The organism is Leeuwenhoekiella sp. ZYFB001 (assembly GCF_011784865.1).
Classification (GTDB): domain Bacteria; phylum Bacteroidota; class Bacteroidia; order Flavobacteriales; family Flavobacteriaceae; genus Leeuwenhoekiella; species Leeuwenhoekiella palythoae.
Map to the genome: position 1 here is coordinate 2,687,642 of NZ_CP050460.1, position 57,671 is coordinate 2,745,312.

At 40.4% G+C, this 57,671-nt stretch carries 58 protein-coding genes and 1 pseudogene (2 of these 59 running past the window's edge); 33 read left to right on the forward strand and 26 right to left on the reverse strand.

Going from position 1 to position 57,671, the window contains the following annotated elements:
• The 3 genes from HCN54_RS11565 to HCN54_RS11575 form a co-directional block, all read right to left on the reverse strand.
• Positions 1–1,547, reverse strand: the 5' portion of a protein-coding gene (locus HCN54_RS11565; protein WP_167597915.1) for an exopolysaccharide transport family protein. Its footprint begins 937 nt before the window's first position; the window shows 1,547 of its 2,484 coding nt (coding positions 1–1,547); it begins with the start codon at positions 1,545–1,547; its stop codon lies beyond the left edge, outside the window.
• A complete protein-coding gene (locus HCN54_RS11570; protein ID WP_410503564.1) occupies positions 1,548–2,315 on the reverse strand; it encodes a polysaccharide biosynthesis/export family protein in 768 nt (255 codons plus the stop codon).
• A gap of 432 nt (positions 2,316–2,747) precedes the next feature.
• Positions 2,748–4,949, reverse strand: coding sequence for a RecQ family ATP-dependent DNA helicase (locus HCN54_RS11575; protein ID WP_167597916.1), 2,202 nt, complete (start codon positions 4,947–4,949; stop codon positions 2,748–2,750).
• Positions 4,950–5,033: 84 nt separating this feature from the next.
• Here HCN54_RS11575 and HCN54_RS11580 point away from each other — a divergent pair, with 84 nt between their 5' ends.
• The 4 genes from HCN54_RS11580 to lptB all read left to right on the forward strand — a co-directional run bounded on the left by HCN54_RS11580 (position 5,034) and on the right by lptB (position 8,135).
• Positions 5,034–6,002, forward strand: coding sequence for an SIS domain-containing protein (locus HCN54_RS11580; protein WP_167597917.1), 969 nt, complete (start codon positions 5,034–5,036; stop codon positions 6,000–6,002).
• Entirely contained in the window at positions 6,002–6,853 is an 852-nt protein-coding gene (tatC, locus tag HCN54_RS11585; RefSeq protein ID WP_072983609.1) for a twin-arginine translocase subunit TatC, read from the forward strand. The genes HCN54_RS11580 and tatC overlap by 1 nt, the downstream gene beginning before the upstream one ends.
• Positions 6,854–6,976: 123 nt before the next feature.
• Positions 6,977–7,342 (forward strand): carboxymuconolactone decarboxylase family protein, encoded by a 366-nt coding sequence (locus HCN54_RS11590; RefSeq protein ID WP_072983607.1) that lies wholly within the window; start codon positions 6,977–6,979, stop codon positions 7,340–7,342.
• A 52-nt stretch (positions 7,343–7,394) separates the two neighbouring features.
• Positions 7,395–8,135, forward strand: a complete 741-nt coding sequence (lptB, locus tag HCN54_RS11595) for an LPS export ABC transporter ATP-binding protein (protein ID WP_072983605.1) — start codon at positions 7,395–7,397, stop codon at positions 8,133–8,135.
• A 40-nt stretch (positions 8,136–8,175) separates the two neighbouring features.
• On the opposite strand, the gene HCN54_RS11600 is transcribed toward lptB, so the two are convergent.
• Together HCN54_RS11600 and HCN54_RS11605 are read right to left on the reverse strand one after the other, a co-directional pair.
• Positions 8,176–8,799: an NUDIX hydrolase N-terminal domain-containing protein gene (locus tag HCN54_RS11600; RefSeq protein WP_167597918.1), complete on the reverse strand. Its 624-nt coding sequence runs from the start codon at positions 8,797–8,799 to the stop codon at positions 8,176–8,178.
• Complete coding sequence (locus HCN54_RS11605; protein ID WP_167597919.1) at positions 8,799–9,536, reverse strand: CDP-alcohol phosphatidyltransferase family protein; 738 nt, start codon at positions 9,534–9,536, stop codon at positions 8,799–8,801. Before HCN54_RS11605 ends, HCN54_RS11600 begins: the two co-directional genes overlap by 1 nt.
• Before the next feature lie 175 nt (positions 9,537–9,711).
• On the opposite strand from HCN54_RS11605, the gene HCN54_RS11610 reads away from it, so the two are divergent.
• Positions 9,712–10,782, forward strand: a complete 1,071-nt coding sequence (locus HCN54_RS11610) for a PorV/PorQ family protein (RefSeq protein WP_240924874.1) — start codon at positions 9,712–9,714, stop codon at positions 10,780–10,782.
• Positions 10,783–10,794: 12 nt separating this feature from the next.
• Here HCN54_RS11610 and mnmD read toward each other — a convergent pair whose 3' ends face one another.
• Complete coding sequence (gene mnmD / locus HCN54_RS11615) at positions 10,795–11,472, reverse strand: tRNA (5-methylaminomethyl-2-thiouridine)(34)-methyltransferase MnmD (RefSeq protein ID WP_167597920.1); 678 nt, start codon at positions 11,470–11,472, stop codon at positions 10,795–10,797.
• Position 11,473: 1 nt separating this feature from the next.
• Positions 11,474–11,983 (reverse strand): DUF4920 domain-containing protein, encoded by a 510-nt coding sequence (locus HCN54_RS11620; RefSeq protein ID WP_072983598.1) that lies wholly within the window; start codon positions 11,981–11,983, stop codon positions 11,474–11,476.
• A gap of 103 nt (positions 11,984–12,086) precedes the next feature.
• Between HCN54_RS11620 and HCN54_RS11625 the strand changes: the two genes are divergently transcribed.
• The 3 genes and pseudogenes from HCN54_RS11625 to HCN54_RS17495 all read left to right on the forward strand — a co-directional run.
• Positions 12,087–13,157, forward strand: a complete 1,071-nt coding sequence (locus HCN54_RS11625) for a branched-chain amino acid aminotransferase (RefSeq protein WP_167597921.1) — start codon at positions 12,087–12,089, stop codon at positions 13,155–13,157.
• A gap of 152 nt (positions 13,158–13,309) precedes the next feature.
• Entirely contained in the window at positions 13,310–14,242 is a 933-nt protein-coding gene (locus HCN54_RS11630; protein ID WP_167597922.1) for a peptidylprolyl isomerase, read from the forward strand.
• A 150-nt stretch (positions 14,243–14,392) separates the two neighbouring features.
• Positions 14,393–14,473: pseudogene (locus HCN54_RS17495) on the forward strand (30S ribosomal protein THX); the annotation flags it as partial.
• A gap of 111 nt (positions 14,474–14,584) precedes the next feature.
• Here the strand turns inward: HCN54_RS17495 and yaaA are convergent.
• The 5 genes from yaaA to HCN54_RS11660 form a co-directional block, all read right to left on the reverse strand.
• Positions 14,585–15,349 carry a peroxide stress protein YaaA gene (yaaA, locus tag HCN54_RS11640; RefSeq protein WP_167597923.1) on the reverse strand — a complete coding sequence of 255 codons (765 nt, stop codon included), beginning with the start codon at positions 15,347–15,349 and terminating at the stop codon, positions 14,585–14,587.
• Between the two features lie 108 nt (positions 15,350–15,457).
• A complete protein-coding gene (locus HCN54_RS11645; RefSeq protein WP_167597924.1) occupies positions 15,458–16,153 on the reverse strand; it encodes an ABC transporter ATP-binding protein in 696 nt (231 codons plus the stop codon).
• A 59-nt stretch (positions 16,154–16,212) separates the two neighbouring features.
• Positions 16,213–16,983, reverse strand: coding sequence for an O-methyltransferase (locus HCN54_RS11650; RefSeq protein ID WP_167597925.1), 771 nt, complete (start codon positions 16,981–16,983; stop codon positions 16,213–16,215).
• A 213-nt stretch (positions 16,984–17,196) separates the two neighbouring features.
• The gene (locus tag HCN54_RS11655) at positions 17,197–19,071 is read right to left on the reverse strand and encodes an ABC-F family ATP-binding cassette domain-containing protein (protein WP_167598902.1); all 1,875 of its coding nucleotides are present in this window, start codon (positions 19,069–19,071) and stop codon (positions 17,197–17,199) included.
• Between the two features lie 51 nt (positions 19,072–19,122).
• On the reverse strand, positions 19,123–19,509 hold the full coding sequence (locus HCN54_RS11660) for a nucleoside triphosphate pyrophosphohydrolase family protein (protein ID WP_167597926.1): 387 nt from the start codon (positions 19,507–19,509) through the stop codon (positions 19,123–19,125).
• A gap of 48 nt (positions 19,510–19,557) precedes the next feature.
• Between HCN54_RS11660 and HCN54_RS11665 the strand changes: the two genes are divergently transcribed.
• From HCN54_RS11665 to HCN54_RS11675, 3 genes are all read left to right on the forward strand, one after another.
• A complete protein-coding gene (locus HCN54_RS11665; RefSeq protein WP_072983583.1) occupies positions 19,558–19,746 on the forward strand; it encodes a hypothetical protein in 189 nt (62 codons plus the stop codon).
• A gap of 83 nt (positions 19,747–19,829) precedes the next feature.
• On the forward strand, positions 19,830–20,885 hold the full coding sequence (locus HCN54_RS11670) for an SRPBCC family protein (RefSeq protein ID WP_167597927.1): 1,056 nt from the start codon (positions 19,830–19,832) through the stop codon (positions 20,883–20,885).
• Positions 20,886–21,130: 245 nt separating this feature from the next.
• A complete protein-coding gene (locus HCN54_RS11675) occupies positions 21,131–22,339 on the forward strand; it encodes an MDR family MFS transporter (protein ID WP_072983579.1) in 1,209 nt (402 codons plus the stop codon).
• Here HCN54_RS11675 and HCN54_RS11680 read toward each other — a convergent pair.
• Entirely contained in the window at positions 22,329–23,729 is a 1,401-nt protein-coding gene (locus HCN54_RS11680) for a hypothetical protein (RefSeq protein ID WP_167597928.1), read from the reverse strand. The two genes, HCN54_RS11675 and HCN54_RS11680, sit on opposite strands and share 11 nt — an antisense overlap.
• A 100-nt stretch (positions 23,730–23,829) precedes the next feature.
• Positions 23,830–24,027 (reverse strand): DUF1328 domain-containing protein, encoded by a 198-nt coding sequence (locus tag HCN54_RS11685; protein WP_072983575.1) that lies wholly within the window; start codon positions 24,025–24,027, stop codon positions 23,830–23,832.
• A gap of 234 nt (positions 24,028–24,261) precedes the next feature.
• On the opposite strand from HCN54_RS11685, the gene lipA reads away from it, so the two are divergent.
• From lipA to HCN54_RS11700, 3 genes are all read left to right on the forward strand, one after another.
• Positions 24,262–25,134 (forward strand): lipoyl synthase, encoded by an 873-nt coding sequence (gene lipA, locus HCN54_RS11690; protein ID WP_167597929.1) that lies wholly within the window; start codon positions 24,262–24,264, stop codon positions 25,132–25,134.
• Positions 25,135–25,145: 11 nt separating this feature from the next.
• The gene (gap, locus tag HCN54_RS11695; protein ID WP_167597930.1) at positions 25,146–26,141 is read left to right on the forward strand and encodes a type I glyceraldehyde-3-phosphate dehydrogenase; all 996 of its coding nucleotides are present in this window, start codon (positions 25,146–25,148) and stop codon (positions 26,139–26,141) included.
• A gap of 67 nt (positions 26,142–26,208) precedes the next feature.
• Positions 26,209–28,419, forward strand: coding sequence for a response regulator (locus tag HCN54_RS11700; RefSeq protein ID WP_167597931.1), 2,211 nt, complete (start codon positions 26,209–26,211; stop codon positions 28,417–28,419).
• Here HCN54_RS11700 and lpxK read toward each other — a convergent pair.
• Positions 28,409–29,428, reverse strand: a complete 1,020-nt coding sequence (lpxK, locus tag HCN54_RS11705) for a tetraacyldisaccharide 4'-kinase (protein WP_167597932.1) — start codon at positions 29,426–29,428, stop codon at positions 28,409–28,411. The genes HCN54_RS11700 and lpxK overlap by 11 nt on opposite strands.
• Before the next feature lie 137 nt (positions 29,429–29,565).
• Here lpxK and HCN54_RS11710 point away from each other — a divergent pair, with 137 nt between their 5' ends.
• The 13 genes from HCN54_RS11710 (at position 29,566) to HCN54_RS11770 (ending at position 40,033) form a co-directional block, all read left to right on the forward strand.
• Entirely contained in the window at positions 29,566–30,660 is a 1,095-nt protein-coding gene (locus HCN54_RS11710) for a Nif3-like dinuclear metal center hexameric protein (protein WP_167597933.1), read from the forward strand.
• A 1-nt stretch (position 30,661) separates the two neighbouring features.
• On the forward strand, positions 30,662–31,441 hold the full coding sequence (locus tag HCN54_RS11715) for a zinc ribbon domain-containing protein (RefSeq protein WP_072983564.1): 780 nt from the start codon (positions 30,662–30,664) through the stop codon (positions 31,439–31,441).
• 124 nt (positions 31,442–31,565) lie between these two features.
• The gene (gene msrA, locus HCN54_RS11720; protein WP_167597934.1) at positions 31,566–32,231 is read left to right on the forward strand and encodes a peptide-methionine (S)-S-oxide reductase MsrA; all 666 of its coding nucleotides are present in this window, start codon (positions 31,566–31,568) and stop codon (positions 32,229–32,231) included.
• Positions 32,228–32,662 carry a DUF4174 domain-containing protein gene (locus HCN54_RS11725; RefSeq protein WP_167597935.1) on the forward strand — a complete coding sequence of 145 codons (435 nt, stop codon included), beginning with the start codon at positions 32,228–32,230 and terminating at the stop codon, positions 32,660–32,662. Before msrA ends, HCN54_RS11725 begins: the two co-directional genes overlap by 4 nt.
• A gap of 195 nt (positions 32,663–32,857) precedes the next feature.
• Entirely contained in the window at positions 32,858–33,970 is a 1,113-nt protein-coding gene (locus HCN54_RS11730) for an alkene reductase (RefSeq protein ID WP_167597936.1), read from the forward strand.
• 91 nt (positions 33,971–34,061) lie between these two features.
• The gene (locus HCN54_RS11735; protein WP_072983559.1) at positions 34,062–34,709 is read left to right on the forward strand and encodes a flavin reductase family protein; all 648 of its coding nucleotides are present in this window, start codon (positions 34,062–34,064) and stop codon (positions 34,707–34,709) included.
• On the forward strand, positions 34,699–34,857 hold the full coding sequence (locus HCN54_RS11740; RefSeq protein ID WP_167597937.1) for a DUF2256 domain-containing protein: 159 nt from the start codon (positions 34,699–34,701) through the stop codon (positions 34,855–34,857). Before HCN54_RS11735 ends, HCN54_RS11740 begins: the two co-directional genes overlap by 11 nt.
• A complete protein-coding gene (locus HCN54_RS11745; protein WP_240924876.1) occupies positions 34,793–36,133 on the forward strand; it encodes a DASH family cryptochrome in 1,341 nt (446 codons plus the stop codon). Before HCN54_RS11740 ends, HCN54_RS11745 begins: the two co-directional genes overlap by 65 nt.
• Before the next feature lie 5 nt (positions 36,134–36,138).
• Complete coding sequence (locus HCN54_RS11750; RefSeq protein WP_167597939.1) at positions 36,139–37,677, forward strand: cryptochrome/photolyase family protein; 1,539 nt, start codon at positions 36,139–36,141, stop codon at positions 37,675–37,677.
• Positions 37,678–37,762: 85 nt separating this feature from the next.
• On the forward strand, positions 37,763–37,921 hold the full coding sequence (locus tag HCN54_RS11755; RefSeq protein WP_128755699.1) for a lmo0937 family membrane protein: 159 nt from the start codon (positions 37,763–37,765) through the stop codon (positions 37,919–37,921).
• Positions 37,922–37,954: 33 nt separating this feature from the next.
• A complete protein-coding gene (locus tag HCN54_RS11760; protein WP_164916932.1) occupies positions 37,955–38,092 on the forward strand; it encodes a hypothetical protein in 138 nt (45 codons plus the stop codon).
• A 152-nt stretch (positions 38,093–38,244) separates the two neighbouring features.
• The gene (locus HCN54_RS11765) at positions 38,245–39,099 is read left to right on the forward strand and encodes an aldo/keto reductase (RefSeq protein WP_167597940.1); all 855 of its coding nucleotides are present in this window, start codon (positions 38,245–38,247) and stop codon (positions 39,097–39,099) included.
• A 175-nt stretch (positions 39,100–39,274) separates the two neighbouring features.
• Positions 39,275–40,033, forward strand: coding sequence for an SDR family oxidoreductase (locus tag HCN54_RS11770; RefSeq protein WP_167597941.1), 759 nt, complete (start codon positions 39,275–39,277; stop codon positions 40,031–40,033).
• Between the two features lie 31 nt (positions 40,034–40,064).
• Here HCN54_RS11770 and HCN54_RS11775 read toward each other — a convergent pair whose 3' ends face one another.
• The 5 genes from HCN54_RS11775 to HCN54_RS11795 all read right to left on the reverse strand — a co-directional run bounded on the left by HCN54_RS11775 (position 40,065) and on the right by HCN54_RS11795 (position 45,355).
• The gene (locus HCN54_RS11775) at positions 40,065–41,897 is read right to left on the reverse strand and encodes an ABC transporter ATP-binding protein (protein ID WP_167597942.1); all 1,833 of its coding nucleotides are present in this window, start codon (positions 41,895–41,897) and stop codon (positions 40,065–40,067) included.
• A 92-nt stretch (positions 41,898–41,989) separates the two neighbouring features.
• Entirely contained in the window at positions 41,990–42,727 is a 738-nt protein-coding gene (locus HCN54_RS11780; protein WP_167597943.1) for a DUF6089 family protein, read from the reverse strand.
• Between the two features lie 177 nt (positions 42,728–42,904).
• Entirely contained in the window at positions 42,905–44,122 is a 1,218-nt protein-coding gene (locus HCN54_RS11785) for a multidrug effflux MFS transporter (protein ID WP_167597944.1), read from the reverse strand.
• Positions 44,123–44,295: 173 nt separating this feature from the next.
• Complete coding sequence (locus HCN54_RS11790) at positions 44,296–44,511, reverse strand: hypothetical protein (protein WP_072983540.1); 216 nt, start codon at positions 44,509–44,511, stop codon at positions 44,296–44,298.
• Positions 44,512–44,641: 130 nt separating this feature from the next.
• A complete protein-coding gene (locus HCN54_RS11795) occupies positions 44,642–45,355 on the reverse strand; it encodes a pirin family protein (protein ID WP_167597945.1) in 714 nt (237 codons plus the stop codon).
• A 148-nt stretch (positions 45,356–45,503) separates the two neighbouring features.
• Between HCN54_RS11795 and HCN54_RS11800 the strand changes: the two genes are divergently transcribed.
• Positions 45,504–46,223 carry a hypothetical protein gene (locus HCN54_RS11800; protein ID WP_167597946.1) on the forward strand — a complete coding sequence of 240 codons (720 nt, stop codon included), beginning with the start codon at positions 45,504–45,506 and terminating at the stop codon, positions 46,221–46,223.
• An 84-nt stretch (positions 46,224–46,307) separates the two neighbouring features.
• On the opposite strand, the gene HCN54_RS11805 is transcribed toward HCN54_RS11800, so the two are convergent.
• Positions 46,308–47,456, reverse strand: a complete 1,149-nt coding sequence (locus tag HCN54_RS11805) for an MFS transporter (RefSeq protein WP_167597947.1) — start codon at positions 47,454–47,456, stop codon at positions 46,308–46,310.
• Between the two features lie 138 nt (positions 47,457–47,594).
• Here HCN54_RS11805 and kynU point away from each other — a divergent pair, with 138 nt between their 5' ends.
• Genes kynU through HCN54_RS11820 form a run of 3 tightly spaced genes read left to right on the forward strand, consistent with a single transcriptional unit; the run spans position 47,595 to position 50,981 of the window.
• Positions 47,595–48,884: a kynureninase gene (gene kynU, locus HCN54_RS11810; protein ID WP_167597948.1), complete on the forward strand. Its 1,290-nt coding sequence runs from the start codon at positions 47,595–47,597 to the stop codon at positions 48,882–48,884.
• Positions 48,885–48,925: 41 nt separating this feature from the next.
• Positions 48,926–50,338 carry an FAD-dependent oxidoreductase gene (locus HCN54_RS11815; RefSeq protein ID WP_167597949.1) on the forward strand — a complete coding sequence of 471 codons (1,413 nt, stop codon included), beginning with the start codon at positions 48,926–48,928 and terminating at the stop codon, positions 50,336–50,338.
• Position 50,339: 1 nt separating this feature from the next.
• Complete coding sequence (locus tag HCN54_RS11820) at positions 50,340–50,981, forward strand: O-methyltransferase (RefSeq protein ID WP_167597950.1); 642 nt, start codon at positions 50,340–50,342, stop codon at positions 50,979–50,981.
• Positions 50,982–51,330: 349 nt separating this feature from the next.
• Here HCN54_RS11820 and HCN54_RS11825 read toward each other — a convergent pair whose 3' ends face one another.
• The 4 genes from HCN54_RS11825 to HCN54_RS11840 all read right to left on the reverse strand — a co-directional run bounded on the left by HCN54_RS11825 (position 51,331) and on the right by HCN54_RS11840 (position 55,505).
• Positions 51,331–51,609 (reverse strand): twin-arginine translocase TatA/TatE family subunit, encoded by a 279-nt coding sequence (locus HCN54_RS11825; RefSeq protein ID WP_009781325.1) that lies wholly within the window; start codon positions 51,607–51,609, stop codon positions 51,331–51,333.
• An 81-nt stretch (positions 51,610–51,690) separates the two neighbouring features.
• Entirely contained in the window at positions 51,691–53,991 is a 2,301-nt protein-coding gene (locus HCN54_RS11830; RefSeq protein ID WP_167597951.1) for a M1 family metallopeptidase, read from the reverse strand.
• A gap of 67 nt (positions 53,992–54,058) precedes the next feature.
• A complete protein-coding gene (locus HCN54_RS11835; protein ID WP_072983525.1) occupies positions 54,059–54,559 on the reverse strand; it encodes a DUF6702 family protein in 501 nt (166 codons plus the stop codon).
• Between the two features lie 73 nt (positions 54,560–54,632).
• On the reverse strand, positions 54,633–55,505 hold the full coding sequence (locus HCN54_RS11840) for a hypothetical protein (protein ID WP_167597952.1): 873 nt from the start codon (positions 55,503–55,505) through the stop codon (positions 54,633–54,635).
• 395 nt (positions 55,506–55,900) lie between these two features.
• Between HCN54_RS11840 and HCN54_RS11845 the strand changes: the two genes are divergently transcribed.
• Positions 55,901–56,224: a hypothetical protein gene (locus tag HCN54_RS11845; RefSeq protein ID WP_167597953.1), complete on the forward strand. Its 324-nt coding sequence runs from the start codon at positions 55,901–55,903 to the stop codon at positions 56,222–56,224.
• A gap of 114 nt (positions 56,225–56,338) precedes the next feature.
• On the opposite strand, the gene HCN54_RS11850 is transcribed toward HCN54_RS11845, so the two are convergent.
• The gene (locus HCN54_RS11850; protein WP_167597954.1) at positions 56,339–57,106 is read right to left on the reverse strand and encodes a hypothetical protein; all 768 of its coding nucleotides are present in this window, start codon (positions 57,104–57,106) and stop codon (positions 56,339–56,341) included.
• Between the two features lie 123 nt (positions 57,107–57,229).
• On the opposite strand from HCN54_RS11850, the gene pepE reads away from it, so the two are divergent.
• On the forward strand, positions 57,230–57,671 hold the 5' portion of the coding sequence (gene pepE / locus HCN54_RS11855; RefSeq protein ID WP_167597955.1) for a dipeptidase PepE. 263 nt of this gene lie beyond the right edge of the window; 442 of the gene's 705 nt are visible here — the first part of the coding sequence; the start codon lies at positions 57,230–57,232; its stop codon lies off the right edge, out of view.

Sequence of the window (57,671 nt, forward strand, 5' to 3'; positions counted from 1 at the left end):
ATCACATAACTCACTTCGGTATTAGGACCTATTGCTCCGCCTCCGGTATCTTTAGCTTCATCAATGATCACAATATCAGAAACATTGGCCGCTTTGACGATTCCTGCCTGACTGCGTTTATCTAAAAATACGCCGTATGCACCTTCTGTAAGGTTATAACGGCGTTGAATACCAAATAACTGCTGTTGCTCTTGCGGAAGCTTTCGCATCTGCCCTTCGGTTGCAGCGATCTCATTACGCACTTCGCGCAATTGACCTCTGATGATTTGCTGGCTCGAAGCCATATTTTCAAAAAGCACGGCTTTGATCGCATCAATACGACGGTCTAGATCTTTAAACGCCGGATTGTTAGGTTTAGCCGTATACGCCAAACGACGCCGTTCTTCTGCAAGTTCGATAATACTGCTTACACTTTGTGTAACACTACCTTCTCCAATACCGGTAATACTCGGTGCCGGAATATCTGTACCATAGTCTTCTCGGGTGCGCAGGTAATTCTCTAAATCCTGATAATATTGTAACCGTTGTTCTAAGTTTTGTTTCTGTGCATCAAGCTCGGTGATCTTAGCGATCAGGCTTTCTTCACTACTGCCAATTCCAATACTGCTGTTCTCATCTCTAAATTTATCAAGCTCTTTCTGTACGTTTTTCATCTCAACCGATTTCACCGCCAGACTGCTATCAATAAACTGAATAGTTTTGGTCGCAAACAAGTTTTTACGCTCTAGTTGGGTTTCGGCTAAAATCCTAACGGACGCGTTTAAGTAATCTATTAAACGTGCTTTATTATTCCCTGTAAGACTTAGCGTTAAAATACTGGAACCGGATGGAGTTTGATCAATCCCTATTCCGCGGTAGCGCCCTACCGTACCGTCAAAAGCATTAAAACGAATCAGATATTCCTTACCTACAACAGGCGGCAGTCCTGATGGATTCAACTTAAAATTGAAATAGGGCAAGTCTATAGGATCTCCAAGCGTATACTGTTTTGAGATCTTTGCGGCAGGCAAGGGTAAATTCAGCATTTCTTTAGTATCATAGTTCTGTGCAGGTGCTGAACCTCCATTAAATTCTATGGATAATGTATATGTTGAATCACTAGTAAAAACAATGTTGATTTGCTTCCCTAAGAGTTGTGGCCGTGCCGTATTGACATCTATCAGAAAGGGGGTCGCTCCGTAAATATCCTCCAGATGGTATTCTCCTTGCTGCAAATAATCTACATAATACTGAAGCGCCTCTACCACAGTCTCGTTGTGACTTCTGGAACGCAATAAAATTATTGCCGTTTGTACTTTATCGGTAGTTCCACCCCAATTGAAGGTAAGACTGGTATTGGATGTAAAAAATGGATTCTGATCGTCTTTAACCGTGATCATATTACTCATACGATACACCGTTTGACGACGTACATTTTTGTAATGTGCAATGTAATAGGCGATCCCGATACACACAACAAAAAGCGGCCACCACGCAAGAATCTTGAGTAGAAAACCTCTAAAATCAAAGAAATTTTGCAGGTCTTTTATTTCAAATTCATCTTCCATCTAAAGGCGTGCGAATAAAAGAATTGTTGTGGTTGCCAAGGTAAGGATAGAAACAACTGTGGTTAGTGATTGCAAACCGGTAGTTCCTACACCTAAAGATTTTTGCGGAAGCGGATTTACCAAAATCACATCGTTAGGCTGAATAAAATAGTACGGCGAATTGAGCGCATCAATCTTGGTCATATCAATATGATGAATCTTTTTTCCTCCCGGATATTGCCGAATGATCAATACATCGGTACGATCGCCATATTCTGAAATATCACCACTATTTACGATAGCGTCTAGTAAAGAAAGTTGTTCTACCAATTCCACTTTAACGCCGGGACTACCAACTTCTCCACCAATAGTGTATTTGATTCCCGCAAGTTTTACGGTCACGAAAATATTAGCTTCCTCTGTAAAATAATCGTCTAATAATTTTTTCTCAATGATCTCCCTAATCTCTTCAGTAGTATAGCCTAGCACTTGCACTTCGCCTAAAGTAGGTAACCGAATTGACCCGTGCCGATCTACTGCAAAACCGTCATAATAATAACCTTCCCCCAGATTATTACCTTCCTCACCATTCGTTTGCGGATTGAACAAGGCCACAAGTTCCTGATCCAATGCTTTCACCCGAATACTTAGAACATCATTGATTTGAACACGGTAGGGTTGCTGCTGAAGATTTACTTGAATGATACTATCTTGAGCCGTTTGGGTTTCTTGAAGATAGGTTAGTTTCTTGGTGGGAATACAAGACCCAAGTGTAGTGAAGAACGCCAAAAGAAGTATTTTGACGATTAAAGGAAAGGTGTTTTGCCTGCAAAAAACTGATTTCCGGGCAAAGCTCCGCTGACTTAAGTCCCATTTTTTAGGGCAAAGCAACGAATTTGTAGGTATCTTCATACAAGTCGGGATTGCAACTACGACAAATATACTTTTTAACAATTAATTGTGAAACTATAAAACCGGTCTTCTTTGTTAAAGTTATGAGACTCCAGAGCACCAAAAATACAAGCGCCACGCGTAAACTACCTTAGGGAAAGTCCGTGAAGTATTAGTTATAAACAATTTTCAATTTCAAGGCATCCCGATAGCTCTCGGGACGGAGTTCTAAACCCTTTGGCAGCGTCAATAGAATGCGTTACCAAAGCACAAACCATAAAACAATACTTAAATAGAATTTCAGGAAAAAAAAGGAAACAATTTGGAGTCTTAATTAGCCACCTCGCTAATGAATTTAATTCGGTATAAACGCAACTCATCTTCATCATAATCACCGTCAAATTCATCAAGCGCAGCTTCGATTTTATCAGTCTCAGCCTCTAGAAAGTATTCGTGTAGTTCTTCTTGCTGATCTTCATCAAGAATATCTTCGATCCAATAATTGATGTTGAGTTTGGTTCCGCTGTAGACAATAGCCTCCATTTCTTTTACAAACTCAGGCATTTCAAGTCCTTTCGCAGATGCGATATCATCAAGCGGGAGTTTTCTATCAACATTTTGAATGATGTACAATTTCAATCCGCTGTTAGAGCCTGTAGATTTCACTACAAGATCATCAGGTTTCAAAATATCGTTCTCTTCCACATAAGCCGCGATGAGTTCTATAAACTCCCGACCATACTTTTTAGCTTTTCCTTCTCCAACGCCAAAAACATTAGCCAACTCTTCAATGGAAGTTGGATATTTAATCGCCATATCTTCTAACGAAGGATCTTGAAAAACGATATATGGCGGCACTCCTTTGCGTTTTCCTACTTTTTTACGCAGATCTTTGAGCATCGCAACCAGTTTAGGATCGGTTCCACCACCGGCCTTGGCCCCACTAGCGACGGCTACTGCATCAGCACTTTCATCATAAGCGTGATCCTCAGTCATCATAAACGATTCCGGATTTTTAATATAATCCGTTCCTTTCGACGTCAATTTAATGACCCCGTAGGTCTCTATATCTTTGCGTAAATATCCCGCAACTAAAACCTGTCGCAGCAAAGCTTTCCAATACGATGACTCTTTATCTTTTCCGCAACCGAAATAAGCATCGATATCGGTTTTATGTGAAGAGATAATCGCGTTTGATTTTCCAACCAGAGTAAATACCAATTCTTTGCCTTTGTAGATCGCGCCTGTTTTATCAACCACCTCTAAAAGCTTAACTACATCATCTTGAGCCTCGTGCTTTTTCTTAGGGTTACGCACATTATCATCCAAATCTCCTCCTTCACCCGTCTCGTTATCAAATTCTTCTCCAAAATAATGAAGTATAAATTTTCTACGCGACATCGATGTTTCGGCATAAGCGACCACTTCTTGCAATAAAGCATGACCGATTTCTTGTTCCGCCACCGGTTTACCGCTCATAAATTTCTCGAGTTTCTCGATGTCCTTATAGCTGTAATACGCCAAACAATGTCCTTCGCCACCGTCTCTTCCGGCGCGACCGGTTTCTTGATAATAACTTTCTATACTCTTTGGGATATCGTGATGAATCACAAAACGCACATCAGGTTTATCAATCCCCATCCCAAAGGCGATGGTTGCCACTACCACGTCTACATCTTCCATCAAGAACATATCCTGATGCTTTACGCGGCTTTTAGCATCAAGCCCTGCGTGATAGGGCACAGCTGAAATTCCGTTTACTTGCAATACCTGCGCGAGCTCTTCTACGCGTTTTCGGCTAAGACAATAAATGATTCCGCTTTTCCCTTGATTTTGCTTGACAAACCGAATGATATCAGCATCAACATTCTTAGTCTTCGGGCGAATTTCGTAGTATAAATTTGGCCTGTTAAAAGAAGCCTTAAACGCATTTGCACCAGACATCCCAAGGTTTTTCATAATATCCTCTTGCACCTTGGGCGTCGCCGTAGCAGTCACCGCAATGATCGGGATATCATCGCCTATGCGTTTTATGATCTGACGAAGATTTCGGTATTCGGGTCTAAAATCGTGTCCCCATTCACTAATACAATGTGCCTCATCGATCGCGACAAAACTTATTTTTTGCGAACGCAAAAATTCAACATTCTCTTCTTTAGTAAGGGATTCCGGGGCGACGTAAAGTAATTTAGTTACTCCGTTAGTGATATCTTCTTTCACTTGTTTGATCTCCCCTTTATTTAAAGAAGAATTCAACACGTGAGCGATTCCGTTTTCTTTTGAAATGCCGCGCAGAGCATCAACCTGATTTTTCATCAATGCGATTAACGGACTGACAACGATTGCTGTACCGTCTTTGATCAAGGCCGGAAGCTGGTAACAAAGTGATTTACCACCCCCGGTAGGCATTATAACAAAAGTATGTTTTCCTTCAATAATGCTTTTTATAACATCTTCCTGTAAGCCCTTAAACTGGCTGAAACCAAAATATTTTTTAAGGGACGCGTGTAAGTCTATTTCTTCTGAACTCATTAAAGCTTATTCAAATTTGCATACATTTGTATTCTAAATATAGTAATTTCTACAGCACTAACAAACGGCTTAATCTTATATCTTTTGAACACTTACGAGCAGATTTTAGACAGCGCCAAGCGAACCATCGCGATGGAACTCGAAGCTGTCGCTAATCTCCACACGCTTATTGACCAAGACTTTGCTAAAGCTGTTTCTTGTATCTATAACGCCAAAGGCCGGGTAATTATTTCGGGCGTTGGCAAAAGTGCAATTATAGCGCAAAAAATAGTAGCTACCTTAAATTCTACAGGAACACCTGCGGTTTTTATGCATGCGGCCGATGCAATACACGGAGATCTGGGCACGATTCAGAAAGATGATGTGGTGATCTGTTTATCAAACAGCGGAAATACGGCTGAGATCAAAGTGCTGATCCCTTTGATCAAAAATCAGGAGAATACGGTCATCGCAATGACTTCTAATAAAGATTCGTTTCTCGCAAAACAGGCAGATGCGTTGATTTTGGCTTACGCCGAAAAAGAGGCGTGCCCGCACAACTTGGCGCCTACCACAAGCACCACCGTGCAATTGGTAATGGGCGACGCTTTGGCTTTAGCTCTTTTAGACCTTCGCGGATTTTCAAAAGAAGATTTTGCCAAATACCATCCCGGAGGCGCGCTAGGGAAGCGCATGTACCTTCGCGTTAACGAACTTGTGGCACTTCACGACAAACCTGAAGTCACTCCGGATACTCCTATAAAAAAGGTAATTGTAGAAATTTCGCATAAAAGGCTCGGCGTTACCGCTGTTACCGAAGGCTCTAAAATTGTAGGAATTATAACCGATGGCGATATACGCCGTATGCTTGAGACTAATGAAGTGCTCACCGGTCTCACCGCAGCAAGCATTATGAGCAAAAACCCCAAACGCATCACAACTGATGCTTTAGCAACCGAAGCTTTAGAACTGCTAGAAAGCAATAGCATCACACAACTCTTAGCGGTAGATAGCGCTAATAATTATGCAGGTGTGGTACATTTGCACGATTTAATTAAAGAAGGAATTCTATAATGGCAAAAAATAAAAATGCAAACCCGGACGAAATGTCCTTTTTAGATCATCTTGAAGAATTAAGATGGCACCTTATACGCGCTACCCTGGCAATTGTGATTGTGGGTGTAGTTGCTTTTGTGTTTAAAGATTTCATCTTTGACGCGATCATTTTCGCTCCGGCAAATGCCGATTTCATTTCTTATGATTTGCTTTGCCAATTGGCCCAGATGGTGGGCTCTGACAAAGGCTGCGTAAATGAGATGAACTTTACAATTCAAAACCGTACGATGGGCGGGCAGTTTAATGCTGCGATCTGGACGTCGATCATAGTGGGTATTGTGGTCGCCTTCCCGTATGTGATCTATGAATTCTGGAAATTTATTTCTCCCGGACTGTATGAAAAAGAACGCAAAAACTCCAGAGGTTTTATCGTGATCTCCTCGCTCCTCTTTTTTATGGGAGTACTTTTTGGCTATTACATTATCGCTCCACTCTCCATCAATTTCTTAGCCAATTTTACTGTTGGTGATATGGTAGACAACGAGTTTGATATTGATTCGTATATTGGTTTGGTGCGTGCCAGTGCACTTGCAGCCGGACTCATTTTTGAATTACCGATCATCATCTATTTCTTTACCAAAATAGGCTTGGTAACGCCGCAATTTTTAAGAAAATATAGAAAATATGCGTTGATCATTGTTTTAGTAGTCTCGGCGGTAATAACGCCTCCGGATATTTCAACACAGGTCATTGTATCTATTCCTATTTTAATTTTATATGAAGCGAGTATTTTAATTTCGGCCTTTGTAACGCGCCAGGAAGCTCGTGAATTAAAACGCGCACAACAACGCGCTGCAAAAAAACAATAGTCATTTTCATTTGGGGAAGCCCAAAGAACGCACATAAAAACAAATTATCAAATTCGTAGCATCCCGATAGCTATCGGGACGGAGTATAAACCTTTTGGCAGAGCCTAAAAATCCCTAAAATATATGTCAGAAAAGACCTTAAATCAAGTTGAAGAATTCAATGCGTATCGCGCAAAAATGAATGATAAAATACTAGCTGATAAAAACAAGATTATCAACCGTATTTTTAATTTAGACACTAATGCATTTGCTCCCGGTGCTTTAGATGTTAAAACTAAAGAATTGCTGGGGCTGGTAGCTTCTACCGTGCTTCGATGTGACGATTGCGTGCGCTATCACTTAGAAAGCTGTTTTAAAGAAGGTGTTACCAAAGAACAAGTGATGGAAACGCTAAGTATTGGCACATTGATTGGTGGTACCATCGTGATCCCGCATTTGCGACGCGCTTATGAGTACTGGGAAGTTCTTGAAGAAAACGCTTCAAAATAATACGTTGACGTAAAAATCAGCGTTTTATGATGCATATCTAAAATATGAGTTTATGAAACTACGAGCAGAAAATTTAATGAAGTCCTACAAAGGCCGAAAAGTAGTAAAAAGTATTACTGTTGAGGTTGCGCAGGGCGAAATCGTGGGGCTTTTAGGCCCCAATGGTGCCGGCAAAACCACTTCATTTTATATGATCGTAGGACTCGTTAAGCCTAACGGCGGAACGATCTATCTAGACAATAAAGATATTACCAAATACCCGATGTATAAACGTGCACAAAACGGCATTGGGTATCTGGCTCAAGAAGCTTCGGTATTTAGAAAACTGAGTATTGAAGAGAATATTCTGAGCGTTTTGCAGATGACCAAAATGAGCAAGAAAGAACAACTCGCCAAGATGGAAGAGCTGATCGATGAATTTAGTCTGGGTCACATTCGCAAAAACCGTGGAGACTTACTTTCTGGAGGCGAACGCCGCCGTACCGAAATCGCTCGCGCGCTTGCAACCAACCCGAATTTCATTCTCTTAGACGAACCTTTTGCCGGAGTTGACCCCGTAGCGGTTGAAGATATTCAGCGTATTGTTGCGCAACTAAAACAGAAAAACATAGGTATTTTGATCACAGATCATAACGTTCAAGAAACTTTGGCGATTACTGATCACACCTACCTCATGTTTGAAGGAAATATTTTAAAACATGGTGTCCCTGAAGAATTAGCGGCAGACGAAATGGTGCGCAAGGTCTATTTAGGTCAAAACTTTGAGCTGCGTAAAAAGAAATTGTTTCAGTAAACTCGAAGGAAACACTAACCTTTAGCAGCGCCAAAATAATCTAATCTGAAAACACAGCGGTATCACCTCTAGCAATTGCGACTAACTTAATCAATTGCGCTTCTAGAATTCGATCTTGAGACAATTCAGGGAGTGAATCTAAAGCAAACCAATTCACCCCTCCAATATCAAAATTAGGATCAAAATCTCCGTCTACTATTTCGCATAAATAGCACAGTTTATACACATAATGCGGTTGTGGCGGATGTGGATAATTTCGTTTATCTAAAACAGCGAGTAGGCGTTTGACTTCGGCCTTAAAACCGGTTTCTTCTGCTATTTCTTTCAAGACATTTTCTGTAGGTGTAAGCCCTACGTCTGCCCAACCGCCGGGAAGCGTCCATTTATCATCAACAGTTTCTTTGACCAATAGAATCTCGTTTTGAGCGTTTAGGATCAGTCCGCGTACATCAACTTTAGCCGTGGGATAATCTCCTTCCGGCAGAAAAAAATCGTGAAGCTGATCAACAGGCTTATCACTCAAAATACTCATCATCTGCAAAGCAAGCTCCCGAAGTTCTTCATAACGCTCGGCATCATAATTCTCTTGGTTGTACACAAGACCGGCTTCTGCTAAGGATTTTACTTGTTTTATTTGGTTGAGTAGATTCTCTGAAATGTTCATTAGATATTACGTGTAGCGATTGAAATTAAAACGTAAGCGATGATAATCAAAGGTATCGCCGCAAAAGTCAACCAGAATAAAAGAATGATCGCCAAGAGTAAAAAGCCGTATCTAATCTTATTTTCTGCTAAGCCCCAACTTTTAAATTTTAGAGCAAAAAGTGGAATTTCCGCATTCAGCATATAGCAGCTCAACGCGGTTAATGCCAGTAAAAACCAAGTATTAGTGATCAGAGTTTCGGCGATCGCATAATCTTGAAATTGCACAATTAGAGGCAAACTCAAAATTAGAAGTGCATTCGCCGGTGTTGGCAAACCAATAAAAGAAGTTGTCTGACGGGTATCAATATTAAATTTAGCCAGCCTGAATGCTGAAGCTAAGGTGATCGCAAAACCCAAAAACGGAAGCGGCGACAAACTCTCCCACGACAATCCTGCTTCAACCCAGCGCTCTCCGGTATTCCAATGCTCTAATTTATGCAGCATCTGAAACATCACCATTCCCGGCACTACCCCACTGGTAACTACATCGGCCAGCGAATCTAACTGTAGTCCAAGTTCACCTTCCACCTTAAACATCCTGGCGAAAAAACCATCAAAAAAATCAAAAAACACTCCGGCTACCACAGCATAGGCTGCATAATCTAAATGGCCGGTAGCGGCAAAAAACACGCCGAGCATTCCGCAAAAAAGATTGGCCATTGTGAATGCGTTGGGTATATAGCTTTTTATATTCATTGATTAAATTGGTGTTATTAGATTTAAGCTGCTGCGGATAAAAATAGCGAAAAACAACGGGCTACAAGAAAGCTTATGAAACTCCTAACGTTTTTGCATCACCAAAACCAGCAAAAAAAATAATGTTTAAATTCTCAATTCATTTAAGCAACTTTACGACAAAATTTTAGCTGTATTGAAGCACTTCATTACCCTTATTCTTCTTCTCGCTTTTGGTTCTGAGGCTTCAGCACAGGCGGTACGTAAATACTCTAACGAATTTCTCAACATCGGTGTCGACGCTGCAGCCCTTGCGATGGCGAACGCGGTCACCGCTAACACTAACGACGTCAATAGCGGGTATTGGAATCCCGCAGGTCTTGTAAATCTTGAAGACAATCAGTTGTCGTTGATGCACGCCAGCTATTTTGCTAATATTGCGCTATACGATTATGCCGCTTTCGCAAAGCCTTTAGACGATCGTACAGCTCTAGGGGTTTCACTCATCAGGTTTGGCGTTGATGATATTTTAAACACCACCCAACTTATCGATGCCGAGGGAAATATAGATTATAACCGCATCAGTTTATTTTCTACCGCAGATTATGCTTTTACCATTTCGTTTGCCAGAGAAATGCCTGTGCAAGGATTGAATATAGGTGCTAATGCAAAGATCATTCGTCGTATTATTGGCGATTTTGCGTCGAGTTGGGGCTTTGGAATTGATCTCGGTATACAATATCAAACGGGGGATTGGTATTTAGGTGCAATGGCGCGTGACATCACGACCTCGGTAAATACCTGGTCGATTGACGAAGAACAATTTGCGACGATTAGTGATGCGGTTGAAGGTCAAAATCAAGAACTACCCGAAACCTTAGAGGTGACTATCCCAAAATTACAATTGGGGGTAGCACGCAATTGGCTCATTAATTATGATTATTCCATAAAAGCTGAAATTGATCTTATGATGCGCTTCGCTCAAACCAATGACCTGATCTCAAGTTCAGCGATAAGTGCTACCCCCGCAGCAGGAGTCGAATTTGGTTATACCGGAATTGTGTTCATCAGAGCCGGAGTTGGCAATTTTCAAGAAATCACCCAACTCGATGGTAGCAATCGCATAGGGTTTCAACCTAACATTGGTGTAGGTTTTCAATATAAAGGGATTCACATTGATTATGCGCTGACCGATATTGGGGATCAAAGCGCTGCGATCTATTCTAATATTTTCTCTTTGAAATTAGACTGGGAGTTGTTTCGATAGCAAATTATATTTTTAACCCTTGACCGCCCGAAGCATTTCACGTTTTCCCGGAGGCCCCGGCAAGCGCTCTACAGTAAAACCTACGGCCTGCATCGCGCGACGCACGCTTCCTTTGGCGGCATATGTCACCAGTACTCCGCCTGTTTTGAGCGCCCTATACATTTTTTCAAATATAGATTCTCCCCAAAGTTCTGGTTGCACGCGCGCACCAAACGCATCAAAATAGATCAAATCATGCTGATCAACATCGGAAATAGTTTCAAAATGCTGCTTCCGCTTTTTAAGCTGAAATGCTTCCGTGATCGTTTCTGTTTGCTCCCAAGAAGTTTGATGCATTTTTCCAAAAACAGCCGCATAGCTTTCGGCTTGAGCTGCTTCTAAATAGTTGAGTTGTGTAATTTCTTCTGCAAGAACGGGATACGCTTCCACACCTTCATAGTGAATATTTTGCTGAAATTTTTCCGCGTGAATTAACGTAAGTAAGGCATTAAGCCCGGTTCCGAAGCCAATTTCCAGAATGTGCAATAGCGCAGTCTCTGGATGAAGTTCTCTATAGAAGTCAAAACCCATTTTTAAGAATACGTGCTTTGCTTCTTGCACAGCACCGTGCATAGAATGGTACTGCTCGTTCCATTCAGTGAGTTGAATGGTAGTAGAACCGTCACCGGTTTTAACGATTTTTCGCTCCAAATTATTGGTTGATTTTCACACCGGTAGCAGTAAAACCAAGTGTTTTCTTCGGCATAGTAATCGCCGCGATCTCTTCTTCAGATTTACCGCCATCTTTTGCATAATGTTGTAATTCTTCCACCGAAGTCTCACTTACAAAAGCCTGCCCGTGTACGACTACTTTCTTGTCTTTAATATCTTTTGGCACAAAAAAGCCATAATCTTTAAACTTGATAAACACAGGATCAGTTGCCCCGACATCTACTTGCATCCAACATCCTTTTTTCTGACATACATCTTCCACAGGACCTTCAAAAGTTACATTGATCGTATCCCCCGGCTTTAAGTTGTTATAAATATCCCCCAGTTCAAAAGCAGATAGCGTGGTTTCATTTTTAAAATCATCACCATAAACAGCCAATTCAGAGGTCGCAACAGCTTCAGCAACTGCTACATCTTCTTGATTCGAAGCGCCTTCTTTACAAGAAATCAGACCAATACCTAAAAATGCAAATACTAAATACTTTTTCATCGTGTATATTTTATTAAAAATAGGATAGCCTGTAAATTTAATGAATTCTTGCGCACCCGGACTTTGAGAAAATGATAAATTTGTAGGATAAAATTCAACAATAATGACAGATACATTAAAAGTAACCAAGATCGCCGAGTCTAAAATCAATCAGGTTGACTTTAGTAATCTCGCTTTTGGTACCGTCTTTACAGACCATATGTTTGTTTGTGAATACAAAAACGGAAAATGGCAAACGCCTGAAATCCTTCCTTACGGTCCTCTGCAAATGGATCCTTCTGCAAAGGTTTTTCACTATGGGCAAGCCGTGTTTGAAGGCATGAAAGCCTATAAAGATGACAAGGGTGATGTATATATGTTTCGTCCTGAAGAAAATTTTAACCGTATTAATAAGTCTGGTGAGCGATTGGCAATGCCTGCTTTTGAAAAAGACTACTTTTTTGACGGTCTAAATACACTTTTAAATCTCGACAAAGATTGGATTAAACCGGGAGAGGGTAATTCGCTTTATATTCGCCCGTTTGTTATCGCTACAGAAAATGGAGTTTCTGCTTCGCCTTCAAGTGAATATAAATTTGTGATCATTTGCGCACCGGCACAAGCATATTACAGCGGTGAAGTTCGCGTATTGTTTGCTGATCATTACAGCCGTTCTGCAGATGGCGGTGTAGGTTTTGCTAAAGCTGCCGGAAACTACGCAGCGCAATTTTACCCAACGGAATTAGCAAAAGCTAAAGGCTACAACCAAGTAGTTTGGACGGATGCTAACACACACGAATATCTGGAAGAAGCAGGTACGATGAACGTGTTTTTTAGAGTAAACGACACGCTTCTGACGGCGCCTACAAACGATCGTATTCTTGACGGAATCACCCGTAAGAGTTTGATCGAACTGGCAAAAAGCCAAGGCATCAATGTAGAAGTACGACCTGTAAAAGTTGCTGAAATTGTAGAAGCTGCCGAAAATGGCTCGCTTAAAGAAATGTTTGGCGCTGGTACTGCTGCGGTAATCTCGCCAATTTCAGGATTCACGCATAAAGAGAAAGCTTTTGATCTTCCTAAAATGGAAGACTCATTTGCTACCAAGTTAAAGAAACAATTAACCGAGTTACAAGCAAATCGTGCTGAAGATCCATTTGGATGGCGTTACGAGGTGCCTGCTATTGAGGTATAAAACGTTTTGATTTCGCTTTCGCGAAAATGACACTAAAAAGCTCCTTACAAACTATTGCAAGGAGCTTTTTTATATGCAGTAATCAGGGGCACTAAGGTTTTGTGTTTGCCTACTTTAGACGTATTTTTGCACCTCATTTTTAAATTGATACGATGCAAGACGGAATATATGCTAAGTTTCACACGCCAAAAGGCGAAATTCTAGTGAAATTAGAACACGAAAAAACACCGGGAACGGTAGGAAACTTTGTTGCTTTAGCCGAAGGAAACCTTGAAAACTCAGCTAAAAAACAAGGAAACCCGTATTACGACGGACTGAAATTTCACCGTGTAATTCCAGATTTTATGATTCAAGGGGGATGCCCTCAAGGAACCGGAACCGGAAACCCGGGTTACCAGTTTGATGATGAGTTTGACTCCAGCTTAAAGCACGATGCTCCCGGAAAACTTTCTATGGCAAATGCCGGCCCGGGAACAAACGGAAGTCAGTTTTTTATCACGCATACTGCCACTCCTTGGTTAGACGGAAAACACACTGTTTTTGGTAGCGTAGTAGAAGGTCAAGATGTGGTAGATGCTATCGCCCAAGGCGACACTATGGACAAAGTAGAGATCATTCGTCAAGGCGCAGAAGCGGAAGGCTTTAATGCTGTTGAAGCGTTTAGAACTTTTGAAGGAGCACGTGAAAAACGCATCGCTGAAGAACGCGAAAAACGCAAAGCCGAACTTGATAAATTAAGCGAAGGTTTTAAAGAAACAGAAAGCGGATTGCGTTACCAGATCATTCAAAAAGGTGATGGTAAGAAAGCTGAAAAAGGAAAAATGGTTTCTGTGCACTACAAAGGTCAGTTGGCTGACGGTACTGTTTTTGACTCTTCATATAAGAGAAATCAACCTCTGGATTTTCAAGTAGGTGTAGGTCAGGTGATTTCTGGCTGGGATGAAGGTATTGGCTTACTTCAAGTAGGCGACAAAGCGCGTTTTGTGATTCCTTCAGATTTAGGATATGGTAGTCGCGGTGCCGGTGGTGTGATTCCTCCAGATGCGATTTTAGTTTTTGACGTAGAATTAATGGACGTTAAATAAGATACGTTTTCTTAAGAATAGCAAAGGCTGCCTTTTTCGGGCAGCCTTTTTTTTGCTCAAATTTGAAATTAACAGGCTGAAAATATGCAGTTTGGTCTTCCGCTTATGATTGCTTATATTCCAAATAACTAATAACCAAAACAAATTAAAATGGGAAAAGGAGATCAAAAAACTAAACGTGGAAAAATTCATCGCGGCACTTACGGTAAACTAAGACCGCGGAAGAAAAAAAGCAGCGCGACTACCGCTGACGTCCCCACGAAGCAAACGGCTACCAAAACAAAAGAGGCCGACAAAGCGACCTCTGATAAAAGTTTAGCAGACAAAAAGCCGTAGAACTAATTATCTAACGAAAACCAATTCGTTTTTATCGAGATCGGAGTATTGCTCACTGAAGCCATACCCGTCGTAATCAAAGCCCTTGAGTTGATCTATGGTTTGCACATCCTTATCTATAATGTAGCGCACCATAGAACCCCGGGCTTTTTTTGCATAAAAAGAGATAATCTTGAGTTTTCCGTTTTTGTAATCTTTAAACACAGGAGTAATAACAGGAACTTTCAATTTTTCCGGCTTCACCGATTTGAAATATTCGTTACTTGCAAGATTTAAAAACAGTTCGTCTTCTTTTAATTCAGCATTCAAAGCTTCAGTGATTTTATCGTCCCAAAAATCGTACAAGTCAGCATTACGACCTGATTTCAATTTGGTTCCCATCTCCAGACGATAGGCTTGCATGAGATCAAATGGCTTCAATACCCCATAAAGACCAGAAAGAATACGCAACGTATCTTCTAATTTATCTAGTTTTTCAGTCGGAATCGTGTACGCATCAAGACCGGTATACACATCACCATCAAAAGCATAAACCGCAGGGCGCGCATTTTCTTTAGTAAATGGAGTGGAAAATTCTTTATAACGCTGGTAATTGAGATCAGCTAATTTATCGCTGATACTCATCAAGTCTGAAATTTCAGCTTTGGTTTTGCGCTCTAATTTTTTATTCAACGTTTCAGCTTCCTGTAAAAACTGAGGCTGCGAACTTCTCGTGGTTGGCAATTTTGATTCAAAATCCAGCGACTTGGCCGGAGAAACAACTGCTTTCATATCGTTTAATTTTCACCAAAAATACGCATTCGTAAAAACGTTCTAAGTCAGTTTTAATAAGTTTTAATAATTGTAGAATTTGAAAAGCAGATATCAATAGCTTCCAACTTAAACTCCTACAGACCTACGCACATCACTCTCGATCAGTCCGTCTCGTAAACGAATTACACGATGCGCATGCTCTGCAATATCCTCTTCGTGTGTAACCAAGATCACGGTATTTCCGGCAGCGTGAATCGCATCAAAAAGGCTCATAATTTCTACTGAAGTTTTAGAGTCTAGGTTTCCGGTAGGCTCATCGGCAAGAATGATTGAAGGCTTATTGACCAAAGCCCGGCCTACAGCAACACGCTGGCGCTGCCCTCCTGAGAGTTGGTTGGGTTTATGATCCATACGATCTGCCAGACCTACATCTTGTAGCACTTCTTCAGCACGTTTGTGGCGCTCCGGTTTTGAATAGCCCGCGTAAACCATGGGTAAAGCAACATTATCGAGTGCCGTAGTACGAGGCAACAAATTAAAGGTTTGAAATACAAAACCAATCTCCTTATTACGTACCTCCGCGAGTTCATCATCAGTCATCGCGCTCACATCCCGATTATTTAAAATATACGTCCCGGAAGTCGGTGTATCAAGACACCCCAAAAGGTTCATCAAGGTAGATTTCCCAGAACCGGAAGGCCCCATAATCGCAACATACTCACCTTTATCAATTTGTAAATCGATGCCTTTTAAAACGTGAACAATTTCATTTCCCAACGGAAAATCACGACGAATATCTGTTATATCTATTAAGCTGCTCATAGGATGACTACTCTATATTTTGAATATAAGTAGATAAATTGAGAATGGAGTTACAAAATTTATATTCTAATTTTAAAATGCTCTTCAACCTGCTCGGTTCTAAAGAATACAAATCCTAGCCAAAAGCAATCTACCGTAACGCTCACCCGAGGGTGTTGCTTGATCAACTCCCAGGCTTCCGTCATTTCTGGTGACCAATAGATATCATCAAAGATCCATACACTGTCGTTATGCGCAGTAGGCAGTAATTGCTCGAAATAGTTTAACGTCGCCTCCTTACTGTGGTTTCCGTCGAAATAAATAAGATCAAATTTTTCTGTAATCACCTGCGGAAGTGCCTGCTTAAAATCACCTACAACAACCTCAACATTTGAAAGTTCTGCGCTTTTTAGATGCTTCTGAGCCACGGCAGTGGTTTGCGGGCAACCTTCTAAAGAAATTACTTTTCCGGTTTTAGGTGAAGCCAAAGAAACCGTGGCTAAACCCACAGAGGTTCCTAATTCTAAAATAGCCTTTGGTTTAAAATAGGCAACTACGCGATAAAGCAGTTTCATTCTGGAGAAACGCGCTCCGGCGTGTTTGGCTATATCTTTAACCGCGCGTCTATTGCTTTTAAAAACACGTGATCCCGCGCCAAAGTCGGTTACTTCAATAACTTCATCGGATTGACGAAGCTTATTTTGATAAGCTCGAAGTTGATTTTTAGCTTCTTTTGAAATTTTTCGGTAAAGGCATTTCGTAACAAATGTGTACACAAAAGGAGAATGCACCCCGTGTTGATTGGTTGCTTTCCGCAGAAATTGTGAATAAGCTTTAATAATGTACCACATTCTCAGTTCTTAAGTTGTGTAAATTGATCTAATTATTAAATCGCTTTGTCTATCTGTTTTTCATTACCTAAACCCAACTTTCTGCACTGCGCTCTGTATCCAAAATTCACACTCAAAATTCTAAATTTCTAATTCGCAATTTCTCCTATTGCTAACGTTTACCTACTGCCGAAGACGAATTTTGCACTTCGTATTTCGTACTTCTAAATTCGCCTAACCTTCCATCTTGGCGCTTAAATCAAACCAACGCTCGGTAAATTCGTCTATTTTATCCTGAATCTGTTGCAGCTCCACAGAAGCTTGATTGATCTCATCTCCTGACAAATCGGGATTTAGAAATTCGGCTTCCTTCTTTTCCTTTTCCTTTTCAAGCTTGGCGATATCGCGTTCCAGTCGGTTGTATTCCTTTTGCTCGTTATAAGAAAGTGCACTTCCGGCTGTTTTCCAATTGTCTTTATTGGTTTCCTTTTCCACTTTAGGCTGTGGATCTTCCTCCTGTATAACTGCCGGACCAGCATCATAAGCTCTAAAATCAGAGTAATTTCCCGGAAAATCTTCAACCACCCCTTGACCTCTAAATACAAAAAGGTGGTCAACGATCTTATCCATAAAATAGCGATCGTGCGAAACCACGATCAAACATCCCGGATAATCCAGCAAGAAACTCTCAAGCACATTGAGCGTCACAATATCCAGATCATTAGTAGGCTCATCGAGAATTAAAAAGTTAGGATTCTGAATAAGCACCGTACATAAATATAAACGCTTACGCTCGCCTCCACTCAATTTTTCAACGAAGTCGTATTGCTTTTTTCGGTCAAATAGAAAACGCTCTAAAAGCTGACCTGCAGAAATCTGGCGCCCCTTTTTCAACGGAATATAATCCCCAAATTCTTTGATGACATCAATTACCTTTTGACCGTGCTTGATCTCAATTCCCTTTTGTGTATAATAGCCAAATTGAATAGTCTCCCCGATCACGATCTTTCCGCCATCGGGTGGCATTTTCCCTGTAAGGATATTGAGAAATGTAGATTTTCCGGTTCCATTTTTACCGATGATCCCAATACGGTCTGCCCGCTGAAAATTATAGTCAAACTTATCAAGGATCACACGATCTTTAAAGGACTTAGAAACTTTGTGCAGCTCTACGATTTTACTCCCCAAGCGTTCCATATTAAGCTCGAGTTGTACCTCGTGATCGTTACGGCGTTTGTGTGCGCGTTCTTTTATTTCGGCAAAGTCATCGATACGCGATTTTGACTTTGTAGTACGCGCCTTGGGCTGGCGACGCATCCACTCCAATTCCTTTTTAAAAAGCTGTTTTGCCTTTCCCGTTTCAACTTCTTCGTTAGTAATTCGGGCATCTCGTTTCTCTAGGTAATACGCATAATTCCCTTTATAACTATACAGTTTACCTTCATCCAACTCGATGATCTCATTACACACCCGCTCTAAAAAGTAGCGGTCGTGCGTTACCATAAACAGCGTAAAATTCTCTTTGGCAAAAAACTGCTCTAACCACTCGATCATCTCGAGATCTAAGTGGTTCGTAGGCTCATCAAGAATAAGCAAATCAGGTTTACTGAGCAGCATATTGGCGAGTGCCAAACGCTTTTTCTGTCCACCGCTTAACTTTTCAACCTTACGATCAAGGTCATCCAGCTTCAGCTGAAATAATATCTGCTTGTACTGTGTCTCAAAATCCCAGGCTTGATGGGCTTCCATCTGATCAAAAGCTTTCTGATACGCTTCGGTATCTTCCATATTTTGAAGCGCATGCTCATAGGCTGAAATCACATTTAAGATCTCATTATCGCTATCAAAAATGGTTTGTTCTACGGTAAGATTAGGGTCAAGATCGGGTTCCTGAGGAAGAAAAGAAATCTTGATGCCTTTGCGATATACCACCTGCCCACTGTCTGGATTCTCAGCTCCCGCCAGAATATCAAGCATCGACGTTTTACCGGTACCGTTTTTGGCCACTAAGCCAATTTTCTGTCCTTCGTTAATACCAAAAGACAAATCTTTAAACAATACCCGCTCGCCAAAAGCTTTAGCGATAGACTCTACCGAAACATAATTGATTGCGCTCATAGGCTGCGAATTTAGCCTTAATAAGTGGAGAAAAAAACTAGATTAATTATCCAGAATCTTTTTAATATTTGGTTTGAAATAAGCTGGACCTTTTAAGACTTTACCGTCCTCGCGGTACACCGGTTTACCATCAGCTCCTAACTTACTCATATTGCTGCGCTGAATTTCATCAAAAACTTCTTCGATCTTATGTTGCATCCCGTGTTCTAAAATGGTTCCGCATAAGATATAAAGCATATCACCCAACGCATCGGCTACTTCGGTAAGGTCATTATTATTAGCAGCTTCTAGATATTCTTCATTCTCTTCTTTCATCAAATTGAAACGCAACAAATTTTTAGCCTCGCCCAAGTCGGCCTTTGGGGCTTCTTCAATTCCTAATCCAAAGGTGCTATGAAATTCGTGTACCGCAGCTAATCGTTTTTTCATCGTAATATTCTGTTTTAAAGACTTAATTTTGACTAAAAATACATTAAAATGTTCACTACCGGTCAATGGGTTTTTGCGGCCTTGTTCTTTATCGCTTTTGTGTTTTTTGTATCACGCAGCTATCGCAAAGACCGCAAACTTCACAAAAAAGAATACCGAGGATCTTTCTGGATTTTGATAGGTTTTATCGTTTTTGTGGCGCTGCTTTTTCTTATTAAATTAACGCTTAACAAGTAAGTTACTTTTCTTAATTCTTCTTTTGTGGGAATCTCCTACAATCCGTTTTAAATTGCTAACTTAGCTGTTAAACCCATTCCTAAATGAAAATATTAAAATACCTCTTCTTTCTACTGCTCATTGTTTTTATAGCAGGTGCTATTTATTTTGCTACTAAAGACGGTACTTATGAAATTGAAGAATCAAAAATTATTGACGCTCCTGTAAGTGTGGTTTTTGATAAGGTTAACGAATATAAAACTTGGGAAACCTGGGGACCTTGGAAACAAGAAGACCCTACAATGGTTTTTAATTATCCCGAAAAAACCAGCGGCGAGGGCGCGAGCTATTCGTGGAATGGTGAAGAAGTAGATGGTGCTATGCGAACCACTTCGGTTATCGAAGATCAACGTATTGAGCAAGACATCACTTTTATCACTCCGGGAGGAGAGCGCGATGCAAATGTGTTTTGGCAATTTGAAGAAGTTGAAGAAGGTACTAAAGTAACCTGGGGAATCAGAGGCGAACATACCTTAATAGACAAAGCCTATTTCACTCTTGGTGGTTATGATTTTGATGGTGAAATGCGCGCGATGTATGACAAAGGTCTGACTGCGTTAGACCAACTGATCAATGCTGATATGAAAGTGTACAGCATTGATGTAAGCGGCATTACACAATATAGCGGTGGTTTTTATATGTATGCCACAACAGCCACCTCTATTGAACATATTGATGAAAAAGTTATGGAGCTTATTCCACAGGTGAAATCTTTTATGGAAGGTAATAACATCACCATTCTGGGAAAACCGCTCACTATTTACAACTCTAAGGACTCTGTAAATAATAGCGCAATCATTTCAAGTGGAATTCCTACAACTTCAAGAATAGTAGTACCTGAAGACAGCGCTATTCTTTGTGGATTTTTACCGGCCTACACCGTTATAAAAACGCGACTAACCGGAAACACCAGTAATCTTGATGAAGCTTGGAAAAAAACCGAAGCTTATATGCAGGAGAACAATTATGTGGCCGCTCCCGAAAGCAGCAAATTTGAATTTTACATAGTAGGCCCTGAGGACACCCCTAATCCGGCTGAATGGGTAACCGAACTCTACCTCCCGGTACAAGTAGAAGAACTGCCAAGCGGAAGTCTTTAATTTTAATTAAAAAACAAAAGCTTCTACTGAAAAAGTTTTAGTAGCTTTAACTTAGCAAACGACCTTGATGCAATAAATACAGATGGTCGACCATAAATTCGATTATAATGAAATTTAAAAACACATCATATCGCCTAGTAAAGGAATATCCTTCTCTTCCAGACGTGCTGTGTTGATACATAAACCTATTTTATAAACGCAAAAAGTCTGGTCTTATCGCCAGACTTTTTTTATTTACACCCATCGTGAAACGCATTTTTACTTCTTACCTCAATACCTTTAAAGGACTATCAAAAGAAATCTGGTGGCTTGCATTGATCACGCTGGTAAATCGGGCGGGTGCAATGGTGATCCCGTTTTTATCATTATACCTCAGAGACGACTTAGGATTTAGTCTAAGCCGTGTAGGTTGGGTAATGACGTGTTTTGGGTTTGGTTCACTTTTTGGCTCTTGGCTAGGCGGAATTCTATCTGATAAACTAGGATATTATAAAACCATCCTTTTAAGTCTTATCGCTACCGGAATTGGATTTTTAGGCTTGCAGTTCATCACTAGCTTTTGGGCGGTATGCATTGGCTTTTTTGCCTTGATCACAGTAGCAGATATGTCTCGGCCTGCTTTTTTCGTTGCGCTGAGCGCCTATAGCAAACCGGAGAACAAAACGCGGTCGTTAACCTTAATTCGTCTTGCGATCAATTTAGGATTCTCAGCAGGCCCGGCTTTGGGCGGAATTATCATTGCAAGTATTGGATACTTTGGTTTATTTCTAGCAGACGGCATTACTTGTATTCTCGCCGGCTTGCTGCTCATTCAAACGTTGAACCCAAAAAAAGCCAAAGAAACAGATCAAGAAAAAATGATTGAAAATCCCTTAGCGCCTCACAAAGACCGTCTATATGTTATATTCCTGATCGCACTTGCTTTATTCGGAGTTGTATTTGTTCAATACTTTTCTACTGTACCGGTTTATTATAAAGAGGTTCGTTTACTTACGGAATCGCAAATTGGCCTTTTGCTTGGAATGAACGGATTGATGATCTTTTTATTTGAGATGCCATTGATCGCTTTTATGGAAGCTAAAAACTGGAATCACATTTCTAATGTAATTGGCGGATTAGTTTTGACCGGACTGAGTTTTGGTTTTTTCTATTTCAGCGGTTGGAATGGGGTTTTAATACTGGGTATGGCAGTTGCCACTTTAGGCGAGATGATCGCGTTCCCATTTGGAAATGCCTTTGCCTTACGCCGAGCTAAACTGGGCAGACAAGGAGCATATATGGGATTGTACAGTATGTCTTTTTCGCTTGCGCATATTTTTGGCCATAACAGTGGGATGCAACTTGTGGACCGCTTAGGTTACAAAAGCACTTGGGCCATTATGGCTGCAATAACAGTGGTTGCTTTGCTTTTATTGATCTACGTTAAAAGAAATAAGGATTTCTCTAAAATTTAGATTTGCCCAAATAACTTTCTACAAGTTCGTTGTAGGTTGGCTTAATACGCAGCAATTCGGTTTTTGGGATCGAGTACAGCGCCTCATAATCGTCGTAGCCTTGCTTCAGCAATTCTTCTAGATAAAAATAAGCTGTATTGTCATCTCCATCAATGGCTGCTAAACTAATTATGTCTAAATATGCCGTATCATTTTCGGGATCCAGTAACGTGCGTAATACATTAGCAAAAATGCGCTGATCAAAAAGTGCCACCCGGTTTAAGGTCAGAAAATCGGTGACAACATAATCAATATAACCTAGCATACGTTTAGCTACTTTTTGTTCTTTAGGCTTCGCCGAATTTTGTGCCGCAGCTCTAAATTGCTGTATACGTTCATCCCAATAACCCAGATTGGAAAAACTACCCAGCGCAAGATCTTCATCTAAAAAGTAACTAATATCATCCAGCAGCAACCCTTCTTCTATATCATCAGATCGCATATAGCGTTTTTCTTGTTTGTACGCATCAGATCTTCTCAACCCACGCTGCAGATCGCGCAACGGATCAAGATCAACATTTCCGCGGTATTCTCCTTTTAAATCTGTAGCCAACTCATAGGCATTGACATATTCTTCTGCTAAAGTCAATTGTTTAATGGTGTTGAGATCTGTTTGATATTGACGCTGCCATACCGTATCAGAAAGCTTTTTATTTAAACGCTCATTATTGAGGTGATACAATCTATTGATCAATGTGCCCATTAACGCTGCCGACGGCCAAGTTTTTGTTTCTTCAATAAAATAGAGCGTATTGTCATTATTGTAGGCTTTCATCATATAGAAATAATCTTCCATCTGATAATAGTTAGGTGAAGCTTCACCAACCACTCCAATCGCTAGGTTTTCTTGCGCCTGATCTGCAAACCTATTTGCGAAGTATACGTCATCAATTAAAAGTAAATTAGCTGTTCCTCTTACGATGTAGGATAAGGCACTTGCTACCTGTGCACCACTCTTGTGCCCCGCCAGATACACATTACTCATATCCAGAGAAACCTTTCTAAACACATCTTGCATAATATGCAGTCCCATTTTTGCATTGGCATCAAGACTGTCTAATGCTTGCGGCAAGGGTTTATTATTAGCAACGATGATATAATTTTCGCCCTGTAATGCAGATACAAAAAGTCGGGTTGCTTTAGTACCCTCCCCATCTGAGTCAAAAATAAACAACGCATTAGACGGATTGTTCACATCGTAGGTTGGCGGCAAATAAATAGAATATGGAATGCTTATAGAATCGTTAGCGGTCACGGTTTCGGTCACTGCCCCACGATGTAAAACTTGCTCTTGTGCTTTTAAACCGTAAACAGAGATCAAAAGAAGTAGAGCTAAAGAAAGATTACGCATAAAGTTTTTACTATTCTTATCAATAATTATGCTACAATTTAGACATAAAAAAACTGCTTTGTATTAAAGCAGTTCTAAATTCAGGAATGAAAAGGCTGATTTATGATTTTACCTGTTGCGCAATAGGCTTAGGATTCTTCTTAAATAAAAATTTAGCAAATAAAGAAACTACAAATAAATCTGCTGAAATCAGAAATAAGATACGTGCAGCTTCGGTTGCCCAAAGATCAAACCCTCCAAAACCATAAATTCCTGTTACAATCGCAATTATCAAAAAAGGAAGTGTAAATCGTTTCATAATAGAGTGTTTTTGTTTAATACTGATGTAAAAGTAGTGCGGTAGTCTTGCTTCTTATCACAACGATTTCCTAATTACCTAAATTTTAACGCAAGTACTAAAACTCTCTTAACAAGCAAATTACCCAGGCCAAAATGTAAGCTTTTAAGCGTAGAAGAGACCACCAACACAAAACACAGCAGTACCTGTTATTTGAAGTACAGTTTGTATCTTTGCTGACCTAAAAGAATTGTGATGAATACTGAAACATTAGCAGCACCGGTTCATAAACCAAAACCTAAATGGTTGCGTGTAAAATTGCCCACCGGCAAGAAATACACAGAACTCAGGAGCCTCGTAGATAAGTATGATTTACACACTATCTGCACCTCAGGAAGCTGCCCAAATATGGGAGAATGCTGGAGTGAAGGAACGGCGACATTTATGATCTTAGGTAACGTATGTACCCGTTCTTGCGGATTCTGTGGTGTTAAAACCGGCAGGCCAGATACCTTAGATTGGGAAGAACCAGAAAAAGTAGCTCGTTCCATCAAGCTTATGAAAATTAAGCACGCGGTAATTACTTCTGTAGACCGTGATGATCTAAAAGATATGGGTTCTATAATGTGGGCTGAAACGGTTAAAGCCATCAGACGCATGAACCCTGACACTACCTTAGAAACTCTTATACCCGACTTTCAAGGAAACGAGCGCAATATTGATCGTATCGTTGAAGTGGCGCCTGAAGTGGTCTCTCATAATATGGAAACCGTAAAACGCCTCACCCGAGAAGTGCGTATACAAGCGCAATATGAGCGTAGTTTAGGCGTGCTTAAATATTTAAAAGAGCAAGGCATCAGACGTACCAAATCAGGTATCATGCTAGGTCTGGGTGAGACTGAAGAAGAAGTCATTCAAACCTTAAGAGATTTACGCGATGCTGATGTTGACGTGGTGACCATTGGTCAGTATCTTCAGCCTTCTAAAAAACATCTTGCGGTGAAACAATTCATCACGCCAGATCAATTTAAAAAATACGAGACTATAGGTTTAGAAATGGGCTTCCGTCACGTAGAGAGTAGTGCACTCGTGCGCTCTTCATATAAAGCTCAAAAGCACCTTAACTAGACGTATTGCGCATGAGAACTATCAAAATCGGGATCAACGGTTTTGGACGCATCGGTCGGAGACTCTTTCGACTTTTGCACGAGCATCCACAAATTGAAGTAGTCGCCATAAACGATAAAGCCAATGGTGCAACTTTAGCGCATCTGCTTAAATACGACAGTATTCACGGCATTTTCCCACCGGAAATTAGTTATCAAGATGCTGCCCTCTATGTCGATCAACAAGTAGTTCACCTTTATCAGGAGTCTGATCCAGAACGCATTCCTTGGAAAAATCACGATCTGGACCTCATCGTTGAAGCTACCGGTAAATTTAAAACCGAAGAAGCGCTTCTCCCACATCTTGAGGCTGGCGCTCCCAAAGTCATTCTAAGTGTTCCACCGGCAGATGACCATATCAAAACGATTGTGCTTGGCGTAAATGACACCTTGCTTGATGGTAGTGAGCGCATCATTTCTAATGCGAGTTGCACCACCAACAATGCCGCCCCAATGATTAAAGTGGTAAATGATTTATGCGGAATTAAGCAGGCGTATATCACAACGGTACATTCGTACACAACTGATCAAAGTTTGCACGATCAGCCGCACGCAGACTTAAGACGCGCGCGAGCTGCAGGGCAATCTATTGTACCCACCACAACTGGTGCCGCAAAAGCGCTCACTAAAATTTTTCCAGATTTAAGCGAAGTAATTGGTGGCTGCGGAATTCGGGTACCGGTGCCTAACGGATCTTTAACTGACCTTACCTTAAATGTCGCTCGCGAAACTACAATAGAGGAAATTAACGCTGCTTTTGAAAACGCCGCTTCACATGAACTCAAAGGCATTTTAGAGTTTACAAATGTTCCTTTGGTTTCTATTGATATTGTAGGGAATACCCATTCGGTGATTGTAGACGCTCAAATGACCTCTGTGATTGGTAACTTGGTGAAACTCATAGGTTGGTACGATAATGAGACCGGTTACTCTTCGAGATTGATTGATCTCATTCTTAAAATCTCTTAAAAATTCTTAAAGTTTTCTGTAGATATTCTATCAAAGTGTCTATATTAGTGACTTAATGCGTCAAAAAATGCTGATCGACAGAAAACTACTTGTCGTCTTATTTACCCTAATTTCCGTGGTCTGTTTTGGTCAACAATCAAGCAGATCTGAAAACGTACAAAACATTCAGATTGATTCGCTTTTACTAGGTGGAATCTACGCAATGGAGCAGGCAGATTTTGAATCGGCGATCGTCAATATCAAAAAAGCCGAAGCCCTTTCGATAAAATCATTGAATCAAAGTGGCGAAGCGATTAGCAACCAATTGCTTTCTAAAATTTATTTTGAGCGCGGCGATCCTAAGCTCGCTACTCCGCTTATTCTTAATGCCATTAAACTGCACCAAGAACTTCAAGAATTAGACAATCTGGGGCAAGACTATTTGATTTATAGTCAAATCCTATCTAAAACCGGAAATTACGAGCGTGCACTACCCTTTTTAGAAAATGCCGCATTAATTTTTGAAAGCACGCGCGATGAGGACTCCAGAGTTCAGTTGGCCACGACCTATTTGTATGAGGGCAACATTTTGCAGGAACTCAAAAACAATGAAGAAGCCCTATTAAAATATCAGCAAGCCGAAGCGATTTTAAACAAAACAAAGGGCAAACACAGTTATTTGCTTTGCCGCGTTTTTTTACAACAGGGCAGAATGAATTTCCTGCTCAATCAGTTGGATACTGCTTTGTCGTATGCTAACAAAGCACACGAACTCAGTTTAAATAATAATTACCCGCAGCTTGAAGTTGATGGATTGAATTTATTGAGCACCATTTATTCCGCGCGACAAGAATTTGAGGAAGCTTTCAGCTACCTTTCTTTATACAATCAAAAACGCAGCAGTTATTTTGGTGAAAACAATTCAACTGCAAAAAATGTCGCGATTCGCAATGCGTTGCTCGCCAACATCAATGCTGATGATTACGACCCGGCAAAACGCGTTCAGGCTAATAAGATCACAACCGTACTCATTATTGCACTGTTTACTATTTTGTGTCTTTTAGCTCTATCTCTTTATAAGAACAATAATTTACGCGCTAAGGCAAACGAGCTGCTGCAAGCTAAAAACGCCGAACTGATGATCGCCAAAGAAAATGCCGAGAAGGCTTCTGTGGTTAAGGCGCAGTTTTTATCTACGATCACGCACGAACTTCGTACTCCTATGTATGCAGTAACCGGACTCACGCATTTACTTTTAAGTGAAAATCCTACCGAAGAGCAAAAGAAGCATCTTGACTCCTTAAAGTTTTCAGGAGAATATTTGCTCTCGCTCATCAATAACATTCTTGACCTCAACAAGCTTGAGGCCGATAAGGTCGAAGTTGAACAAGCAACCTTTAATCTACGTAAACGTGTAGATGATGTATTGTTTGCTTTGGAGCGTTCGGCGCAAGAAAAAGGCAACAAGCTCAATCTGGAATATGACGAAGAAATTCCTGATCAGATCATTGGTGACCCATTAATGATTTCGCAGATCCTCATCAATTTGATCGGTAACGGAAATAAATTTACCAGAGACGGGGATATTTTTATTCGTATCAAGCAATTGAGCAGTAATGAAAGTCAAACTTATCTTCATTTTGAAGTTGAAGATACCGGAGAAGGTATCAGCAAGAAAAAACAGAAAGATATCTTCCAGAACTTTACTCAAGGTTCGGTACAGATCAATCGAAAATTCGGCGGTACCGGCTTAGGGCTTTCTATTGTTAAGCGCCTGCTCACCCTTCAAAAAAGTAAAATTGAACTGGAAAGTACGCTTGGAAAAGGCTCTAAATTCTTCTTTGACATCAAGTATGGCCTGACCAAAAGCAAAACTAACGAAACCGAAGAGCGCGTGTACGAGATAGATTACGAGGCCCTAAAAGGCAAAAAGCTGTTGGTAGTTGAAGACAACAAGATCAACCAAATGATCACCCGCAAAATTCTTGAAAAAAATGAGATGATGTGCGAGGTGGCAGACAATGGTGAAATCGCTATTGAAAAAGTACGCTTTGAGAACTTTGACTTGGTTTTAATGGATATTCATATGCCGGGAATAAGCGGTATCGAAGCGACTCAGAAAATACGCGAATTCAATAAAGACCTGCCTATTCTAGCCTTAACAGCGGTAACCATTGAAGAAAATATTGACGATTTTTATCTGGCCGGTTTCAACGACATCATCCCAAAACCTTATAAGGTAGAGGAATTCTTCTTTAAAATCCATAATGCCTTAAAACGTAAAAACGTTATTCTTTAGGGACCTGCTGCTTCACAAAATTCAGCAGATCATTGTTGAAACGTTCCGTTTCTTTTAAAAACTGCATTTCAATAGGCACATATAGCAACGTAGCTTTATGCAATTTGCCGTTTAAGCGCATATAGTCTTTTTCGGTGGTAAGTATGACTTCGTGTTGATCTAAAGCATGTAGTTCTTTAGGAGTAAAATTATGATGATCCTTAAACCGAAGCGCTTCAAAGTTCAAGTTTTTCCCTTTTAAAAAATCAAAAAAAGGCTCTGGTTTCGCGATACCGGTTACCACTGTAATTTTCTTATTACGTAATGTACTATAGTCAGTAAAAGCTGGGTTTCCTTGAATTTCACCGTAACCAATACTGCTAAAATAAACCGGAGCATTACTATAAGTTCCAATCTTCGTTTTTATAGCTCGCATTTCCCTTTCGCCTAAACTTGAAGGGCATTTAGTAACTACAATACAATGCGCTCGGGATGCTCCTTGTCTAGACTCTCTTAAATTCCCTGCCGGAAGCACCAGATCTTTGTAAAACAAATCATTATACGCCGTAAGCATAATCAGGTATCCAGGCTGTACCTTTCTGTGCTGAAAAACATCATCTAAAACCACTACCTCAGGTTTTGGAGTTTGCTTCATCAACCTGGCGATACCGGTTTGACGATCTTCGCAAACAGCAACAGCCACCTCCTTAAATTTTGTAGCAAATTGCAAAGGTTCATCCCCTACTTCGCTAGCGTGAGCCTCCGGGGTGACGGGCAAAAAACCTTTGGTAGACCTGCCATATCCTCTACTTAAGGTCGCCAGATGATACTCCTCCTTCAAAAGATGCAGCACATACTCCGTCATTGGTGTTTTTCCGGTACCGCCAACGCTTAAATTACCAATACCAATCACCGGAAAATCATACGATCTTTGTTCGAATATTCCCTTCTCAAATAGGCAATTGCGTACTCGGGTAACCCCGTCGTAAGGCACCGAAAAAGGCCAGAGTATTTTTCGCAAGTCTTTCACAACGCCGAAGGTATTACTTTTTAAACTTTTGAACGCGTGACTTATTTGTTAACCCTGACAAAACAAGATTTAGCAATAAAATAAGTAGCTTCACTTATCGCAATCTTTACCTTTACCACTTATTAGAATTACGAGTTATGACTATTAAAGACGTCGCACAAACCCTTGAAGAATTTGCTCCCCTTGCCAATGCCGAAGATTTTGACAATGTAGGTCTTTTGCTGGGAAACTATCATACGCAAGTTACCGGTATTCTGGTTACTCTTGATACACTTGAACAAACTGTAGATGAAGCCATTGCTAAAAACTGCAACTTGATCGTAAGTTTTCATCCTATAATTTTTAGCGGACTCAAGAAGATCACCGGTAAAAATTATGTAGAACGTGTGGTGCTTAAAGCGATCCAAAATGATATTGCTATTTACGCCATTCATACCGCGCTTGACAATATGCCACACGGTGTGAGTAGAGGGATGTGCGATGCGCTAAATCTAGAGCAGCGCAAGATCTTAATTCCTAGAAAAGGAGCTATTAAAAAACTTACGACCTATGTACCAAAAAATGAGGTAATCACTGTAAGAGAAGCACTTTTTAAAGCAGGAGCCGGAAACATTGGCAATTATGAAGAGTGTAGTTTTAGCACCAAAGGCAAAGGTACTTTTAAGGGCAATGAACATAGCAATCCGAGCGTTGGAAATCGAGGCGAACTGCATATTGAAAAAGAAGTACAACTCAACATCACGTTTGAAGCGCGCCTGCAATCACGCATTTTAAGCGCACTTTTTGCAGCGCATTCATACGAAGAAGTAGCCTATGAAATCACCACTTTAGACAATGCCAATCAAAATATTGGAATGGGAATGATAGGAGAACTACCCGAAGCCCTTGAGGAATTAGACTTTTTAAATCAGGTTAAAAAAGCATTTCATGCTGAAGGAATTCGGTATTCTGCTTTGCGTGGTCAACCTGTAAAAAAGGTCGCTGTTTTAGGAGGAAGCGGAAGTTTTGCAATTGACGCCGCTAAAGCTGCCGGAGCAGATGCGCTGATCACCGCAGATCTTAAATACCATCAGTTTTATCAAGCTGAAGGTCAAATCGTTTTAGCTGATATTGGGCATTATGAAAGCGAGCAATACACAAAAAATATTTTGACCGACTTTCTTACGAAAAAATTTACTAATTTTGCAGTCGTTTTATCAGACGAAAACACCAATCCTATTAAGTATTTATAATATGGCAAAAAAGACCGAAGCAACTGTAGAAGAGAAACTCAGAGCATTGTATGACCTACAGCTGATACACTCTCGCGTTGATACCATACGCAACGTGCGTGGTGAGCTTCCTTTAGAAGTAGAAGATCTTGAAGATGAAGTTGCAGGATTAAATACCCGACTTGACAAATTAGGTGGTGAGTTAAGCTTAATCGACGATCAGATTAAAGCTAAAAAAATTCTTATTGAAGACGCAAAAGCTGCTATCAAGAAATATACTGAACAGCAAAAAAATGTGCGTAACAACAGAGAGTACAACTCGCTAAGTAAGGAAATTGAATTTCAAGAGTTAGAAATTCAGCTTGCTGAAAAAAATATCAGAGAATTCCGTGCGCAGATCGAGCAGAAAAACGAAGTGATCGATTCTACTAAAGAACGTCTTGACGAGCGCAAAAAGCACTTGAAGCACAAAAAAGACGAGCTTGATGAGATCTTAGCTGAAACGGAAAAAGAAGAACAAGCACTTCTTGAAAAAGGAGAAAGCTACGAAGAACAAATTGATGAGCGTCTTGTAAAAGCTTACAAGCGCATTCGCTCTAACGTACGCAATGGTCTTGCCGTTGTGGCTATTGAGCGTGGTGCATCTGGAGGTTCTTTCTTTACGATCCCACCACAAGTACAAGTGGAAATCGCAGGTCGTAAAAAGATCATTACTGATGAGCATAGTGGTCGTATCTTAGTAGACGAGGAACTTGCAAAAGAAGAATCAGAAAAAATGGAAGCTATTTTTGCGAAACTCTAATCGCTTCACATCATAATATAGACTAAGCCCCGATCCTATCGGGGCTTTTTTATTTTAAGAGTTTAACAGGACCTTAGCAGCCCTGCGCGGCCCTTCTCGTTATATTTAAGTAGAAAATCACGCTATGCGCTTTATAACGAGCTACATTGTATTAATAACGCTATGTCTCAGCTGTAAAAACACTACTTCTTTAGAAAGTGATCAAAGGATGGCTAAGCTTCCTCCGGTGCAAACGCAATCTGTGGAGGGCTATGAACGTGCTTATTTTGCAAGCGGTTGCTTTTGGTGCGTAGAAGCGATTTTTGAGAGCATCAAAGGAGTTAAGGAGGCCGTAAGCGGCTATAGCGGTGGGTTTGAAGAACACCCTAACTACAAAGAGGTAAGCTACGGAAAAACCAACCACGCCGAAGCCGTAGAAGTGTTTTATAATCCTGACACAGTAAGTTATCGCAATTTAGTCATTGCCTTTTTTGGATCACACGATCCCACAGCGCTGTATCGTCAAGGTCCTGACCGAGGCAAACAGTATCGCTCTATAGCCTTCTATCAAAACGAAAAAGAAAAGCGCATTATTGATAGCATTGTCACACAGCTCAATGAAACGGTTTATGATGGTGAAATCGTAACTCAAGTATTGCCTTTTCAAAAATTCTGGGAGGCAGAAGCCTATCATCAGGATTACGAGCGTAAGCATCCTAACGATCCCTACATAATTGGCGTTTCAGTACCCAGACTTAACCGATTTAAAAAACAATTTCCTGACCTTTTAAAAGACCAAGCACATTTATGAAAACCCTCACCAATATCTCTATAGTTTTATTTGCGCTGACCGCTTCTGCACAAAACGACTTTTCTAAATACAAATGGCGCAACCGCATTGTGGTTTTTTCTACCACCAGCCTCGAGACGGAAAGTTTTGTCAACCACTGGCAACACATGAAAAATTCGACCAAAAAAATAGAAGATCGCAATATTCTGCTTTTTGTTTTGGCTAAAGGACGTTTGTACGATAAAGACTTAAAGGTGGTTTCGGGCTTTCAAGTTGGGCCGTTACGTCAGAAATATCAGATCCCAAATACTTATGAAGGCATTACACTTATAGGAAAAGATGGCGGAGTGAAGTTTCAAAAAACCTTTCCGCTTGATGTGAAAATCATTTTTGAGACCATAGATCAGATGCCTATGCGCAAAAGTGAAATGCGCGAAAACATTGACGATTAAATAGCTACTCCAAACCTTTTGAAGCCTTTATGGCTCACATAACCAATCGTTTATTTCTAATCAAAATAGATTTTATAAAAGGTTTAACAGCCCAAACTGTTAGGGCTTTTACTCCGATTAGACCAAAAAAGCAATTAAAAACAAACTAGGAATTGTAGCACTTATAATTGTTGCTTCCGCAGAAAAAGAAAAATTATGAAAACTGATCAACCTCTATTACAATCTTTTAAACTAGGTGCAACTACCTTAAAAAATCGTGTCGTGATGGCACCTATGACGCGTAGTCGCGCTGATAATCCGGAAAATGCACCTACTGACATGCACGTAGAATATTACACGCAACGCGCTAGTGCCGGCCTTATCATTACTGAAGGCTCACAAGTTTCTCCTCAGGCTGTAGGTTACATTCATACGCCGGGGATTCATTCTGCAGCGCAAGTTGCTGGTTGGAAAAAAGTGGTTGATGCTGTACACGCCGAAGATGGTAAGATTTTTATTCAATTATGGCACGTAGGTCGTATGTCACACCCTGATTTTCATAATGGCGATAAGCCACTCGCTCCATCTGCAGTAAACCCTAATGCCAAAGCTTTTACTTCTGAAGGTTTCAAAGACACCGTAGAGCCTAAAGCGATGACGCTTGAAGATATTCAACAAACGCAAGAAGACTTTGTAACTGCTGCTAAAAATGCAATGGAAGCTGGTTTTGATGGCGTTGAAATTCATAGTTCTAACGGTTATTTATTCCATCAGTTTTTTAATAAAAATTCTAATGTGCGTACAGATAACTACGGTGGAAGCATTGAAAATAAAGCCCGTTTCTTTTTTGAAACCTTAGATAAGGTTAAAGCGGTGATGCCCGAAAATAAAATAGGTGTGCGTCTCAATCCGTCTCTAAACGGTGTATTTGGTATTGATGCGACAGAAGAAACCATTCCTACTTTTGACTATATCGTAGAGCGTCTCAATAATTACGACTTGGCCTATTTGCACCTTTCAGAACCGTTCACAGATGTTAGTGATATCGACTTTCTTGAAACAGAAATCGCGAAGCACTATCGCCCAAAATACCACGGAAATTTAATGATCAATGCAAATTTTGATCAAGAGAGCGGTAATGCGGTGATCAAAGAAGGAAATGCAGATCTTGTAGCCTATGGAAAACTTTATATTTCCAATCCAGATCTTGTAGAACGCTTTGCAATCAAAGCCCCAACAGCCGAATGGGATCAAGATACGTTCTACACACAAGGAGAAAAAGGATATACTGATTATCCTAAGTATAATGTGCAAGCGCAAGAAGCTTAGACATTTAAAGTTTTGTTATTTTGTTTAATGTTAACAGCTTAACGCTTGAACACACAGTAAATTGAGGGTAGGTTAAAACTTACCCTTTTTTATGAGACATTACACAGCAGAACAGATAGCTGATATGCCGTCCCGATATCGTGCACATTTTATAAACAGTTGCACCGGCTTTAAATCGGCTAATCTCTTAGGAAGTATTTCAGAAGATGGCGTTTCTAATGTTGCCATTTTCAGTTCAGTTACGCACCTAGGAAGCAACCCTCCACTTTTGGGTTTTGTATTGCGTCCTACTTCCGTAGAGCGTAACACGTATGACAACCTCAAGAAGTCTGGTGTGTTTACGGTGAACCACGTCAATCAAAATTTCATTAAAGAAGCACATAAAACTTCAGCTAAATATGCCGGTAATGTTTCTGAATTTGACAAAACCTTACTTAACGAAGAATATCTTGACGATTTTAAAGCACCATACGTAAAGCAAAGCAGGATCAAATTGGGATGCGAATTTGAGAATGAGTATTTTATTAAAGAGAACAATTGCCATTTTATAATTGGCGCCATTAAGCACATATACGTAGATCGCGAAATTCAAGCTGAAGATGGCTGGCTCAATCTTGAGCGTGCTCAAACAGTTTGCATTGACGGCTTAGATGGTTACGCGCTACCCCAGATTTTGAACAGGTTTACCTATGCGCAGCCTGATCAAGCCGTGAAATCAATTACCGATCTTGGCTCATAAAAAGGTAAATCTTCCTGAGAAAATTTGTGCAACCTGCGGAAAACCTTTCGCTTGGCGCAAAAAGTGGGCAAGAAACTGGGAAGATGTCAAATACTGCAGTGAAGGCTGCAGACGAAATAAAAATACTAATGGATCTAGTTTGGTTTAGAAACGACTTACGCACCTTAGATAATACCAGTTTACAACAGGCTTGCGCTAATGACGCAGGGGTCATTGCTGTTTATTGTTTTGATCCCAGACATTTTGAAAGCGGTCCGTATGGATTTAAAAAAACCGAACGCTTTCGCGCTCAATTTTTGATTGAAACCATTCAAGAACTGCGCGAAGATCTCAGAAAGCTAAATATTACCTTTTTGGTTTATTTGGAAAAACCGGAAGAAATAATATCGAAGTTGGCTGCAAAATATAAAGTCAGTCAGATTTATTATCAAAAAGAATGGACTGCTGAAGAAGTAGAGGTTCAACAAAATGTGAAGCAGGCCTGCGAGACTTCTGTGACATTTACGACAAATTATGACCAATTTTTAATCCATCCTGAAGACCTCCCGTATGACTCCTTTGAGGTAGTCCCCAACGTGTTTACGCAATGGCGCAAAACCTGCGAAAAAGCACTCCATATCATAAAATGTGTTGAACCGCAACAGCAGCCTAAAACAAATCTGATTGACGAGCCAACTGAGATCCCCAGTCTTAGCGACCTGGGACTAGAAGATTTTAAAATAGATAATCGCACAGCATTCCCTTTTAAAGGTGGTACACAACAAGCTTCTCAACGCATTCAACAGTATTTCTGGGAATCAAAAAAACTTAAGGTGTATAAGAAAACCCGAAACGGTCTGGTGGGTACTGATTATAGTTCAAAACTTTCGGCGTGGCTTGCTAACGGTAGTATTTCGGCAAGAATTATTTATTGGGAAATCAAAAAGTTTGAACGCGAAGAGGTCAAGAATGACAGTACCTATTGGTTGTTTTTTGAACTGATGTGGCGGGATTTTTTCAAATATATTTCGCTGAAATACGGTGATTCCATTTTCAAGATCGGTGGTATTCTCAACAAAGACTACGATTGGCATAGCAATAAAGCAGCTCAAAAAGAATGGATCTCCGGAACCACAAGGTATGATTTTGTAAATGCCAATATGAAAGAAATTGCTGCAACGGGCTGGATGAGCAATCGAGGGCGACAAAATGTTGCCAGCTTTTGGGCAAAAGAACTTCAGCAAGATTGGCGCATTGGCGCAGCATATTTTGAAAGTATGCTCATTGATTATGACGTGCACAGCAATTATGGGAATTGGATGTATAACAGCGGTGTAGGTAACGATCCGCGAGATCGAAAATTTAATATTCAAAGTCAGGCTGAGCGTTATGACAGCTCAGGTAAATACCAGCGCCTTTGGCTAGAACCTTCTTTATTTGACTGATCATTATGGCAAAAACACTACGTTTAATTTTGGGAGATCAACTCAATCAAAAGCATTCTTGGTATGATCAAGTGGATGACGATGTACTCTATTTTATGGCCGAAATGCGTCAGGAAACAGATTATGTTACCCATCATATTCAAAAGATTCTAGGGTTTTTTTCCGCAATGCGGAATTTTTCGCAATGGCTTGAAGAACGCGGGCATAGCGTGATTTACTACAAATTAGATCATCCTGATAACACGCAGGACCTGACCAAAAACTTAAACCAACTTTTTAAAGCGCATCACATTGATCGTTTTGAATATCAACTTCCTGACGAGTATCGGCTTGATGAACAACTCAAAAATTTCTGTAATGATATAAGCCTCCAAACTCAAGCAGTTGACACCGAACATTTTTTAACCAGTCGCACAGATCTTGCTGATTTTTTTGAAGGAAAGAAAACCTTGACAATGGAGTATTTCTATCGTGATATGCGAAAGAAATACAATATCATGATGGTCAACGACAAAGATCCCGAAGGAGGAAAATGGAATTTTGACCACAGCAATCGCAAAAAGTGGAAAGGAGAACCTGAGATTCCGCATGAGCGAGGTTTTCGCACAGATCTTTCAGAAATACATAAAATGGTCAAAGATGCCGGGATTAAAACCATAGGCAGCGTTGATGCTGAAAATTTCAACTGGCCTACCTCCCGCCCTGACGCGTTAAGTGTGCTTAATTATTTTTGCAGCAATCTGCTGAAGCATTTTGGAGATTATCAAGATGCGATGGATCCTGATCAGGCTTACCTATTTCATAGTAGGCTGAGCTTTGCGATGAACAGCAAAATGCTGCATCCCCTAGAAGTGATCGAAAAAGTAATCAGCTATTGGTGTGAGCATAAAGAGGAAATTGATATCAGCCAAGTGGAAGGATTTATACGACAAATCTTAGGCTGGCGCGAGTATATGCGCGGAATTTACTGGATGAAAATGCCCGGTTACCGCAGAAGCAACAAACTCGATAACCAGAACGAACTACCTGAATTTTACTGGACGGCAAAAACGAAAATGAATTGCCTACATCACGCCATTAAGCAAAGTTTAGAGCACGCGTATGCGCATCACATTCAGCGTTTGATGATCACTGGTAATTACGCTTTACTCACCCAAACCCATCCAGACGAAGTTGACGCTTGGTACCTTGGGATTTATATAGATGCTTTGGAGTGGGTAGAAATCACCAATACCCGAGGCATGAGTCAGTTTGCAGATGGCGGCATTGTTGCGACAAAACCTTATGTTTCTAGCGGAAGCTACATCAATAAAATGAGTAACTATTGTAGCTCTTGCTATTACAGCGTTTCTAAAAAAACCGGAGAAAAAGCGTGTCCCTTCAATAGTTTATATTGGAATTTCCTTCTGGAAAAGAAAGAACATTTTGAGAATAACCAACGTATGAATATGATGATAGGAATGCTGGATAAAAAAGATCCTGATGAATTAGAACAACTTGTTAAACGCGCCCAAGAAATCATAAAGAACCCACAAAATTTCTAATCTCGGCGTTAATTCACTGTTAATCAAAAAACAAGTTCAAATTGAATCTGCTAATTTCATATCTCTAACCAATACTTATATAACGATGAGAGATATTATTTGGCTTATTGTAGTGATTTTAATCATTGGCTGGCTTGTAGGTTATTTCGGCTTTGCCGAATCTGTAGGTAGCTTGATTCACATTTTGCTGGTACTTGCGGTAATCGCGATCTTATACCGACTAGCAACAGGCCGACGCTTATAAACAACCAAAATTTCTAACCTTAAAATTCAAATTATGAAACGTATTTTTTTATTTCTATTTCTAGCCGGAGTTATGGGTACAACCTTACAAAGTTGTAGAGAATCTACCGGAGATAAAATTGAAGATGCAGCAGATGACATTGGTGATGCTGCTGAAGATGCAGTAGATTAATCTGTTGCATTAACAAGTTGAAAGCCGCACCTTTTGGTGTGGCTTTTTTTATGCTTGATCTTCTAAAAACCCTTAACATACAGCAGTTAAGAAGGGTTAAAAGCTTCTTTATACCCCAAGCTATTTTTTAGTTTTAGAGTAAAATTGAAATTATGAGTACTACAACTGTAAATAAAGAAATTACCAACCTACAAGGAACCTGGGAATTAAGTAATGGCGTGCACATGCCATATTTTGGGCTTGGAGTTTGGAAGGCCGAAGATGGCAACGAAGTGATCAACGCGGTAAAATGGGCTTTAGCTGCCGGTTATAGACATATAGACACCGCAAAAGCTTATGACAATGAGGAAGGTGTTGGGAAAGCAATAAAAGAAAGTGGCATTTCACGTGAAGATATTTTCCTTACCAGTAAATTATGGAATAGTGATCAAGGCTATGAGGCCACATTAGAAGCTTTCGAAAAAACATTAAGCCGTTTAGATACAGATTATCTTGATCTCTACTTAATTCATTGGCCGGTTGAAGGTAAATATAAAGATTCCTGGCGCGCACTCGAAAAATTATATAAAGATGGAAAGATTAAGGCGATCGGAGTAAGTAATTTTCTAGAACACCATCTTAAAGATCTTATGCAGGATGCAGAAATCAAACCTATGGTAGATCAATTAGAATTTCATCCTTGGCTAGTACAAAAGGATCTTCAGAACTTCTGTAAGGAAAACGGAATTCAATATGAAGCCTGGTCTCCATTAATGCAAGGAAAGGCTTTTAAAAATGAAACCTTGAAACAATTGGGTGAAAAATACGGTAAATCTCCGGCTCATATCGTCTTGCGTTGGGATTTACAAAATGGTGTAATTACTATTCCTAAATCTACTTCAAAAGACCATATTGAAAGCAACGCAGCCATTTTTGATTTTGAATTAACCGAAGAAGATATGCAGACCATTAACGCGCTAGACAAGCACGAGCGTATTGGTCCAGATCCTGATAATTTTGATTTTTAATTAGAGAATAGACCTAATAGAATTAAACGCTTTGGCGTTACTTCTAAGAACCGAAAACCTCGCAACTGCGAGGTTTTTTAATTTATGTATTTATGCATAATCTGTATTTCCATCTAAAATTTGGGTATAGACTTTAGAGTCTTTGTAGTTTTGCCGGCAAATTGAGTTTGAAGTTATGTGGAATTTAGAAGGAAAAACTGCCTTGATCACAGGAGGCACTAAAGGAATAGGTAGAGCTACCGTTTTAGAATTTGCTAAACTAGGAGCTAAAGTCATCTTTACAGCGCGTGATGGAGCCGCAGTAACGGCTTTTCAGCAAGAACTGGGAGAGATAGGTTATATCGCTTCCGGGATGCAAGGTGATGTAACTTCTGAAGACGATCAAGACAAGCTTACCGATTTTGTTTTTCAGCGCAGCGGTTCCTTAGATATTTTAGTCAACAACGCCGGAATGAACATTCGCAAAGAAGCGATAATGTATGAGGTTGAAGAATACGAGCAAGTGATCAACACTAACCTGATCGCTCCGTTTGAATTGACTAGAAAATTCTTTGCACTTCTTAGACGATCAGGGAAAGCTTCGGTAATCAATGTGGCTTCGGTAGCAGCTTTGCAAGATGTAAAGAGCGGTGCGCCTTATGCGATGGCTAAAGCGGGAATTCTTCAACAAACCCGAAGTTTAGCCTCAGAATGGGCCGATAAAAATATCAGAGTCAATGCGGTTTCCCCGTGGTATACTGAAACTCCTCTGGTAAAACCCATTATTGATCAAAAAGAGCGCTATGAAAAAATCGTAGAACGAACGCCATTAAACCGTTTTGCACAACCCGAAGAAATCGCCAGTGCCATTGCTTTTTTGGCAATGGATAAAGCATCTTACATTACTGGTCAGAACATCACCGCAGATGGTGGTTTAAGTGCTAATGCGCTTTAAGCCGAAAGTTTTTTTAGAATAGCACAAGCTTTTATTTATAACCTTGTGCCTGCAACTCGAACAATTCTGCATACAAGCTAGGGGTTTGCATCAGTTGGTCGTGTGTTCCTAATTCTAGTATTTTGCCATCTTTAAGTACCAAAATGCGATCTGCCATACGCACTGTACTGAAGCGGTGCGAAATAATAATACTCGTCTTGCCTTCTGTAAGTGCAATAAAACGTTCAAAAACCTCGTATTCTGCGCGCGCGTCTAAAGCCGAAGTAGGCTCATCAAGTACCATCACTTGGGCATCTTTCATATACGCACGGGCAAGTGCTACTTTTTGCCATTGCCCGCCAGATAATTCTTGTCCGTCTTTAAAGCGTTTTCCTAGTTGGGTGTCATAACCTAGGCTTAGACCTTCGATCACTTCATTTGCCAGACTCAAGCGCGCTGCTTCCTGAATGCGATTATCATCAGTTACCGAACCGATATCTCCAACAGCGATATTTTCGCGCAGCGTAAACTCATACCGGAAAAAATCTTGAAAAATTACACCAAACATTTGCTGATACTCGACTTTTTTATAGCGATTGATGTTGACTCCATCTAGCAAAATTGCACCTTGAGTGGGCTCATAAAAGCGCAATAGTAATTTGATCAAAGTGGTTTTACCTGCCCCGTTTTGACCCACAAACGCCATTTTCTCTCCAGCTTTCAGTTGAAAACTTACGCCTTTTAAAACCTGATGCTCACTACCCGGATAGGAAAAATGTACATCTTGTATTTCAAAACCTTCGCGTACGACTTTGGGCAACGGAAGAGCGTTTTTGTGCTCATCAGGAATCTCTAAATCTATGAAATCAAAATAATCCTTGAGGTATAAAGCGCTTTGGGTGATGCGCGTAAAACTGGTAAAAAAGGATTGCAACGTATTCCTCAAGCGATTAAAAGAAGCCGATAAAAAGGTAAGCTCACCCACGGTAATCGTCCCTTCTAAAACACTTTTGATGATCACTAAATAAGCCGCGTAATAACACACCACACCCAGCACGTTAAAAATGGCGCTGTAAATACTGCGTTTGACGGTAAGCTTTTTATTGATCTGATAATACTGCTGGCTAAGCGTTTTAAATCTGTTGGCAATAAAATCTGTCAACCCAAAGAGCTTGATCTCTTTGGCGGTTTTATCATTAGCACCTATATAGCGCAAATAGTCTAGTTCGCGGCGTTCGGTCGTCCAACTTCTGGATAGCGAATATTGTTGACCGCTGAACCTAATTTCATTAATAAATAACGGAATAATGCTTAGCGCCAATAAAATAATCAATAACGGCTGAAAATAAATAAGACCTGCGATTAATGTGGCGATCGAGATCAAACTTTGCAGCTGTCCTAGGGCTAAACTCATCAAACCCACGCGCCCTTGCGTTTGCTGACGTGCACGCTCTAATTTGTCGTAAAACTCAGAATCCTCAAGATGCACCATATCGATCTTGCTGGTTTTACGTATCATTTTTTCTGAAGAAACGATGTTGTACTGATCTCCCAGTAATCCGTCTGTGATGGCTATGACTCGGTTGATGATGTCTGCGAGAATCGTTACACCAAACTCGATCAAAACATAATTCCAGAGCGTGGTATAGTCTGGCGAAGATGCAGCCACCTGTGCGATAATCTCATCTATAATCAACTTGCCCACCCACAAAATCACCACAGGCGCAAAAGCATTGATGAGTCTGCTTAAAAGATTAAGCGTAAATAGCAGCGGACTCACCTGCCCTATTTCTTTAAAAAATCTGGGAATAAAACGTAACGCCTGAAAGGATGCGCGTACGTTAGTTTTTTTTGAGTCGTTAATGCTGTCTAACCGTCTTGCCATTACGCAAAGATACTTTCTTAGTTATTGAGACAACACTAGAACACTATAAACTACTCTGGCAATTTTTAGCTTTTGCAGAAGTCATTAACCCGTTATAATGTACAATCACAATACGCGTCACTACCTTTACCTATGCGATACGTCAGAGTAATGCCTATGTAGGTGTACCAATCATTATTGGCAAAATTAGGAAGTTGATTAGGCTCTAAACGGGGTTCATCAGGGTGACTTCCATCAAAATTATCTGAAGTGGTATAGCGAGGAGCTAACTCTAAGCCCAACATAAATTTACTACCCACAAACGTTTTTAATCCTGCGCCAAAAGGTACTACCAGACGCGTACTTGTACCGTATTTTTCTGCAGCTACATCTTCAAATCCCGCCGAAAGCGGGTAATACAATTCATCGCCATAAGCTGCTCCTATACCTCCAAAAACATAAAAATCAATTGGATTTCTTGAATTTTTAAAGAATGAAAACGGCGTATACTCTATACCTGCGGTAAGCTCTATATGACTGTTCTCAAAGGAGTAAAATAGGGACTGCGCTCTTCCATTAGCTCGGTATTCATCGCCGGCATTGCGATCATCTGCATACAGCGTCATATAGGTCAACGTAGCACGAGCACTTAGCTTTTCATTAAAGTTCATTTTTCCAATAAGTCCAAAAAACGCACGATTAGGCGCAATCGCTTTCTTTTTGCCCACCTCGCCATAATAATTCACTCCACCCAAATAAAGACCGAAATCATAACTTTTTTCTTGAGCAAGCACAGGCAATGTCACAAAAAGTAAAATGAGAATTAGAGGAAGGGCTTTTTTTGAATTCATAAGTTAGTTTTTAAAATGGGTGAGCTACCTAAAGAGCCTTTATAGCAGACTTTTAATTTCAGGTTTTAAAATACTAACAAATAAGTTTCTAGAGAAACCAAAACTTTCTTAATAGTTGAGAGGAGCAGAATTTCAGACAAGCGCTTCAGTAATTCTTAAAATGCTTCGGTTTATGAATTAAGAAGTTTGCAAAGCATAAGTTTTACGCCTGTTGAGATAATATAGCACCAAGACCAGACTGCATAACGCACTTCCGAATAAAATGTAGAGTAACGGCTTGACGCTTTCGGTCACTAGTTGAGCAACTAAAATACTGGCTACTGAACCAAAGATCATCCCAATACTTCCTATTAATGCCGAAGCGCTTCCCGCTTGTTTGGTGAAAGGATCTAAAGATAAAGCGGTTACGTTAGGATTTTGAAAACCAATCAAAAAGAGCATCATAAACAGGAAAGGATATACCACCCAAAAACTGATTAAGTTTAGAAAACTTATCCCCAAACCACAGGCTGTAAGCACACTCAAGGCAACACAAGTAGTGACGGTAATTTGCAATAGTGAAAAGCGTTTTAAGGCTAGACGGTTGATCTGACTTCCCAGAATTAAACCTAAGGCATTACTACCAAAGACCCACCCAAACTGCTGCTCGCTCAGCTCAAAAAATTCGATAAAAATAAAGGGAGCGCTGCTCACATAGCTCAGTAAACATCCCATAGTAAAGCCTCGTGTGATCGCAAAAATAAAGAACTCTCTGTTGCGTAAAATAGAAAGGTATTCTAGTACTATATTTTTAGGGCGTAAGCTGGTACTGCGATTAGGCGCAGCGCTTTCAGGAAGTACAAAGGTGATAAGCAGCAGCATCAAAATAGCAAATACTGCAAGAATATAAAACACAGCTTCCCAGTCAAAAGCACCAATGACGATACCTCCTACCGTAGGCGCAATTATAGGCGCAACACCCATAATCAACATTAGGGTCGAAAGCACATCTGCAACCTGTTTTTTCTCAAATAAATCTCTTACGATTGCTTTGGAAGCAACCATTCCCGCGCAGCCTCCTAAGGCCATAAAAAAGCGGGCAGCGATCAAAATGTTGAGATTCCAGCTGAAGGCACACAGCAATGCAGTAACCGTAAATAAAATCAAACCGCCTATTAGCGGTCTTCTTCTACCAAAACGATCCATCAAAGGTCCATAGGCTAATTGCCCCAATGCGATCCCGATGAGATAGCTGGTAAGCGTAAGACCTACCTTGCTGATGTCTACCCCAAAATCATCGGCTACGTTTCCAAAACCGGGCAGATACATATCAATAGAAAACGGACCAATAGCTATTAGCGTTCCAAGAATGAGTATGATTAAATTGCGAGAGGAAGTTGTAAAGCGTTTTGTCATAACCTGATTCTAAAGTGCAAAATTAAATTATGTAACAGCAAAAAACCGGCACGCTTGTGTTATTAAAATCGTAAATCCCTAGCGGATTTCTTAAGGTAACGATGTAGTTTTTTAAGGCTCTAACGATACCAATAAAAAAGTGCGATACTGTTTTGTATCGCACTTTTAAAAAATCAAGTATTGATCTGACTTTTTGTATCTGAAGAAGCCCAAAGCTCATTAGTATACTCCGGTGGAGACTGATGCTCAATGACCACATATTCATCACTGGCTTTAAATTTCTCAAGCAACTCTTGGTTGACGTGAATAGGAATTTGTAGTCCCGGATATTTCAAGGCAAACAGTTCTCCTTTTTGTCCTACTAACTCTAACTTAATTGGTGTTTCCATAGATTAAAGGTTTAATTAATAGTTTCAACAAAATTAATAAGTAAATCCACTCAGGTCAAGACCAGGAGAAATTGGCAGTGCCAATAAGATACCAGTCTTAATCACAAGGTCAATGCAGGCACTTTTTCTTCTACACGTGCAAAGGCACTTCCATTAAAAGTACCGAAGCCTGCTCGCTTGCTTTAAGGGTGAGCGACTGCGTATCAAAAATCCCCAGGCCGTCACGAAGTTCTAACTTTTCGCCTGCTACCTCAACGCTTCCTTCTAAGACAAATATATATAGTCCGTTTGAAGCTAGATTGAAATTATACGTAACCGCTTTATCAGCATCAAGATCTACCATATTAAACCAAGCGTCTTGATGAATCCACACACCTGCATCCTCTTTGTTGGGCGAAAGCACTTGCTGCAGTTTATTTTTACGATCCTCTTTTTTCAAGGTTATTTGATCATATCGTGGCTCAACATTTTGCGTATGCGGAATGACCCAGATCTGTAAGAAACGAACTTCCTCGTCCTTATTTTTGTTATATTCTGAATGTTGCACACCGGTCCCGGCGCTCATAACCTGAATATCTCCTTCTTTGATCACGGTAGTATTCCCCATACTGTCTTGATGCTCCAAGTCACCCGATAAAGGAATCGAAATGATTTCCATATTTTGATGCGGATGCGTTCCAAAGCCCATACCGCCGCTTACTTTATCATCATTCAACACGCGCAATACACCAAAGTTCATACGCTGCGGATCATAATAATTTGCAAAGCTAAATGTGTGTTTACTATGCAACCAACCGTGGTTAGCATCTCCTCGAGTTTCAGATTTATGCAGTATTTTTTTCATACAAATTCATTTGTATTAACAGTCGTAAAATACACTCAGACTTACACGTTGCAAGCCCCAGATAATCATAAAATCTTTCTAAAAAGCGCGCTCTAAACAATAAGCTTTGTACATTTAAAACGATGAACAATCCTATTAAGACTAATCCATGAAAAAAATTCTACTCCTTACCAGTTTAAGCCTAAGTCTGTTTGCCTGTAAAAATGAATCTCAAGAAACCACAGCGCAGCCGCCAGTAGTGAATACCGAAGAAGTTGCCGAAAAAGACCGCACTCCTGAAGAGGAAATTGCTTATAAAATCGCCGAAGCAAACGGCTTGAAAAACTGGAAATCAGTTACTGAAGTACAATTCACCTTCAATGTAGATCGTGGTGACAGCCACTTTGAACGCGCTTGGAAATGGAATCCGCAAACTATGGATGTAACGATGCGCAGTGATAAAGACACGGTTTCTTTCAACCGAAAAGAAGTAGATAGCCTCTCAATGGATGCAGACAAAGGCTTCATAAACGATGCCTATTGGTTACTCGCTCCTATGCATTTGGTTTGGGATGAAGGCACAACACTTACAGTTCAGGATACGGCAACCGCTCCTATGAGCCAACGAAAAATGAGTAAGATCACACTTACCTACGATGGTGAAGAAGGCGGTTATACGCCGGGTGATGCTTACGATTTCTTTTATGATGATGAGTATATGGTTAGAGAATGGATTTACCGCCGCGGAAACGTTTCAGAATATTCTATGGTAACCACTTGGGAAGATTATAAAGATTACAAAGGAATCAAGATCGCTGCAGATCATAAAGCGCCCGAAGATGCAGTTCATCTTTATTTTACAGATATCGCTGTAAAAACCGAAGAGTAATAGAATTAAGTGTTAGAAATTCCAAGACGAAGACTTTCTTCAAGTAATTTTACTGAATACCAAGCCCGTTCTGTACGGGCTTTTTTAATTGCGTTTTAAGCGTACAGCAATGAGGCCGGCTAATGCGGTGAAACAAAGCAAAGCAACAAAACTGCCTTTTAAGCTGAAGGTTTCCGCTAGAAATCCAAGAAAAACCGGACCTAAAAGCAAACCCACAAAGCCGGTACCGGCAATAAAACTTATGCCTTCTTCTGCACGTATTCCTTTTAAATTGCCGCTGTATCTAAACAACTCCGGCACTACAATAGAAAGTCCAAGCCCTACAGCTCCAAAACCCAGTAATGCGTAAATAGTACTTCCGCTGAGGATAATTCCAAAGCCTATAGCAGCTATAAAAGAACCTACAATGATGATCAGGCGCGATCCGTAAGATGCGCTGATCGCATCTCCAAAAAAACGGCCAATGGCCATTGTTCCGTTAAAAATGGTATAGCCTAAGCCCGCAAATGCTGCGCTTCCCAAAGTTACCTGCTCCATATACAACGCACTCCAATCTACGATCGCTCCTTCGGCAGCCATCACTAAGAAACCTATTAATGCTAAACCTACTAAGGGTCGCAAATTCTTCAGTTTAAAGCTTGAGGTCTCTTCGTGTGCTCCTGCTTTGATCGAAAAATAGTGTTTACATAAAAGCAAATTGATTAGAATCAGCAGGGCGCTTACACCGGCTATGTGCCACTTTGGTAAAGCGATGTACGGCATCAGCAAACTGCCTAATCCGGCACCCAGCATTCCGCCTAAACTGAAAAATCCATGAGAAACCGACATAAAATGCACTTCGTCGCGACGCTCGATTTCGGTGACTAGAGTATTTATTGTCACATCAAGCAATCCGGAAAAAATACCTACTCCAAACAATGAGGCACACAAAAGCACATAGGTACTCGCTAAAAATGGCTGGATGATTAAAATACAAAACCCAATTACCGCAAACAAAACCGCTTTTCCTAAACCTATGTTTTTGATAAATCGGGGTACAAAAGGTATGGTACATAAGGTTCCTAAAGCCATAAAAAACACCGCAAAGCCGAGTTCGCCTTCAGACAACTGCAACTTGGCTGTTATTTTAGGAATATAGATCGCCCAGGTCCCGTAAAGAATATTTAGGGTGGCAAACAAAAAAACCGGAGTGAAATACCGTAGGTTACTAAAAACCAGACGCAACGAATTCATAAAACCTCAATTGAAATCAACTTCAAAATAACATAAAATAATTGGGCGAGCGTGCACAATGCTGCAATTCTAAATACCTAGAAGGAATAGCAAACCTAAGTTTGTCGCTCGTGAGCCGATGTGTTATTTTTACCATCTATGTCAGAACAATCAAGCACCCTTTATAAAAACACCTTAGCCTTTGCTAAACAAGCAGATGCAGACGATACACTTGCTAGATTTCGTGATGAATTCAACTTCCCGAAAGACGAAGCAGGCAATAATTTAATTTACCTCTGCGGAAACTCGCTAGGACTTCAACCCAAAAAAGCCAAAGAATATGTAGCTCAAGAGCTCAGCAATTGGGCCGCACTTGCCGTTGAAGGTCATTTTAAAGCTAAAATTCCCTGGACAACGTATCACGAAGTGATGACCAAGTCCATGGCTGATATCGTAGGTGCGAAGCCGGGCGAAGTTGTGTTGATGAACACACTTTCTACCAACCTGCACCTGATGATGGTGTCCTTTTACCGGCCTACTGCCAAACGTTATAAGATCTTGATCGAGAGCGACGCTTTCCCATCAGACAGTTATGCGGTAAAATCTCAGATCAAAGAAAAGGGTTATAATCCAGATGATGCGCTTTTGCTTTGGCAACCGAGCGAGGGAGAGCATCTTAACCGCTTTGAGGATTTGGAAGCGCTAATGGCAAAACACGGTGAAGAAATCGCCCTTGTGATGATCGGAAATTCTAATTATTATACCGGTCAAAAATACCCTATTAAAGAAATCACCCAGCTAGGACACCGCTATGGTTGTAAAGTAGGCTTTGATCTTGCGCACGGGGTGGGAAATATTGATGCAGATTTGCACGATAATGGCCCCGACTTCGCCGTATGGTGTACTTATAAATATTTAAACAGTGGCCCCGGAGCCATTGGAGGTTGTTTTGTACATGAGCGTCACGCTGAAGATAAAGATATCCCTCGCTTTACAGGTTGGTGGGGCCATAAAATGGACAGCCGTTTTAATATGCGCGTCGATTTTGATCCTATTCCGGGAGCAGAAGGCTGGCAACTGAGCAATCCGCCAATTTTGTCCATGGCACCTATTCGTGCGTCGCTAGAGCTTTTTGCGGAAGCCGGATTTCAAAATATTCGCGCCAAATCTAAAAAGCTTACCGGATATCTAGAATTCCTCATAAATGAACTTGATGATGACCGCATAGCTATTCTTACCCCTAAAAATGCAGAAGAACGCGGGTGCCAACTATCTATTCAAGTTAAAAACGCAGACCGCAGCATGCACGATGGCTTTATGCAAGCAGGCATTATTTGTGATTGGCGCGAACCTGATGTTATACGTGTGGCTCCTGCCCCATTGTACAACAGTTTTGAAGATGTTTATGAAATGACACAACGCCTTAAAGAGCTATTAGCAACCTTATAACCATTTAAGATCCTCGAGGATTTTCAACTAACAAACCACTTTTGAAAACGCAAGAACAAGAACATATTTTAATCATTGGCGCCGGACTTTGCGGTTCGCTTTTAGCATTGCGCATGGCGCAACGCGGATATAAAGTCACGCTGATGGAAAAGCGCCCTGATTTAAGAAAAGAAATCGTAGATAGCGGTAGATCTATCAATTTAGCTTTTTCAGATCGAGGAATGAAAGGCCTTCGCCTGGCCGGACTTGAAGACAAAGTCTTACCGCTGTGCATCCCAATGAATGGGCGTATGATTCACAACGCCGAAGGACAACATTTTATGAGTCCGTATAGCGGTAGAAATGAATATATCAATTCTATTTCCCGGGAAGACCTCAACATCATGTTGCTTGACGAATGTGATAAGATGCCTGCCATAAAAATGCAATTCAATCAAAAATGCACAGGCGTAAATATCGAAACTGCACAGGCGACTTTTGAAGATCACAAAACCGGTGAAACCACAACCTATCAAGCCGATGTGGTAATGGGTGCTGATGGTGTGGGCTCTGCCCTGCGTAAAAGTATGCTGGAGCACCGCAAGTTTTTATTCAGCTACGGGCAGGATTTCTTAACACACGGCTATAAAGAATTGAGCTTTCCTCCAAAAGCAGATGGCGAATTTTTAGTAGAAAAAAACGCATTACACATCTGGCCCCGAGGAAAAGATATGATGATTGCCTTACCCAACCTCGACGGGAGTTTTACCGTCACCCTTTTTCTTTCTTGGGAAGAAGGTAAGGACAGCTTTGACAGCTTAAATACAGATGAAGCCGTACTTGACTATTTTAAACGCGAGTATCCAGATGCACTCGCTCTGATGCCTGATCTTCTCACAGAGTTTAAAGAAAATCCTACTTCACCTTTAGGCACCATTAAATGTTCTCCGTGGCACGCTTACGGCAAAGTATTGTTATTGGGAGATGCTGCGCACGGTATTGTACCCTTTTATGGTCAGGGAATGAATTCTGCTTTTGAAGATATTTATGTATTGGATAAGTATTTAGACCAGTATGCAGGCGATTGGAAGACTGTTTTTAAAGCCTATCAAGAAGAGCGTAAAGAAGATACTGATGCCATTGCAGACCTTGCGGTAGATAATTTTCACGAAATGAAAGCACATACCGCCCGTCCTATTTTCCAGGAAAAGAGAAAACTAGAAATAGCCTTTGAAGAAGCGTTTCCTACTGAATATTTTTCAAAATATGCGCTAGTTACCTTTAGAGAAGATCTACGCTATTCTGAAGCGATGCGCCGCGGTCGTGTGCAAGACAAAGCCATCTTAAATCTTATCTACGATGGAAAATTCACCAAAGATATGAGCCTGCGCACCAAGCTTGATCTGATGAAGCAGGAAACCCGAAAAATGTTACACGACGAGGAGGTTTTAGAAGGCCTTGAAAGCGAAGATTAATATGCATTTTATCTCTGAAGATCTTGACGATTATGCCGTAGCCCACTCTGAAAAAGAACCAGAGTTGTTACGTAAGCTTACACGCGAAACCTACCAGAAAGTAGTTCAGCCTAGAATGCTAAGTGGTCATTATCAAGGGCGCATTCTAAGCATGATCGCAAAACTTGCCAACCCTAAAGTCATTCTTGAAGTGGGCACCTATACAGGGTATTCTGCACTTTGTTTAGCAGAAGGCTTACAACCAGACGGTATTTTGCACACCATTGATGTTAATGAAGAATTGGTAGATCTTCAAAAAAAATACTTTGATGCTTCGGCGTACGCCAAAAATATAAAGCAACATTTAGGGCCGGCTCTTGACATCATCCCAAAGATCGAAGAAGACTTTGACCTTATTTTTATGGATGCTGATAAGCCCAATTATCCTGCCTATTTTGATCTGATCATTGACCGCCTCAGACCCGGCGGACTCCTTTTATCTGATAATGTGTTATGGAGTGGGAAAGTGGTAGAACCGCTTAATCCAAAAGACACCTCAACAAAGGCGCTCTTAGAATACAACCGGCTACTTGCTGAAGATGATCGCCTGGAGACAGTTTTACTTACCATAAGAGATGGCCTAACCATCAGCCGTAAAAAATAAAAGTAGCTCGTAGTGCCGAAGAACTTTTAAACTGCTCGTACCATTGGCTCTCAAACAAAAATCCCGACTTCATTTTGGAGTCGGGATTCCTAATTAACACTTAGAATAAATACAATCATTGAACTAAAATGCTATAAAGAATGAAGGCTTTTAAAGCATTTTAGGTTAAAACCACAGATTTGTAATTTCTTGTTTAAGATATTACTTAATTCTCATTTTAGAGGTGAAATTTATTATAAAGTAATAAAATTTAACAAGACCGGTTTCAGGGTCATCTGTGCAATAAAAAAGCCTTTGAACACTAGGAGGCTAAAAGGCTTAAAATTGTATTTAAAATAGCTTTTCAGTATTAGAATTTCCGCTTTACGGAACCTGTAATTTCTTCGATATTCTTCTTAGCGTCATCAATTTCCTTCTTCATATCCTTTGCGATATCTGTATTGATGCCTTGCTTATCTGCGCTTTTAGTGATTTCAGATTTGATGTCTTCGGTAGCATTCTTTAAGGTGCGCATACCCTTACCTAAACCTCTGGCAATATCTGGCACTTTATCAGCTCCAAAAACCATTATCACAATAAAAATCACAAAAGCAATCTCGCCTCCGCTAATAAAAAGTGGTATACTCATAACACTGCAAATATATAGGAAAAATAAAAGCCGATATAAGAAACATCGGCTTTTAATATACTAAATATGTCTTAAAGAGGCTTAGTCTTCTGTACCTTCTTTAAAGCTATCAAACTCACTTTCCTGAGCCTGTTTTGGCCAGCTGTTGTTGCTTACATCAACATCAGCAGTCTCTAGATCCGGATCTAAAAGTACACCGGTAAGCTCTTTATCAGTAGCTAGAACTTTAGTTACCTCAGCGTCATTCATACGCCATACCTGTACCGGATAGGTAACTTTTTCTTTAGTACCATCTGCGTAGCTATACTCTACAATAATAGGCATTGGGATACCGCCCGGCTTGTTGAATTTAATCGCGTAGAAATGCTTTGGCGCTTTTAGTTTTGCACGCTCAGCAGCACTAAAGTTGTCCATCAAGAATTCTTGAAGGTTTGGTGCATTTTCTAAACTTGATTTACTCTTCATCGCAGGATCATAATCTTCACCATCCTCTTCAACTACATAAACAAGATCTCTACCTGCAGGATCTACACCGTAACGCTCCATTAAAGCTTTTCCTGCTTGTGTAGGTTTATCGGTCAAGTAATATGATTTTACTTCTTCTACGCCCATATCTACATTTTCTGTAGTATAGAACCAACCTCTCCAGTACCAATCTAAATCAATTGCAGAAGCATCTTCCATAGTACGGAAGAAATCTTCAGGAGTTGGGTGTTTAAACATCCAGCGCTGCGCGTATGTTTTGAATGAATAATCAAAAAGCTCACGCCCCATAACAGTCTCTCTCAAGATGTTCAAAGCAGTTGCAGGCTTTCCATAGGCATTGTTCCCTAACTGATAAACATTCTCAGGGTTAGACATTATGGGAGCGATAAAATCTTGATTTCCTCCCATATATCCAGTGATTGCTGATGGAGCACCACGACGTGATGGGTATTTTGCATTAGGAGCAATAGCTTCCGGGTAATTTTCACCAAAATCCTGCTCTGCTACGTATTGTACAAAGGTGTTGATTCCTTCATCCATCCATCCCCATTGACGCTCGTCACTGTTTACGATCATTGGGAAAAAGTTGTGTCCAACCTCGTGAATAATTACACTGATCATTCCAAATTTAGTACGGTCGCTATAGCTTCCATCTTCATTAGGACGACCGTAGTTCCAGCAGATCATTGGGTATTCCATACCTTGATTCTTACCGTGAACAGAGATTGCTTTAGGATAAGGATAATCAAAAGTCATTCTTGAGTACGATTCTAAAGTCTGTACTACTGCTTTAGTAGAATATTCTTCCCAAAGCGGATTTCCTTCTTTAGGATAGATCGAGATCGCCATCACGTCTCCTTTTGGAAACTTAACCGCTTGAGCATCCATGATGTATTTACGAGAAGACGTAAAAGCAAAATCACGCACGTTTTCTGCCTGAAGTTTCCAGGTTTTAGTTTTTGTGCTATGACCTTTTTCAATGTTTTCTGCTTCAGCCTGAGTTCTAATAATTACCGGCTTGTCATAGCTTTTAGTAGCTTGTTCCCAACGCTTATACTCTTCTTTGCTATACACATCTTTACGGTTTACCAGGTTTCCGGTTCCGTCTAGCAAGTGATCTGCCGGCACTGTGATCTCTACATCATAATCTCCAAATGGAAGTGCAAACTCTCCGCTTCCCCAGAATTGGTAGTTTTGCCATCCTTCTACGTCATTGTACACACACATTCTAGGAAAGAACTGTGCGATCACATAGTTTTTGTTTCCGTCAGGAAAGCTCTCATATCCTGAACGCGCACGATCTACTGTGTGCTCAGGAATGTTATAATTCCATCGAACGCTGAATTCAAAAGAATCTCCTGAAGCTAAAGGCTCAGGCATTTCTACACGCATCATCGTGTAGTTGATCATATATTTTAAAGGCTTACCGTCTTGAGTAACCTCGCTAATGTTGAAGCCACCATCAAAAGGCTCTTGCATATATTCTGAAACAATCCCGGCAGGCTGTGCTACAGGAGACATCCCACTACCGTTGCGCTCACGAGCAGGTGAGTCTTTTTTACGAATATTTTGATCTAGTTGAACCCATAAGTATTCTAATTGATCTGGGCTGTTGTTTTGATAGGTAATGGTCTCATAACCGCTTATCGTCTGATTTTCATCATTAAGGGTTATTTTCATTTCGTAATCTGCCTCATTTTGGTAGTAAGCAGGACCTGGTGCTCCAGAGGCAGTACGGTATTGATTAGGAGTCGCAAACTCATTGTAAAGTTGTCTAAACTTGTTTGTGTTTGTGTGACCTGCTTGTTTTTCTTTAGGTGCTTGTTCCTCCTGTGCAACTGCTGTTGCACCAACCAGAAGTAGCACGGCAAAAAACGTGTGCTTTAGTTGTTTCATAAAAATGTAATCTATTTTAAGTGCTTAAGAATTTTATAAAAATAAAGATTAACCTAATCTTAGTAAATTATTCAGAAAAGTTTAACACCGCTTTATCATTATCTCGGGTAAGTAAAAAGCTTTTTTTAGTGGTTCCGGTATTGAGATGCACCACATTTTTTTGATCTTGAAAAAGATCCATCAGTAAGGTGTTTTCTATTGAAATGCTTTTAGGATTTTGAACATCAGTCACTTCAATAAAACAAACTACATAATCCATCTCATCTTTATGTCCTATGTAATTCAACCGGCGTTCTTTTCCGTTGATCTTGACAATAAATTTTTGATTGAAATACCGCTCAATATAACCGTCTAACTTCTTCTGATCGTAGGAAGCATCAACCTTGATCGACTTATCATAACGCTCTTGAAATACCTTTTGAAGATCGTCATAAAACACTCTGGTTACCATTTTAAGCGCGTGATCTTTAGCATCGTAATCTGCTTGTGTGACACTAAAATAGTATTTGTGTGCTGCGGCTCCTAATAAAGGAAGCGCCACAAGTAAAAGCAAAATTGTTTTTCTCATAAGTCTTGTAAAAATACGTCTTTTAAAATGCATTGCGGCGCTACCCAATCAAAATGCATTCCACAACTTCAGCTTAATTTTCTAAATCGCTTTGAACTGCTACGCCTTCCTGCTCTTTTGAGCGGATGTATAGTGGGGCTTGTTCCAGTAGCATTTCCATAAGTGCTAATGGATTATTGCTTGAAGCTATCGCTAAATGCTCTTGCTGATCCATATACACATAATGCACAAAATCGTCAATGTAGCGCGGACCTATACGAAGTCTATAAATGTAGGTGCTGTCTGAAACTAAGTTGCGCGCCTCTTGTACTTTCAGTTCCATATTAGACAATTTTACGATCTTCTTTAGATACGCGGTACGACCACTTATAGCATTGATAACGGCATCCACGGGTATTATCCCGCCCGCCGAATGCGTTGCCGTATATAAACGCCGCTCTTCTTGCGTGCGCACAGGTCCTGTGTAAACCGGTAAACCGGCAGCTGCAGGATCAAAAGGCTTTTCTAATTTAGGCAGATTCATATCATCTCCCAGTCGTCCACTGAGATCAGTATCACTAATGTTTACATCTTCGAGTTCGGTTACTTCGGTCTCTAATTTGATCTCTATATAGCGCCGCTCAAAGATTTGAGGTGTGATCACGATCTCTTGATGTTTAAACTGTAAAGCTGAAATGTAGAGGGTATCGTTTTGACGCACGGGTATTGTGAAATTTCCGCTTTGCGTAGTGATGGTTCCCTTTTGTAAGGTAAGATTTAGAATATGTAAGTATTCGTGCTCAATAGAGTCATTGATCACGCGCCCTTCTAACATTTTCACTTCTTGAGCCTGAATGCAAAACGTACAAACAAAAAAACTCAAGATGCACAGTTGCACTTTAAAGTGAACTGCGCCACCCAAAATTGAACCTAAACTATTAGAAGGAAACGGAATAGTGTTATTCATTTATAAGAATTGCTTCTGACCTAAATACGCAGAAAAATAATTTTAGTTGCAAAGGCCGCTGTAATTCACCTCAAGGTATTTTTTGAACTCTGGGTACAACAGAACATTTAGAACCTCCTTGTTTGTCAACCGAAAGTAAAACCTGTTACAAATCGCAAACCTAAAAAATATATTTTACTGAAAATAAGCGACTTAAAACCCCAACAAAACTAAATCGATTAAACACAACACGTAATAACAGTACAAATAACATTTAAAATACTATTAATCAGTCATTTAAACCATTCATCGACAGCAAAAAACCATTCATCGACAGAAGCAGGCAGCTCACGGTGAAAACGATATCGTAATCTCATAACAAACCTACATTTGTAAAGAATTTAAACGGTTTAGTTATGAAGACTTTTTTACCTCTTGCTTTTTTATTTTGTTCAATGATTGGGTTTGCTCAAAACTCTAAATCAATAACTACGACTCCAGAACGAGTTGCACAAGAAGTATCGCAACAAAGCGATCAAACTAATGAAGAGAATATTAAAAATACTGCGGATAAAACCACGGCGATGCAACACACGTACAGTGCCCCTAACTGCTCACGTGGTTTTTACGCAACCCCTATAAAACAACAAAGCAAAAAGGCCATTTTGCCTGAGCAAAAAAGAGCCTTGGATTCTCTAAAACACAGCCCATATTTGGCCTATGCAACTAGAGGATTTTAACGCGTCTTTCACCCCTAAAATAAATAGTGTTAGTTTGATTTTTGGTTAGTTAATTCGAAAAAGCAGTCTTGTTGTTGGGGCTGCTTTTTTACATGAAGCACATTAAGTTTCCGCTTATTTGCTTGCAGCCAATTCTTTTTTAAAGTCTTCCCGCTTATCTATCAAAAACTGAATTAGGGCAAGTTCGTTCCCTTGCTCAAGCATTTCTTTAGTTAGTCCATTGGCGGCTACATAATCCATATACTGGCCTATGTGTTCTTTTTTGATATCCAGATTATTCTGAAAAAATGTATTGGAATACATTTCAGCAAGTTCATCTTCTGCAGCTTCCTCCTCTTCCCCATCAGACTTTTGAAATATTGCTTTAAAGATATTTACAAAGTTGAGGCCGTACCGCCAGCGTTGATCATCTATTGCAATATTATCAGCCGGAGAGTTCTTGTCATACTGGCTATCTTCAATACGAATGTCGCTTCCATCAAAAGGCACAGGATCTACAGTGCGCACCCGGTTTACATCGGCTACAATATCTCCGGTAAGATCATAAGGCGTTACGATAATTTCGTCTAGCACATTTACCGTCTCTCTCAGCGTCACATTTATTTGTTTACTGCTTACCACGCCCTGGTCAACCACTACAGTTATTGGCGCAAATTGAACCGACTGAATTACGACTTCATCATTACGCGCTACGGCAATATCAAAAGTCCCTTCTTCTGAGGTTATGGTTCCGCGTTGCGCGGTTTTATTATACACTACAATTCCTGCTACATCATCGCCGGCAGGAACAATAATTTGCCCGTCGATCATAACCCGGGCAACTTGCGCCTGTAACGAAAAACCTATACTTAAGCATAACAATAGTGTAGTAACCAGCTTCATGATATCACGTTTAAAATTCTACTATGAAGTAACGACATGTATTTTAAACTACCCGATAATTGCGCGTAAATTTTTGTTAAATACCTTCTGGCACGTACCTTTGAAAAACAAAACCTAAACCCTTTGAAAAACTTAATTCTTGCCAGCACCTCCACCGTTCACGGAGGCAGTTACTTAGATTATTTAAAACCTCAGCTTAGCGAACATTTTAAGGCAGCCAAGCGCATTATTTTTATTCCGTATGCGCGTCCCGGTGGAATTTCGCACGAATTGTACACTGCTAAAGCTCAGGAGTTTTTTAAACAATTGAATATTGAGGTAGTGGGCCTACATCAATTTAAAGATCCGGCGGAAGCGCTTAAAAAAGCTGAAGGTGTTTTTACCGGTGGCGGCAACACGTTTTTACTGGTCAAGCAATTGTACGAGTATAAAGTTCTTGAAGTTTTACGTGACCGTTTGTATGAAAACATGCCGTACTTAGGCACCAGTGCAGGAACCAATATTGCAGGAGTAAGTATGCAAACCACAAACGATATGCCTATCGTTTACCCTCCTAACTTTAAAA

Bases quoted from the DNA above. Each gene is read 5' to 3' on its own strand.
- HCN54_RS11575 (WP_167597916.1), bottom strand. From the start codon at position 4,949: ATGAGTTCAGAAGAAATAGACTTACACGCGTCCCTTAAAAAATATTTT.
- tatC (WP_072983609.1), top strand. From the start codon at position 6,002: ATGGCAAAAAATAAAAATGCAAACCCGGACGAAATGTCCTTTTTAGAT.
- HCN54_RS11590 (WP_072983607.1), top strand. From the start codon at position 6,977: ATGTCAGAAAAGACCTTAAATCAAGTTGAAGAATTCAATGCGTATCGC.
- lptB (WP_072983605.1), top strand. From the start codon at position 7,395: ATGAAACTACGAGCAGAAAATTTAATGAAGTCCTACAAAGGCCGAAAA.
- HCN54_RS11600 (WP_167597918.1), bottom strand. From the start codon at position 8,799: ATGAACATTTCAGAGAATCTACTCAACCAAATAAAACAAGTAAAATCC.
- HCN54_RS11605 (WP_167597919.1), bottom strand. From the start codon at position 9,536: ATGAATATAAAAAGCTATATACCCAACGCATTCACAATGGCCAATCTT.
- HCN54_RS11620 (WP_072983598.1), bottom strand. From the start codon at position 11,983: ATGAAAAAGTATTTAGTATTTGCATTTTTAGGTATTGGTCTGATTTCT.
- HCN54_RS11625 (WP_167597921.1), top strand. From the start codon at position 12,087: ATGACAGATACATTAAAAGTAACCAAGATCGCCGAGTCTAAAATCAAT.
- HCN54_RS11630 (WP_167597922.1), top strand. From the start codon at position 13,310: ATGCAAGACGGAATATATGCTAAGTTTCACACGCCAAAAGGCGAAATT.
- yaaA (WP_167597923.1), bottom strand. From the start codon at position 15,349: ATGAAAGCAGTTGTTTCTCCGGCCAAGTCGCTGGATTTTGAATCAAAA.
- HCN54_RS11645 (WP_167597924.1), bottom strand. From the start codon at position 16,153: ATGAGCAGCTTAATAGATATAACAGATATTCGTCGTGATTTTCCGTTG.
- HCN54_RS11650 (WP_167597925.1), bottom strand. From the start codon at position 16,983: ATGTGGTACATTATTAAAGCTTATTCACAATTTCTGCGGAAAGCAACC.
- HCN54_RS11660 (WP_167597926.1), bottom strand. From the start codon at position 19,509: ATGAAAAAACGATTAGCTGCGGTACACGAATTTCATAGCACCTTTGGA.
- HCN54_RS11665 (WP_072983583.1), top strand. From the start codon at position 19,558: ATGTTCACTACCGGTCAATGGGTTTTTGCGGCCTTGTTCTTTATCGCT.
- HCN54_RS11670 (WP_167597927.1), top strand. From the start codon at position 19,830: ATGAAAATATTAAAATACCTCTTCTTTCTACTGCTCATTGTTTTTATA.
- HCN54_RS11680 (WP_167597928.1), bottom strand. From the start codon at position 23,729: ATGCGTAATCTTTCTTTAGCTCTACTTCTTTTGATCTCTGTTTACGGT.
- HCN54_RS11685 (WP_072983575.1), bottom strand. From the start codon at position 24,027: ATGAAACGATTTACACTTCCTTTTTTGATAATTGCGATTGTAACAGGA.
- lipA (WP_167597929.1), top strand. From the start codon at position 24,262: ATGAATACTGAAACATTAGCAGCACCGGTTCATAAACCAAAACCTAAA.
- gap (WP_167597930.1), top strand. From the start codon at position 25,146: ATGAGAACTATCAAAATCGGGATCAACGGTTTTGGACGCATCGGTCGG.
- HCN54_RS11700 (WP_167597931.1), top strand. From the start codon at position 26,209: ATGCTGATCGACAGAAAACTACTTGTCGTCTTATTTACCCTAATTTCC.
- HCN54_RS11710 (WP_167597933.1), top strand. From the start codon at position 29,566: ATGACTATTAAAGACGTCGCACAAACCCTTGAAGAATTTGCTCCCCTT.
- HCN54_RS11715 (WP_072983564.1), top strand. From the start codon at position 30,662: ATGGCAAAAAAGACCGAAGCAACTGTAGAAGAGAAACTCAGAGCATTG.
- msrA (WP_167597934.1), top strand. From the start codon at position 31,566: ATGCGCTTTATAACGAGCTACATTGTATTAATAACGCTATGTCTCAGC.
- HCN54_RS11725 (WP_167597935.1), top strand. From the start codon at position 32,228: ATGAAAACCCTCACCAATATCTCTATAGTTTTATTTGCGCTGACCGCT.
- HCN54_RS11730 (WP_167597936.1), top strand. From the start codon at position 32,858: ATGAAAACTGATCAACCTCTATTACAATCTTTTAAACTAGGTGCAACT.
- HCN54_RS11735 (WP_072983559.1), top strand. From the start codon at position 34,062: ATGAGACATTACACAGCAGAACAGATAGCTGATATGCCGTCCCGATAT.
- HCN54_RS11745 (WP_240924876.1), top strand. From the start codon at position 34,793: ATGTCAAATACTGCAGTGAAGGCTGCAGACGAAATAAAAATACTAATG.
- HCN54_RS11750 (WP_167597939.1), top strand. From the start codon at position 36,139: ATGGCAAAAACACTACGTTTAATTTTGGGAGATCAACTCAATCAAAAG.
- HCN54_RS11755 (WP_128755699.1), top strand. From the start codon at position 37,763: ATGAGAGATATTATTTGGCTTATTGTAGTGATTTTAATCATTGGCTGG.
- HCN54_RS11760 (WP_164916932.1), top strand. From the start codon at position 37,955: ATGAAACGTATTTTTTTATTTCTATTTCTAGCCGGAGTTATGGGTACA.
- HCN54_RS11765 (WP_167597940.1), top strand. From the start codon at position 38,245: ATGAGTACTACAACTGTAAATAAAGAAATTACCAACCTACAAGGAACC.
- HCN54_RS11770 (WP_167597941.1), top strand. From the start codon at position 39,275: ATGTGGAATTTAGAAGGAAAAACTGCCTTGATCACAGGAGGCACTAAA.
- HCN54_RS11775 (WP_167597942.1), bottom strand. From the start codon at position 41,897: ATGGCAAGACGGTTAGACAGCATTAACGACTCAAAAAAAACTAACGTA.
- HCN54_RS11780 (WP_167597943.1), bottom strand. From the start codon at position 42,727: ATGAATTCAAAAAAAGCCCTTCCTCTAATTCTCATTTTACTTTTTGTG.
- HCN54_RS11785 (WP_167597944.1), bottom strand. From the start codon at position 44,122: ATGACAAAACGCTTTACAACTTCCTCTCGCAATTTAATCATACTCATT.
- HCN54_RS11790 (WP_072983540.1), bottom strand. From the start codon at position 44,511: ATGGAAACACCAATTAAGTTAGAGTTAGTAGGACAAAAAGGAGAACTG.
- HCN54_RS11795 (WP_167597945.1), bottom strand. From the start codon at position 45,355: ATGAAAAAAATACTGCATAAATCTGAAACTCGAGGAGATGCTAACCAC.
- HCN54_RS11800 (WP_167597946.1), top strand. From the start codon at position 45,504: ATGAAAAAAATTCTACTCCTTACCAGTTTAAGCCTAAGTCTGTTTGCC.
- HCN54_RS11805 (WP_167597947.1), bottom strand. From the start codon at position 47,456: ATGAATTCGTTGCGTCTGGTTTTTAGTAACCTACGGTATTTCACTCCG.
- kynU (WP_167597948.1), top strand. From the start codon at position 47,595: ATGTCAGAACAATCAAGCACCCTTTATAAAAACACCTTAGCCTTTGCT.
- HCN54_RS11820 (WP_167597950.1), top strand. From the start codon at position 50,340: ATGCATTTTATCTCTGAAGATCTTGACGATTATGCCGTAGCCCACTCT.
- HCN54_RS11825 (WP_009781325.1), bottom strand. From the start codon at position 51,609: ATGAGTATACCACTTTTTATTAGCGGAGGCGAGATTGCTTTTGTGATT.
- HCN54_RS11830 (WP_167597951.1), bottom strand. From the start codon at position 53,991: ATGAAACAACTAAAGCACACGTTTTTTGCCGTGCTACTTCTGGTTGGT.
- HCN54_RS11835 (WP_072983525.1), bottom strand. From the start codon at position 54,559: ATGAGAAAAACAATTTTGCTTTTACTTGTGGCGCTTCCTTTATTAGGA.
- HCN54_RS11840 (WP_167597952.1), bottom strand. From the start codon at position 55,505: ATGAATAACACTATTCCGTTTCCTTCTAATAGTTTAGGTTCAATTTTG.
- HCN54_RS11845 (WP_167597953.1), top strand. From the start codon at position 55,901: ATGAAGACTTTTTTACCTCTTGCTTTTTTATTTTGTTCAATGATTGGG.
- HCN54_RS11850 (WP_167597954.1), bottom strand. From the start codon at position 57,106: ATGAAGCTGGTTACTACACTATTGTTATGCTTAAGTATAGGTTTTTCG.